We start from the raw sequence: 57,671 nt of genomic DNA, 5'->3' as shown, positions 1-57,671 counted from the left end.
TGATCCTTTTTATATTTATTGAAAGACTGTTTCACTGTTTACAATAAACCATACATCTTTCACACCCTGGCCGTTTACGTCACCCTCTTTTTTGTCATTCACAAAGTAGTACAGAGGGTATCCTTTGTACGTTACCTGCTCCGCCCCAGTATCCTCTCTTGTAATCGTACCGAAGTCTTTTTTATTGAACCCATCCGGCACTTCAAATTCCTTTTCTGTAAATGGCGGCCATTTTGCTAAGCAATCACCAGTGCAGTTGCTTTTTGTGGATACGTCATTCTTAAAATAGTATAGCGCCTTCCCCTCTGAATCAGAAAGATACTCACCTACCGCTTCATTCTTAAGCAATTGCAAACTTGCCGCGTCTTCTTCTTTAGCAACAGTTTCCGATGCTGCATCAGTTTCGCTTTGAGTTCCCTTTGCCGTTTCTTCAGCTTCATTTCCACAGGCGCCTAAAACAAATATAGAAGCAAAAATTGATAAAACTAACATCCATTTTTTCATCTCCAACCACTCCTTATACTAGTTATCATTTCCATCCCCATTTTTGAAAAACTTGGTGTGAAGCTTCTGTTTTTAAGTAGTCGATAAACATTTTTGCGTCTTTCTTATTGTTCGAATCATTTGTCATACTAATAGGTGTTCCCCTATACAGTTTGTCTTCTTCAGGGAGCTGAACCAAATCTGTCTCGTCCTTTAACCGATAATGCCAAGACTCGTATGTAATCCAAGCATCATATTTGGAATTAGCTTTCCAGTGCTCAATGGCTTCCGCGCTTGATATTACTGAAATGGCAATATTGCGGTCAATTCCAGGAATAAGCCCTTTTCTTCCCGCCAAATCCTCCCACAGTCCAAGCTGGCCAGCACCATTGACATCAATGATTTTAACGCCATCTTTCGTTAAATCCTCCAACGATCGAATGTTCTTTGGGTTTCCTTTTCTGACTAAAATGCCTGCCGCTCTCGGATACAGCTCTGTACGTGTTTTTTCATCAATCATTCCGGGATATTTGAGCATAAAGTCACGAAGCATATACTCGGAGCCTCCATAAATAATGTCGGCATCCTGTTTGGCTTTATCGATCCATTTTGCTTCTGGACCAGCAGTTACATTCACTTTTATTCCCGTTTCCTCTGTAAACCGTTCCGCCAGCTCTTTCATTGGCCCGAGAGGCCCTCCTGGTCCGTAAACGTTTACAACTTCATCATTATTTCGGCTGGCCTGCGCCTGTTTCGAATCCGCGGCTTCCGAAAGCCCGAGCAGCACTAGCATCATTAATAATAATCCAGAAATAAATACGGTTTTGTTCATTTCTTTTCCTCCTTTTTTACAAGTATCACTATAGGTAACGAGAAAAAACGCAAAACGGTTTGAAATAATATATTTTTTTAAAAAGAATTTTCCACTGCGGTGTTTTTAGTATTTTTAGAGCCTTGTCAAGGATGGTAGATTTCGTTAGCTGTAATCATCGAAACCTCCTAACTTAGTTTTTCTTATCTTGTTAATTGCACCAGTTACTTTAATTTAACCTTCTCAATTAGGCCCATTCTCAAACAAAAAAACGCGAAGGAATTATCTTATCCCTTCGCTCTTAAAACTCTTTGTATATATTTGTATTCTACTAATAACCGTTAAGAGATTCTGACCCTTACTTTTTCTTAGCTAATACAATATCCTTATTCTTACGATTTTTTACTTCAGCCATCTTTTGATAAAAACTTTCTTCTGCGTCAATGCCAAAAAAGTTATAAAACTTGAGCATATAAGCCAAACAGTCCGACAGCTCTTTGCTGATGTTTTCTTTAATCTGGTTCTTAGCCAACTCAAAAGCCTGCTCTTCATCCATTCCCTCTTGGTTATAGGAATAAGTAAGATTAAAGGCCTTACGGAGCTCTTCCGCAACCTCGGCAACCTCCGTCGTCAGCAGCATGTAATTATTTAATAGAGAATCTCTGCTTTTAGCATAACTTTCATCAGTAATTTCCCATCCCATTTCTTTTTGATACTGTTTCGTAAAGTTTTGTATGTCTTTCATTATAATCCTTTCCGTCATTAGACCGCTCAATTGTTCATCAAACGTTTGATTAGTTTTCTAAACCAGGTTTACCAAGGCTTCCGCCCATTCAATCAATCGTTTGATTAGTTTATTAACCGATTTAATTAAACGTTTGATTAGTTTCTCTAAATAATATGTTACAAGTCCTCTACCCTTTTAATCAAAGATTTAGCTTAATTAGATGAAGTTGATTGATATGTCGATTATGCCAAGGTAAATTAAAATCCAATTACTATTAATAACTGTTTGAATAGACCTATTTCCTTTGATAACGCTTCTTTCATTTTATCTCCACTTTTCTCAAAACATTCGTTCGTAATAGTAGTAGCGGTTCCTGTTAAAAGAATATAATTTTAAAAAATGATATTATTATGATTATAAATATCAATGGAGGCTATCATGAAGAAACTCGTAAAAGTAGTTGCTGCTGTTATTGAAAATGAAAATAACGAAATATTATGTGCGCTAAGATCGCCAGTAATGTCTATTCCTAATATGTGGGAGTTCCCAGGTGGGAAAGTGGAAAAGGATGAAGATATATTCTCAGCACTAGAAAGAGAAATAGACGAAGAATTGGAATGTAAGATTGAGACAACAAAAGCAATCTTCAACGACAACACACATGAATACGAAACCTTTATCATTAATTTAATTTCTATTAAATGCAAGGTTGTCGAAGGTACGCCAACTCCGAGTGAGCATTCCAAGCTAATCTGGTTAAAAAGAGAAAATCTTGATTCTCTCAAGTGGGCACCCGCAGACATTCCGGCTGTTGAACAATTAATAAATGAAAAATAGTCTTCTCAACCTGAGAAGACTACACTTTTTTAGTAAACTCTGTATATAAACTTGCCGGTACTTCATTTTCTAATTCCATCCATACCGTAATTGGCTTATCCCCTTCAAATTCAACCGAATTCCCTTTACCGATATAAATATATGGCTCCGTCTTACCATCAATCTCTTTATACTTACGAATAAATAAGTGAAGATTGACACTGCGTTGTTTATTAAAAATAATATTTTTCCCTCTTTCAGACTGTTGGGTTGTACTATTCACTGATTGCCATTGAAATTCGTGAGGACTAATAAATTTATCTTTGTAATTAATACTTTCTTTAACATCCTCTTCTTTATGTAAATCAATAAATAGAAAATACTCATTCCCATTTGCTAACAATCCTGACCCTCTAAAGGAACTATGGATTTTACGATAGTTAGATAGTAAAGCCGCATCCACCATTTGATATTGCTCATAAAGTTTAAAATGTGGCACACCGTAGTACTCAGCTTTAAATTCCTTTTCATATCGGAAAATCCCATAAGTAATAATATCTTCGATAAACTTCTTGTAATCTTCATTTTCCAATAGCTCTTTAAAAAGTGGAGTCTTCATAAGTTTGCCATTGCTATATTGAACTAATTTAGGCTTATTCTTTATTTGTACACTATCATAGTAGTTTTGATTCAGGCACTCAAAGGCATGTAGAACACTATCATCATCAATTTCAGTTATCATCTTTAAGATTTGTTTCTTTGCAATTTCTAGATTTATTTCATCGTGTTCTAATAAATAGCGAATGATTACAAACTCATAAATTCGCTTAAGTGGAAGCTTGCTTGACAGTTCTTTTAAAGTCCCTTCAAACGCTTCATTCTGTAAAAGTTCCTTTAAATAATCATCCTTCTCCACTTTGGCCACAAATTGTAAGTAAGTTTTTTCCCGATCAATGAATTTAACAGGATCAGGTGCTCCGTCATACTTCAGATAATCCAATAGCAAGAATGGTATCCGACCTTGATTAAGTTTCTTAAATTCAAAGTATTCTTCCTTAAGGTACTTCATTGAATTGAAGTTTTCACTATCAATCTGAGTCAATATTCTTTCCTGTGTGATTTTATCCATTTGAATATGGGTACACCCAGGTATATTAGCAAATCCTGTTGCAACTGCTACCTTCAAACTTTCTTTATCATAATAACGACTTCCGTTTAATGCGAGTGCAATTAGGAATGTTTTGTTATGGTTCCCGATAAAATCGAGTACCGTTAAGAAAGTTTTTTCTGCATGTTTCCGTAACCCTCTTCCAAGCTGCTGAATAAATACAATGGGAGAATTAGTTGGTCTTAACATTAATACGGTATTTATAGATGGAATATCCACACCTTCATTAAAGATATCAACTGTAAAAATGAATTCTAATTCGTCATGGTCACTTTCTAATTGATTAATAAATCGTTCACGTGTTTCTGGTGAATCTCCACCGTGTAAACAAACACTCTGATAACCTTTTTTATTAAATTCACTAGCCATATACTGAGCATGCTCGATACTAGCACAGAAACCTAGTCCCTTTCTTTTTTCACCGTCATGACCATAGAAGTCCATTTTCTCAATAATAAAATCAACGCGTTCGTTAACCTTTAACCTTTTTGTGATTTCAGCAATATCGTCAATGTTCACATCACTCAAATCTATACCTTCAATATCTGTAATTCCAAAGTAGTGAAAAGGAATAACTAGCTCGTCCTCAAGCGCCTCATGCAAGCGGACTTCTATTGCCACATTATTATCAAAAAGGTCAAAGACATTATAACCGTCACTGCGCTCAGGTGTTGCCGTCATCCCTAAGGTAAATTTAGGCTTAAAGTAGTCTAATACAGTTTGATAGGTTGGGCTAGTCGCATGATGTGCTTCATCAATAATCAGGTATTCGAATTCTTCTCTATCAAATTCATGAAAGCATTTAGATATGGTTTGAATAGTAGCAAACACATAATCAACATTTTTTTGTTTATGGTTACCTGTGAGTAGACCGAAGGAAAGTCCCTCATTTGGTAAAAGCAGTTCAAAGGTTTCCTTTGCTTTTTTCAAGATCTCTTCTCTATGAACAATAAAAAGAAGTCTCTTTGGTTTAAAGCTTTTCACATCAAATGCTGACATATAGGTTTTACCCGTACCGGTCGCAGCAATGACAAGCGCCTTTTTCTCCCCAAAGCTTCTCAGTCTCTCTAAATTCTCTGTAGCTCGTCTTTGCATTCTATTTGGGACAATGTATTTTTTATTTTCATATATCAATTGACGTGATTGCTTTGTATCCTTAAAGCTCTTTAGAAACTCTTCATATCTATTAATAAAATCTTGATCGGCAACCTCACTCATATTCCATAGATAATCATATTCCTTTAAAACATCCTGTATAAATCGACCATTCTCTTTAGTGACGATTTCAACATTCCATTCAATATTACTTTTCAATGCACTCTGTGTAATATTTGATGAACCAATAATCACTTTATAGCTATCTTTGTATTCAAATATGTAGGCCTTCGTGTGGAAACCAATCTCTTTATCCGTAACAAAAACCTTTAAATCCACATTATTAAACTCTCTAATCTTTTCCAATGCCTTTGCATCAGTGAAATTCAGATAAGTTGACGTAATGATTTTCCCTTTAACACCCTTTTCCTCTGCTTCCTTTAAAGGGTCAAGCAAAAGCTGCAAGCCGCTAAAGTTAATAAAAGCTACACTAAAATAAAACCGCTCACACTCGTTCATGGATCTCACTAATTCTCTTAATAAATTCCCTTTTTCGGAATTCACAATTAACTTCTTTTCGACCGTATCCATCGATTTTCCCCTGACTATATATTTAATATCCTTCTACATAATGTTAATATTTGGAGATATAAAAATTGTACAATATATGGAAGGAAATAAAAAGATCCTCTATCCATGATGAATAAAAGATCTTGTTGATAATAACTACTGTTATATTCACTTCTTCATTAAATATATTAACTAATAGTAAATGATTCTGATAATCTGTTTTTTCGAATATAAAATATATATACGAAAAAATAAAGTGTTTGAATGAAATGTATAATATCGGACTGATTGGTGTAAATATTGACAAACTTGAATATCTTTATAAGCCAGCTGAGGAAACTGTTAAGACTAAGTTAGAAGAATACCGCTTTTTCTGTCTTCCCATACTATCTACCGGCTCTAAACCTGAGGTATTTCACTGATATTATTTCAACCTTTAATTCTAACCATATAGTTATTTTGAAGATGGCTAACATTTCATAATTTAATTGGAAGATAAGCTTCAATCGGGGCGGAAGAGAGGAGGAGACTAAAAAAAAGAGAAGGGGTGTCCCTCTCTTGATCAAAACTTCACTGGGTCTTTTAGTAATTTAAGCAGACATGCCTCAAGCGTTTTACCTTCTACCATCTTTGAAAAATCTTCTCGTATATTTTCAGACCCAGGTGTTCCAAAACATGCTCTCCAATTTCCTGACAACTTCATTATAGTTAGGTGTCCATTATGACGAGTATTTGCATAATCTTGAGCCAACTGAAATAAATCAATTTCTGTGTTCAACTTCATTCCGCTCCTTTTCTAGAATGTTTTTACCATTCATATATAGTTCATCTATATTTGGAAGGGGGTATTTTTAGAACACACAGATAGTACAATCATTCCGAGAAATACAGTTTTACTTCATTGAGAAAGTTGGTGAGATTGCAATTTTTATAAGTCGTTCAAAGTTCAGTTGCCTGTACAGTGTAAACGTATTGTTTCCTTTTATATATTAAATTTCCGGAGTTATATTGAAAATAAATTAAGTGATGCATATAATTTAGACAAGTGATTATGAAGGAGCAACTGCTATGTATGAATTGACACATAATCAGGCTCAAAACATTGTTAATAAAATGATGAAGGATATTCCTTATAATATTAATATTATGGATAAAACAGGCGTTATTATCGGGAGTGGAAGTAAAGAAAGGATTGGTACACTGCACAATGGGGCGGTGGCTGCCATAAAACAAAAGAAAATAATAGAAATTAAAAAGGATGAAGAGTTCGTAAAAAAGGGCATTAACTCGCCAATCGAATTGAATGAAGCCATTATCGGAGTGGTAGGTATCAGCGGCGAGGTTAAGGAAACAAGACCATTCGCAAACCTTGTTAAGTCAGCAGTAATTTTATTAATCGAACAAAGCGTTTCATTGAAAAAGGAAAATCTGGAAAAGAACTTAAAACAGGAGTTCTTTAACTTAATTACAGATCCAGAAACAACATATACGAAAGAACTAACAGACCAGGCATTAGCCTATGGTATCAGGATAAATAAACCTTCCCAAATCGTGTATGTAGAATTTCCTTATAAGATTGATAAGGAAATCATTCATAATTTCCCTTCCTTTAAAACATCCAATCATTCGTATTGTATTGTAGTTCAGGAAGCGAATAAGATTGATTTACTCCAACAACAGATTGAAAACCAGTTTCCAGATGCTTTCATTTCCATTAGCAAAATAAGTGATAAAATTTCTGAGGGATTCTTGCAGGCCAAATCAGCCATGCGAGTTTTGAAGGGTGTTTTTTTTAATAAAAAAGTCATTTCCTATTCGAGATATGAATTCATCGCTGATATGTCCGAACTGCATAGGAAGGATTCAAAAGCAGAAATGCAGGTCCATTTACTTGATAAAAATGATGAATTGATAAAAACTTTGCAGGTTTATCTCAGCTGTAACCTGAACGCCAATGAAACTGCCACCCGGCTCATTATCCACAGAAATACATTGAACTACAGATTAAACAGGATTTTTAAAATTACCGGCAAAGATCCCAAAAATATATGGGAACTCGTGGAACTAATCTTTATACTGATTAATCGGGAGAAATGAAAAACAACACACCAATATCTGATGTGTTGTTTTTCATTTTTATTTTAATAATCGAGCGATGCTTTCAGATGTGCGGCTAACATTTTCCTTGCCTTTAACCAGCAATGTTTCAATATCTGCTGCTCCTGGAACGATGCCAAAAATGGCGTCGAAACCTTCATTGTATAAAGTTTCAATATCCTGCCCAACATAACCTGCCAGTGCGATTACTTTAATGCTGCTGTTAACACTTTTGGCTGCCTGGGCAACTCCGTAAGGGGCCTTCCAAAATTTTGTTTGGAAATCAATACCGCCTTCTCCTGTAAAGCAATAATCCACATTTTGCAGCTTTTCTTTTAAATTTGTATACTCGATAACAATTTCAATTCCTTTTTTCATTGTGGAATTAGTAAATGCGAGCAGTCCCCCACCAAGGCCGCCTGCACCACCTGCACCAGGTACATCCACCATATCTACTCCAAGCTGCTCTTTTACAACTTTACTGTAGTGCCTCAAATTTTCATCCAGAATTTGAACCATTTCCGGAGTGGCACCCTTTTGTGGACCGAAAACAGCTGATGCGCCGCGTTCTCCACACAATGGGTTGGTTACATCCGATGCTACCAAAATGTTTATTTCTTTTAATTGTGGAATAACATTAGAATTATCGATTATATCGAGTTTATCTAAATATCCACCGCCAAGTGGCAGCGCATTCCCGTCTTTATCTAGAAATTTATACCCCAGTGCGGCTGCCATTCCAGTACCGCCATCATTCGTAGCGCTTCCACCAATGCCAAGAATTATGTCAGTAATGCCTTGTTCTATACAATCCCTAATTAATTCTCCTGTTCCAAATGTAGTGGTAATGAAAGGATTTTTTGTTTCTTTCGTAACATAATGAATTCCGCTTGCTGATGCCATCTCTATAACACCTGTCTTGCCATCTCCCAGAATTCCATACTGTGCCATAACTGGTGTGCCAAGGGGCCCGGTAACTTCTTTTTGTATCAATGTACCACCTGTTGCATCTATCAACGACTGGACGGTGCCTTCACCGCCATCTGCCATTGGTACATGAATGCATTCAGCATCCGGAATCGCTCTTTTTATGCCGATTTCCATTGCTTCGCAAACTTCTTTTGCCGTCATGCTTTCTTTAAAGGAATCAGGCGCCAATAAAAATGTTTTCCCCATCATTTACACTCCATTCTTTTATAAAATAAATCCGAACAAGATTATTGCTACAATGGTCATCGTTACACCGACAATACTTTCATATCCGACAACCTTCATTCTGTCTTTCATCGTCATGTTCATAGCATTACGTGTAACGTGGAAGTAAGTTCCGTGTGGCAGATGGTCGATCACCGTGGCACCGGCATGCGTCATAACTGCAGCTGCCAGTGGTGCTACACCTGTATTCAAAATAGCATCTGAGAATGAACCAGTAGCCAGAATGACACCTGTTGATGTTGATGCTGTTGCTGCTGCCATCAATACACCTGCAATTGGTGCAAGGAATGTACCAGAAATGCCAGAGGCCTCTACCAGGGCAACAACCTGTTCAGGGAGGTCTGAGGCTGTAATCAATCCGCCAATGGCACCTGCACCAATAATGATCAAAATCGTTGGTGTCATCCTATTTAAACCGGCTGTACAATATTCTAATATTTGTGACCTCTTGCCTAACGCCAGGGAACCTACTACACCAGCAAACGGCAGGATATACAAGGAATCAATTTTCAGTTTCGCTAATGTCTCAACCCCTATCATTGAACCAATAGGGCTAATCATCAATAGAACAATAGCGATGACAGGAGTTACTAGGGCTTTTGACAGAACTGGAAGATTAGTAGAGCTTGCCTTTTCTAATTCTGCTGCTTCCGCATCCGTTACTTTTGTGCCTTTATACTTAATTATTGATGCAATAATAACGGTTACAATTACTCCGAAAATTGCAGGGACAAGTCCGCCAATCATTACTTGGTTAACGTCGAGCTTGAAGCCGCCCGCTGCTGCAATGGTATTCGGGTTTGGAGAAATAATGTTACCTGCTTTACCTCCGCCTGACAAAGCAACCAGGATAGCAACTTTGGAATAACCCATTTTGTTGCCAACAGACAATGCAATTGGTGCAACAATAAGTACGGCAACAGGAATAAATACACCTACTGCTGTGATAATCATGGTCGCCAATGCCAGTGACAGCATCGCCTTTGTTCCACCGAGTTTATCTACAATTACTTTCGCAATGGTTTCCGCTGCTCCAGATTCCATCATTACACCCGCAAAAACGCCTGCAGCGATAATACGAATGACCGTTCCTTGAACACTTTGTGTTCCTGTAACCAAGATTAAAACTGAATCTGCAAAGTTAGCTCCACCGATGAAGGCGCCAACAATTGCTCCCAAAATCAAAGCATAAGTTGGTGCTAATCTAAACAAAATCAAAATGATTGCCAACGCAAGCCCGCTTAATGCGCCAATCCAGCTAATATCTAGTGCTGCTGCCATATTAAATCCTCCTAATCGTCCTGTTAATATTATTTTGATGAAAGGTGCTTTTATCTATCTTGAATTTGAAATTTATTTAATTTGTAAATCTAATTGATCCATTAAGAGTTTGCACAATAATTTATTTCAGGTTTTTGCAGACTCTTCGTTTTCTATCTACTGGTGACCCCTTTCTAGAACGCTTTCATAAAAGCCCTTTCATTAACTACACCTTCATTTTAGTTTCATAATGCTCCTCTAACAATTGATAATCCAACAAATTACATTGTGCATATGCACTAAACAACGAGTTTTCAATCAGAGTTCAAAATAAGAAAAGCAGTACTATCAAGCGCAAGACGTAAAAATGCCCCAAATTCAATACATAAAATCGCTAGTTTTAAATATGTATATTTTGTTACGAGCACAGAATAGGAAAACTGGAATTTCGTCAAATCATATGGAAAAATACTTTCACCGATTATGGGCAAGCGCCTTATTGGATTGCCAGTAGGTTAACAGAACCATGCACAAAAAAGGGGTGCCCCTAAAAGTTATTCTTTTGGGGCACCCCTTTTTTCTAATTTTCTATTTACTAATTTATTGACACCAAAACCTAGTAAAGCATAAATCACTACAAGTACGAGAGATGGTAATACCCTTTCACGTACTGCTCCATCTTCTAAAAGTACAGGACCAAGCCCGAAAAATGTAACAAGTGGGAATGAGAATGATAAAAACTACGTGCAATAAGCACTTCATTTCCTTCAACCCCATTTTTTCTTCTTCAATTTTCTCTTTTACAAGACGGAACGTATTATGCAGACTTTTCTGTTTAGGAAACACAAACTATTACTAAAAAAGTTGGTCGCTTTACCTATTGATTATTCATTTGCCAATCAATCTCCGCACTCCCATTTTCCCTCAAAAACATATTTGCTTTGGAAAATGGCCGGCTGCCAAAAAAGCCATTATGGGCAGAAAATGGGCTAGGGTGAGGCGATTTAATAATGTAGTGATGGGATGAGGTAATCAATTGTTGTTTTTGCTGTGCGAAATTACCCCAAAGGATGAATATGACTGGTGTCTCCCTTTGATTCAATATTTCTATGACTCTATTGGTAAACAACTCCCAACCGAGACCTTTATGTGAGTTTGCATTTCCTGCCTGGACTGTTAGCACGGCGTTTAGCATCAATACCCCCTGTTTGGCCCATTCCACTAGGTAACCATGATTAGGAATAGAGCAACCCAGATCATCCTGAAGCTCCTTATAAATATTGCGTAATGATGGCGGAATTTTCACTCCCGGTTTAACGGAGAAACTTAAACCGTGGGCTTGTCCTGGGCCATGATAGGGATCCTGACCGATAATGACTATCTTCGTATCTTTATATGAAGTGTAGTGGAGCGCATTAAAAATATCATGTTGATCAGGATAAATGACCTTTGTTTGATATTCCGTAAGTAGTGTTTTCCTTAAGTGTTGATAATACGTTTTCTCAAATTCCTCCTCCAATAAAGGCGCCCAATCATTTTTTAAAATTGCCATTCTCTGTCACTCTCATTTCTAGATTGTTAAATAATTTTAATTATAAGTTTAAAAAGTGGAGTTAGAAACACTTTGAGCCAGTACAAAGGTCAATTCTACCACATAGAGATTTTCCTTATATAGATAGTACCATCCAAGCGTTTGCAAATAATAGGCCTAGTAAAGTCCAACCTATATTAGCAAAGTTCCCAGTAGGCTGTGGTTGGATGATCATGATCCACCAAAAAAAGATTCGGCATTTGCCGAATTTTTTTTCATTCTACGAAGTACACAACTCTGTAACAACTTTCTGCAAACCAGCCTGTCCTTTTGCCCTCTAGATTCCTATATAGAGGGTAGAAAGGCTGGTGCATTTTTATGAATTTGAAATCAGGCAGAATTGAAGGGTTTGATTGGTATTCTCAGTTTAAAAGTGTGAAGGAGTTTAATACGCATGTGGAGATGTGGTTAGCGGTGAAGAAGCAGGAGTTTTCAAAGGGGGAATTGGTCGGGTTGAAACGGCTGGTTCGTTTTTCTGCAAAAGTACCTGGTGTTTGTAATGCAAAAATTGGGACGTTGCTAAAAGCGATTAATGAGGAATACCAAGGGAATGGAATCTCCCGTTCTACATTTAAACGGATGACCCTTAAAGCAAAAGAATTAGGAATTCTTACCATCCATGAAACAGAACGGAAAAATGGATCTCAGTCTTCCAACCTATATAGCTTTAATCGTTTCCCTCAAAGTGAACCACCCAAAGCAGAACAATTGAACCACCCTAAAGAAACTAATAATCTTTTAAAAACTAATAATCAAAAGAGTACTAAACGTAACGAAGCGCCGATTGAACTCGATCATACTTTTGTCAGTGATAAAATTCCACAAGCATTTGTCCAGCTTGTAAAATACTTCTTCTCCGATGCAAAGACGATTGAAGAATACTGGCATATGGTACAAATCGCTGCTTTTCGATTTGAATGTGACCAAAACACAGAGGACGTTCTCGCTATTGCTATTCAGTCATTTAAGCAGCTTGTCCGTAAGTTGAAATCTACCAAGCTGGTGGTAAAACCGATTGCCTTCTTTTATGGAATCTTAACCAACAAATTGAAAGAACTCTATCTCAATCAATTGCCTGAGAACAGAAATGAGAGTACGCCATTACGCTATGTGCTCGAAACAGGCAAAGTCATGTACTATGATTGGCTGCATGTAAATCAAGCTTAATGGGAGTATACATAGAACTGGGAGAATGCCCTTGAAATATTTTATTGTATACTTCACTCCTACGAATGATCTAACCACTGAATATTATATGAAAGGGAAGTCGGCTGATTTTCTGTTAAACGGATTGAATGGTATTGTGGCGGCAGTATCATCACTAATAGAGGAAATGCATAAAGACGGATAATCTAAAGTCTGTATTTGTACGGGAGATTGATCAAATGACTTTCCTAATTTAACAAAAAGAAACTTTGCAATGATTAATGAAAACAAGAGCTATGGTCTAACTGATTTGCTAGATGAGGATTATACATTTTAATTGTCCCAGAAATTAGAGGTAAGATGCAATGACGTATTTTTAGAAGCGACATTAAACCTTACCTCTAACACATTATCTACTAATATTAAGAACTATCAATCTTCGACAAAACTCGGGGAGTGAGACTGGTTGACCAATTTATCCTACATTTTCCACTTGGGAACCCGCTCCAGATCCAGGTTTTATTAATAAACTGCCTACATAATAAAAGATTGCAGAGGACCCTATTCCGAAGGCCACCACAGAAAGATGCGGGGCAAAGAAGTTGACAAGCAATGCGACAACCGCTGCCATACCCCAAGCAGCAAATGCCACGGGTCTCCATTTCTTTGCATCGATTGCCCGGCTCGTAGATTTTCTACGTAAAATGAGTTGGTCAATGATGATGATTGTTGCGATTGGTGGAACAATTAAACCTAAAAGTTCGAGCCAGCTTTGGAACGCACTCCAAATACCAGAAACAGCAGCAATAATACCAACAATTCCTAGTACAATGGTTAACGACCTCATGCTTTTTCCAGTCATGTGGGAAAATCCAACCGCACCGTTGTATAAACAATGGGTACAGCCAACACCAAGATTAATAAATACAAACACGATTGCCAAGGTTGTAAGGAGTGGCCCTTGTGCTGATAGAATGGGCATGAAATCGCCGCCGTTTGTTGCGGGATTTTGGATAACACCGGTCGCAACAATTATAGCGCCGACAAGCTCAGCCATGAACTTTCCGAATGGAAAAGCCGTAACGGCAGCGAGCAGTCCTTCCCGGCCATTTTTCGACCAGCGAGTAAAATCGGCAGTCATCGTCCCCGAATCTGCAAATGTTGCAAACACCAGCGTGACGGCTGCTCCAAAGGACAGGGCACCCACACCAGTCATAGGCTCATAGTTTAGGATATCAGAGCTTCCAGTTTTCAAAGAAATAACAATGGATATGACTCCAAGAATGATATACAACGGCGCAGCAATCCATCCTAACATGGTTAACGCTTTAATCCCGATAAAAGTAGCGGCTACATAAAGGACACCGCCTAAAAGTGTCATCAATAGCATGTTTGCGCCAAATGAACGGGACATCGTATCACCAGTAAGACCTACCATTAGTGCAAACCAACCTACTACGACGGTGGAAAGTAATCCAGAAACAACAATATACCCAAATCGTCCAAACGTTCTTTGCGCCGTCATCGCAAAATTCTCGCCCGTTTTCCCTGCCAGATAGCTAAGCGATCCAACAATCAGACATAGCAGCAGGTTACCAGCCAGGATCGCGGCGACACCTGCTTTGAACCCGAGCATCGCTGTGATGACTCCACCGATTACCGCACTTGTCAAAACCATTGGAAAACCAAACCAAACTGCCGAAACGGAAGCCAAAGATTTTCGGTGTTCCTTTGGAACAGGGACGGTTTCAAATTCCGGATCCAATAGCTTATTTTCAGCATGATTTGTTGACATATAATTCCCTCCTATTTCACCATTTAAATCGCTTACACATTCATTTTAGAAAGTATTCCTTTCCCTGTCATTGTATAGAAGAACTAAAAATTGCCATTATTCATTAGATAGAATATACAGGGAAAAATGGCAATTTTATGTACTATTTCAACTTTCATTGCAAAATAAGAAGCGCGAGACAACCAACTACCAACAATATTCAGCTGCATTCTATTTTAACAGCTTCCATAACCGGGGAATGACAGGCACGCCCTATGTTTTCCACCGGCACTTTTTGTGCCTTCGACGGCATAGGGTAATCTAAGTAAGGAGCTACACTTCATACCAAGTATGTCACGAAAGGCGAACTGTTGGGATAACGCTGTTATTGAAAGCTTTTTTTCGCAGTTAAAAACGGAATTCCCTTGTTTTTATCCCAACTGCCCAATCGATTCTTTTCAACAAAATCTAAAGAAATATATTCGCTATTACAACGAAAAACGAATCCAACATAGAATGGGATTCGTTTCTCCTAAAATGTATTATTTAAATTACCAAAATGCATCATAAATGCCGAATTTATTGATGTCTATTTTTTGGGGGCTTGACCACACCGATAATATCTATTAATTTGATATACTGTTTAGTATATCAAATTTATGGTACTGGAAAAGAATTGGTGGCGAATCATTAAAGATTTTTTATAAAAAAAATGCCTGTCCCTCTAAACTGGGTCAAGCACATAATAAATTATATTGTAATATCAATGGATAGCCTATACTCTCTATCTATTTCATTAACTCTTTTGCTCTAAGTTTAACGTCGTTAGTAATAATTTTATGAGTTGAATTAATTACTTCTTCTAAAGCTTTCCTTGCCATTCATTCTTAAATAATCTTAAAGCTGCATTAATTCTTATCATCTGTCCTCCTAATTCAGTTGCATCGGGATTAGACTCTAGTAATTTTCTAGCTAAACTATATACTTATCCTCTATCGTTAAGTTCTTTCCTTTCTTATATTATAGTTGATAATCCTCGTAAAACTCTACAAAACTCTTTTTTCCAATACTAGCTAACAACCTTTTCATTTGTTCCATTTTTTTCATCTCGTTACATTTCTCTACATTAAATACCAAAATACTACAGTGTGATTTAGATTTTTCATTGCAGCCAGCCGTCAATAGTTGCTTTTTATTAAATGTTGCTGCAATAATTTTTTCTTATAGATTATTTATTTGCCAATCAATCTCACTACCTCCTATTTCCCTCAAAACCATATTTGCTTGGAGGGTTGCCAAAGAAGCCATAATGTTAATAACCGTTCATCAATTAATTACCATTCACCAAATCTCTGTACTAAATTTATAGCCTATTCCTCTTAACGTTACAATAAAGGGGTAATCTGTATATACAGCTATTTTTTCTCTCAGATGTCTAATGTGTACGTCTACTGTTCTTTCATTTATCGCCTTTTCATTGGTTTTATAAATCGTATTAATTATTTGATCTCTTGAAAAAATTTGGTCAGGATGGGTCATAAATAGATAAAGAAGTCGATATTCAAAATGAGTCAAATCCAATACCTCATCGTAAAATTTGACTATCCCTTTTATCGGCTTTATGGTAAGTCCCTTATAGCTAAGTTTGCTACAGCGATTGGCAGTTCTACGTAGTACGGTTTCGATTCTGATTGATAACTCTTCTATATTATAGGGTTTCCCTAAATAATCATCGGCTCCCTTTTTTAAGCCTATAATTCGGTCCTGTTCTGTGTTTTTGGATGATAAAATGATTATCGGTACATTGTTGTCAAGCTCAAACCGTAACCACCAGCATATATCGATTCCATCCATATCGGGGAGCTCTGTTTCTAATAAGACAAAACATGGATCAAATTTTAAATATTTTTCACGTGCTTCCCGCCCATTTGTTGCTTCGATAATCTCAAAGCCTTGCCTAGTAAGGTGAAACCTGACCATAGCTCGGTTTTCATTTTGGTTGTCTATTAATAGGATTGTTTTACCTCTTAATTTTTTATCTTCCACTTAATCAACCCCTTAACCAAATTATACCGATAAACAAAAGAGATTCTTGAATGGTATTGTTACAATTTAACGAAAAAGACCCGTATTAACGGGCCTTCTCATTATGTTTTACTCTTTGCCGGATTCCTTTTTACCAGCAAGAGTTTCATAGGCTGCATCATCAGGAGCATCCCCGGTTGGCCAGTCATGAATTTTATCAGGAAAATCTGGCCTTGGCATTGAGTTAATATAAGCAGCAACGTTCATCGCTTCCTGGTCTGTAAAGGAGCCTGGCTCATATCCACCAGTTGAAACTTTTGGCATATACGACTTAATGAAACCTCCAGCCGTTCTAACACGCGCCATACCTGCTCCAATGTTGTAGGATTTATCCCCCCAAAGGGCAAGTCCTGTTCCACCACCAGATCCATCTTCACCGTGACAAGTAATGCAAGCTTTTTTATAAAGTTCTCTACCTTCATCGATGTTTATTGCTGCTAAATCTCCCTCTGCTTTTGACAATTTAGCCCATGGTCTTTCAGTTGTACCATCCGGAACACTTTGTGAAATATAAGTATAATAAGCAACCATTGCTTTCAATTCATTGCTTTCCTTAGGAAGTGGTTTCCCATTCATACTTCTTTTAAAACAACCATTAATTCGATCCTCTATGGTTACCTCTTTTCCTGCTCTAGGATTGTATTGTGGATATGTTTTGGATATTCCTACAAGATCAAGTGAGCCATCTACTCCACCATTTGCATGACAGCTTGCGCAACTAAGAGTATTTCCTACATAACCATCGAGAACTGTGCTTGTTTGATTATGAAGTTTTTCACCAAACTTGATTAACTCACCTTCAGGTCCAGCAGGGACCTCGTCCATGCTTGGCGGTAAATAGGGATGATCTGACTTTTCCACTTTTTCAACGGGAACTTCCAATGCAGAATTTGCCGCAGTTGGTTCAACCCGGTCAAGAACAAATAAATACAGTACACTAAATCCAAGTACAATGGTCGTAACAATTGCCAAAACAGAAGCCCAAAACACCTTGTTCATTTTAAGCACCTCTCCTTATCAAGGAAGCTTTTCATCACAGAAAATTCTTCCGGATCATTTTATAGTCACATTATGTAAAATGATTGTTAAGATTAGGTTAATTAAAAATGAGCGTTTCGTGAACGATGCATGGTGTAGTTACTTCAAGTAGGGATCTCTTTTTATATCATTTAATTATTTGACATACCACTTGATAATCTCTTCGATTGGATGAAGTTCTTGCTGCAGAATGGATAAATTTTTTACTAATTTCAATGACGTCTTCTTTAAAAGGTTTGACTAGCTTCTCAGCATAATCTAGGATTGTCCTGACAAATGCCAAGATTTCTTCTAAATCATTTTCTATAAGCCTAAGGAATATACGACTTGTATTCCAACCTTTTTTCGTTTTCAGTTCTTGCTTTAAGTTTGTGTAAAATTCACCCTGATTTTCCTTGCTAGATCTTTTAGGTCTTGGTAATATTCAAAATCACCTGCAAACAAAAGCTCCTTGGCTAATAGTTGCTGTTCTTCTTTTAATGAAAGGAATTTATATGGGTTCTGATTCTGGTCAGTGGCTGGCACTTCATCATGCTAAACTCCGAAAAAGCCAGGCAACCGCCTGGCTTAAGATTTTAAGGAATCATCCATGAAAATACATTACTTTGCAGGTAGGTGATGATACACACGAGCAATAATAAGAAGAGACTATGTTTGACGGTAAAGCGCAATAAGTCTGATTCCTTTCCTGCTAATCCAACCGCAGCACAAGCAACGGCAATCGATTGTGGTGAAATCATCTTACCTGTTACCCCGCCCGATGAATTAGCGGCAAGCGCTAATACCGGATCCATACCAATGGATGTCGATGTCACCTGTTGCAGTTTAGCAAATAACAGATTAGCAGAGGTATCGGAGCCGGTAATGAATACCCCAAGCCATCCTAATACTGGCGAGAAGAACGGGAACAATGCCCCTGTTTTGGCTAGTACCATTCCCAGCGTTGTACTCATTCCAGAAGAATTTGTAATATAGGCATATCCAACAACTGCACAAATTGTTAAGAGTGGATATTTGATTTCATTGATGGTTTCCCCTAACGTGATTGCCCAATCACGCCATGACATTCCAAGGATATATTTCGTCACAATCGAGGCTAAAAGGATGGCTGTCCCAGCTCCTCCTAAAATTTCAAGCTTGAAAACCGCAGCGATCGCTTCACCTGATGAACCGTCAATGACTTTTTCATGCAAGAAAGGAACTTCTGGCATAAAGGTAAGAGCCTGTCCTAGAGCATTGACCCCTTTTAAGATTACATTTGCACCTTCATAATGCCCTGTAACCGCTTGTTTGATTACTGGGATTCCCCATAAAGAAATAAATGCCGTTAATACTAAAAATGGAGACCATGCTTTAAATACTTGACCGCCGGTATAGGTAATTTCTTTCTTTTTAGGAACGTTTATCGCCACAGTTGCAGCTATCTCTTGTTCAGAAGAAAAACGATAAATGGTTTTTGGCTTCCAGAACTTTAAGAAAATCGCTAATGCAAATAAAGAAACTAAAGCAGAAAGAATATCCGGCAATTCAGGTCCTATGAAATTCGAGCTTAAATATTGTGTTACTGCAAATGACGCACCTGAAACCATTATGGCTGGAATGACCTCCCATGCTTTTTTAAAGCCTGCCATCATCACAATCAGATAAAAAGGAATAAAAACAGAAAGGAATGGTAATTGACGCCCGACCATTTTTGAAATTTCCATAGCTGGAATTCCTGTAGGACCTTCCATGGCCGTAATCGGAATCCCAATGGCGCCAAATGCAACAGGTGCTGTATTCGCAATTAAACAAAGACCTGCTGCATATAAAGGATTAAATCCAAGTCCCACTAATAAGGCAGCGGATATGGCTACTGGTGCACCGAAGCCTGCTGCACCTTCAAGAAAGGCACCAAATGAAAAAGCAATTAGTAATGCTTGTAAGCGTCGGTCTTCTGTAATAGATAAAACAGAACTGCGAATAATATCGAATTGTCCTGTTTTCACCGTAATTTTATATAGAAAAACAGAAGTAATAATAATCCAACCAATCGGTGTTAATCCATAAACACCACCTTGAACCGCGGACATTACAGCGGTTTTAACCGGCATCTTGTAAAACGTTACCACAAGAATCATCGCAATTAGTAACGTTGTTAATCCCGCCACATAACCTTTCATTTTCTTAATGGCCAAAGCCCAGAAAAAATAAAGTATTGGAATCAGAGCAATGATAGCTGACCAAGTAAGACTATTGCCAACCACACTAAAATTTTGTGTAAATGTCAAAATGGCTCCCCCTTTGATATTTTTCTCACTCATACACTTGCTGTAGTAATCGGTTTCATTTTTAATTAATCAGTAGATATGGTCATCAGATGACTGCCCGTTTGTTATTATATTTTTTATGTGAACATTTTTCAACAATTTCGTGAATATTTTTTGAAAAAATAAAACGCATTCATCATGTATAATATAAATATCAATCGGACCAATGAGGTGGACGGCTTGGAATATAAACAAATAAAACCAAAAAAAATATATGAGGAAGTAACCGAAGCTCTGCAGGAGATAATTCGTAGCGGACAACTGCCGCCAGGGAGTAAACTTGATTCTGTGCAGCAGCTGGCAGAAAACTTTCAAGTAAGCAGGTCAGCAATACGGGAAGCATTATCCGCTTTGAAAGCAATGGGATTAGTCGAAATGAGGCAAGGAGAAGGAACTTTTATTAAAGAATTTGATGCAAAGCAAATGAACTTTCCCCTATCAACCGCCATCCTTATGAATAAAAAGGATGTAGCCCATCTTTTAGAAGTCAGAAAAATTATTGAAACGGGCACAGCTGCTTTAGCAGCAAAAAATCGGAGTGAAGATGATTTAGCAGAGATGGTCGAGGCTCTTAAAGAAATGAAGCGGGTCCAAGGCAATGAAGAGCTCGGGGAGAAAGCAGACTTTCAGTTTCACTTAGCCGTATCTGTTGCAGCCGGAAATCCCATATTATCCACTTTACTTGATCAAGTGTCAGAGCTAATGATCGAAACGATGAAAGAAACAAGGCGCTTATGGTTGTTCTCCAAACAAACCACGACAAAAAATTTAGTAAAAGAGCATGCCAAAATCTATCATGCCATTTTAGAAAAGAACGAAGAAAAGGCAAAGATATCAATGATTGAACATCTCGAAAACGTCGAAAGCATCTTAAATAAATATTTTTTCGAAACGGATGAAAAATAGTTAAATTGAAACATGGATGAAGCCTTCAATGCTATTCCGGAGTCTCCATATTTGACAAAAAAGCTCAGAAGTTAGAGCTTTTTTGTCAAAATAAAATGCAAACACTTTCATTTATTAAAATATTTGTTATAGTATTAAATACTAGATATGGTTTATTATTATTAAGTCATCTGATGACCTGTTGATTAATTTATACTAAAATAAGGTTTAAGAAATAAGATTAGGTATAAGGGAGCGAGAAAAATGAAAGTCACCCTTTTTGCTACTTGTTTAGTAGATATGTTTCAAGGTGATGTAGGCAAAGCAACAGTGGAAGTACTTGAAAGACTCGGATGTGAAATTGATTTTCCAGAATCACAAATATGCTGTGGTCAGCCTTCCTATAACAGTGGGTATGTAAAAGAATCAAAAGAAGCAATGAAAAGTATGATTACTACCTTTGAACATGCGGAGTATGTCGTTTCTCCAGCTGGTTCCTGTGCCTATATGTTTAAAGAATACCCTCACATCTTTAAGGGTGATCCTGTTTGGGAGCCAAAAGCGCAAGCCCTGGCGGATAAAACCTATGAATTCACGGAATTTATCGTCGATGTGTTAAAAGTGGAAGATGTGGGTGCAAAATTAGAAGGAAATGCAACCTTCCACACCTCCTGTCATATGACAAGATTACTGGGAGTCAAACAAGCCCCGATGCGCCTTTTAAGTCACGTAAAGGGGTTAAAATTTACCGAGCTGCCAGGTAAAGAGAGATGCTGCGGGTTTGGTGGGACCTTCTCCGTTAAAATGGGGAATATTTCAGAGCAAATGGTCGATGAAAAGGTCTGTACCGTTGAAGAAACCGGGGCAGATATTTTAATTGGCGCTGATGCTGGATGCTTAATGAATATTGGCGGCCGCATTGGCCGAAAAGGTATGCCGGTTAAAGTCATGCATATTGCAGAGGTCCTTAACAGTCGATAAAAATAGATTACACGATAAAAAGGGGGATGACCAATGTCGATGAAAATAAGCGAAGATAAGTTTACTGACCGCGTTGATAAAGGACTGCACGATTCCTTCATGCGTGGAGCTGTTTCGAGTGCCCAAGGGCGATTTCAATCACGTCGTTTGGGGGCTGCAGAAGAGTTAGGGAACTGGGAAGATTGGCGCTCACATGGGGAAGAAATCCGCCAGCATGTACTAGAAAACCTAGACTATTATTTATATCAGCTAAGTGAGAATATCTCCAAACGTGGAGGACATGTCTTCTTTGCGCAAAGTGCTGAAGAGGCAACGGATTATATTAAGAATGTCGCGGAAAAGAAAAACGCTAAAAAGATCGTAAAATCAAAATCGATGGTGACGGAAGAAATCCATTTAAATGCCGCTTTAGAGCAATTAGGCTGTGAGGTGATTGAAACCGATCTGGGAGAATACATTTTACAAGTGGATGACCATGAGCCTCCTTCTCACATTGTTGTTCCTGCTCTGCACAAAAATAAGGAACAAATCCGCGATGTTTTTAAAGAGAAGCATGGCTATCAACAGACAGAAAAACCAGAAGAGCTCGCTTTACATGCGCGTGAAAAATTGCGTCAGGAATATTTAACAGCGGATATCGGCATCACAGGATGTAATTTTGCCATTGCTGAAACCGGCTCAATTACCCTCGTGACAAACGAAGGAAATGCCGATTTGGTATGTGCCTTACCGAAAACACAAATTACAGTAATGGGAATGGAACGGCTCGTTCCAACCTTCGAAGAGATGGAAGTCCTTGTTAGTTTATTAACGAGAAGTGCCGTGGGACAAAAACTGACAAGCTATATCACCACGTTAACTGGACCGAAAGAGGACGGCGATGTCGACGGACCAGAAGAGTTTCACCTGGTCATTGTAGATAACGGCAGATCGGACATTCTTGGCGGTGAATTCCAATCCATTCTCCAATGTATCCGATGTGCCGCCTGTGTAAATGTCTGTCCCGTTTATCGGCATGTCGGCGGCCATTCATACGGCTCCATTTATTCTGGTCCTGTCGGTGCGGTGCTTTCACCGTTATTAGGCGGATATGATGATTATAAAGAGTTACCATATGCCTCTACTTTATGCGGGGCCTGTACAGAGGCATGTCCGGTGAAGATTCCGCTGCATCAGCTTCTTCATAAACATCGCCAAGTCATCGTGGAAAAAGAAGGACGAGCTCCGATATCTGAAAAGCTTCTGATGAAGGCATTCGGTTTTGGTGCATCCTCCCCTGCTCTTTATAAATTTGGTTCAAAGCTGGCAGGACCGGTAATGTCACCATTTACGAAGGATGATAAAATTTCAAAAGGTCCGGGACCTTTAAAAGCATGGACAGAATCAAGAGATTTCCCTGCACCAAATAAAGAAAGATTCCGTGATTGGTTTAAAAATCGTCCACAAGGAGGGAATCCATCATGACCGGTATCATACAGAATCGAGAAGCTTTTTTAGGGAAAATCGCCAGCTCACTAGGCCGTGAACAAAAAACGGAAATAGAAAGACCGATCTGGAATTATCATCCTCAAGATGAAGTTCTAAAAGGCGCCACACAAGATGAGCTTGTGGACGTGTTACGGGAACAATGCAAAAATATTCATACGAATTTTGTTATGACCTCAACAGCGAAGCTATCTGACTCACTAAAAGAAGTGGTAAGCCAATATGGCGGAGGCCCAATTGTCACATGGAAAGATGAGCGCTTTTCTCAATTTGGTCTCGAAAAATTAATGAAGGAAGAATGGCCTCAAGAGGGAATTGATATTCATATTTGGGATCATACAAAAGGCGAAGAAAATATCACGAAGGCCGAGGCTGCAAATGTCGGAATTACGATTAGTGATGTAACACTGGCGGAATCAGGCACAGCGGTTCTTTTCAGCAGCAAAGATAAAGGGAGAACAATCAGCTTTTTACCAGCGACTTCTATCATTATAATCCCGAAAAGCAGCATCGTTCCCCGCATGACACAAGCGGCCCGTATTATAAATGAAAAAGTAAAAAACGGCGAACAAATCGCCTCCTGCATTAACTTCATCACAGGACCAAGCAACTCTGCAGACATCGAAATGATCCTAGTCGTTGGAGTTCATGGACCCATTAAAGCAACCTACATCATTGTAGATGATATTTAAAGGTGACAGGCAGTTTTTGGTCGGCAGGAAAAAATAGGTTGATATCTTAGGGGATCGATTCCCCCTAGATAGATTTTGATATGAGACTATTCCTTTGATAGAGCGTAAACAATAAAACTAAATCATTGCAAAAAGCAACTCATCTTAAAAAAGATGAGTTGTTCTATTTATGAAACAAATGGTTAGAGTAGTTTTTCTATTAATCCAAAACCTCATTTACTTATGATACGGTTTACGGAGAATACCCATTCGTTCTTTTAGTGAATGTTCTACCAGTTTTTTTATACCATTCCCATTCTTCAGGAGACATGCTTACTGGACGCTCATTGGCAGCTTTTGCTCTTTGCATCATTTCTAACTCTACTTGTTCATCAGCTTTTCTCATCATTTCACGATAAACCCTGCTGCGTTCTTCTACTTCTAATCGTTGCTTTTCTAAGGCTGCAGAAGCAATACCCGAGGTAAAGCGTCCGGTTAACGTCAGATCCGACGATGATTTACCTTTTTACTATTGCAGAAGTTTGCTCCAGGACTAAAAATCCTAGTTTTAATATGATGAACACCAGTTACTTATGCACGCATAAAAAACCCCATCTGTTATTCAGATGGGATTCCCCTTAAAACATACTCAGCCGATAATTTTTTGATAAAAGTTCCAAAAGTTTTAGCCCAGCCACACTGTTCCCTTTTTCATCCAACGCGGGGCCGAATATTCCAATTCCAAATTTGCCAGGTACAGCTCCCATGATTCCTCCTGATACACCGCTTTTTGCCGGTATCCCTATTTTTATGGCGAATTCGCCTGATGCATTATACATTCCGCACGTTACCATAAATGTTTTGCAAATTCTTGCTACATCTTCTGGCATGATCCGTTTTCCGTTAAGAGGATCCACACCATCCATTGCAAAAATCATGCCGATCCTCGCTAAATCCAAACAATTCATTTCAACAGCACACTGCTTGGTATATAAATCCAATAATATTTCAACATCCTCCGTGATGATGTTATGCTGCTTGAGAAAGTAACATAACGCTCGGTTTAAATGGGCGGATTCAAATTCAGAACGGGCTACCTTTTCACTAAATCCAACGGAAGGGCCGCCGGCCAATTCCCGGATAAAGCCCAATAACCGATTGAACCGATCCTCTACGGAATCCCCTTTTAACATATGGGTCACGACAAGCGCACCTGCATTGATCATCGGGTTTAATGGTTTAGCTGGAGCCATTGTTTCCAATTTGGCAATCGAATTAAACGGGTCTCCAGTAGGTTCCATTCCAACCCGCTCAAAAACATAACGAAAACCTCTTTCCATTAAAACAAGAGCTAAGGTTATTACCTTTGAGATACTTTGCAGTGTAATATTTTTATCAATATCTCCAGCTGAGATACATCTGCCGTCCGGATAATTGATGGCTATGGACAAATCATCTGGATTTGCATTGCCGAGCTCAGGAATATAGTCTGCAACCTTGCCATCTTTTGTATATCTTTTTGCCTCTTCCACCAATTGTTTTAATTCTTCACTTTTTTGACATGGCACTAGTCATCACCCATAGTAGTATCGGCGAATGATAAGGTGTTCATTCACCAGTAAATGTTGAACCGCGAAAAACTATTATCTCCTTCTTCTTGCAAAACCTCCCATTTCTAATTAAACACCGCTATAAGCGAACAGTGATTACCACTAATAAAATATCTCCAATCCTATTACAATAGAAGAAATGACGCGGAGCGATTCTAATGACTAGCAAACGCTGTGGAATGACGGATGTATAAAGGAATTTACGATACTATTCCTTTTATATAACGATCCGATATTTTTTTGTGTAAAAAATGTCGAGTATTGTTTAGGTCCATGGTGATTGCTTGAAAGCAAAAGCTTCACCACTTTGTATCCTTAATATAAAGTTACTTTCCCAATCTTGTCGCATTCCAATGCAAACCAAATGGTTTTACCATCACTACTTGAAATACCATGCGGTTCAGCATTTTCGGTTTGAATTGGATATTCCTCAATGACATTATTGCTTGTAAGCCTTCCAATTTTATTGGCCCCCCATTCCGTAAACCATAAATCAGTTCCTTCTCCAGCTGTAATTGCATGAGGTCGAGCGTTTGCCGTTGGAATATTGTATTCAGTTATTTCTCCAGAGGTAGTTATTCGACCTACCTTATTACCGATAATCTCTACAAACCATAGTGCATCATCGTTTCCTTTTGTAATACCTACCGGTCCCGATGCTGGTGTAGGAATTTTAAACTCTGTAACTTCTCCATTTTCTGTAATTCTTCCAATAACATTATTTTGATTTTCTGTGAACCAAAGGGCATTATCAGGTCCTAAAGTGATAAAAGAAGGGTAAGAACCTTTATTAGGAAGATCATATTCACGAATTGTACCGTCGTCTGTAATATGTCCAATACGGTTTCCATTCATTTCTGTAAACCATATATCTCCCTTTGGACCTTCTGTAATTCCATATGGTGCTGAATTTGGATTAGGCAATGTATATTCTTTAATAATGCCCTCTTTTGTGATCCTTCCAATTTTGTTTGCTGCATTCTCAGTAAACCAGACATCACCTTCTGAAGAAACGGTTAAGCACAACACTTTTGCATCTGGTGTCGGCAATGGGTACTCTGTAATGTTTCCATCTAAATCGATGCAACTTATCTTATTTGCTTTATGTTGTGTAAACCAGACTTCCTCCTTGTCTGAAACGGCTATTCCATATGGCCCTGTATCCTGATTGGCAAGATTTAATTCTTGTAATTTAAATTCCATTCTATTCCCTCCGAATTTCAAATAAAAATTCCAAAACAAAAATGCCCCCTATCTCGTTTTTCAGAGAACAGAGGCAATGCAGCACAAATATAGACTTAAATAGACTTATCAGGTTACAACAGTCTTTATTAAAGTCAATAAGCACAGTACATTAATCCAATCTCAGAAAAATAATCGATAATAAATAGAGTCCATTCCAAAACTTTTGAAACTGAACCAGAACTAAAATATCGATTTCTTCTAAAGCTAGGATTATATGATCATGTGCTTTTATTCACCCTTTCAACTATTGATTTTTTTAACCATAAGATATTTATTCAGATAAGTCAAATAACATTCCAACAAAATTGCAGCGTCTCTGTAGTAACATATTTTAACGATAGTTTTCATGTAGAAACTATCGCCGACACTTCATCTAGAGATAGCCACTATCTATTATAAGTTAAGAAAAGCCGACTTACATTCCAATCCTTTATTACGATTGGCTGAATCCATGCTTACTCACTACAGTAAATGCTTGACAAATATTCTATCATTCTAGAAAAAAGTAAACCACGAGAACCGTCCCTGATGTGATGGATGTGAACATTTTGTGGCAACAGGATATTTATTATTAAGTATTAGGAACAACCATTACATACGTCACTATTTATTTGAAAACCCTATTGTTACAATGAGTGAAAATTTAGATTCACATAATAGAAATGGGGTTATTTTATGAACGTCCCACAATTGAAAATAGGTCATATGTTGCCGAAGGTTCCAATCATGCAAGGTGGTATGGGGGTAGGAATATCATTAAGTGGACTTGCTTCGGCCGTTGCGAATGCTGGGGGAATTGGCATCATATCAGGAACTGGGATTACCGTCGACGAAATGAGATCACATATAAGGAAAGCAAAGGAAAGTATAAAGGAATCAGGCTATATTGGGGTAAACGTTCTTTTTGCTATGAATGACTTTGCTGAAAAAATGAAAGCAGCCATTGAGGAAAAGGTTGATTTCATCATATCAGGTGCTGGAATATCAAGAGATATGTATGCTTGGGGCAAAGAAGCCGGCATACCTGTCATCTCGATTGTGTCTTCTGCGAAGCTGGCAAGGTTGTCAGAACGTCTTGGTGCTTCAGCAGTTGTTGTAGAAGGTCATGAGGCAGGCGGACACCTTGGTACGGAAAGACCGTTATTTGATATTTTGCCAGAAGTGGTTGAAGCTGTTAAGATTCCGGTTATTGCTGCTGGAGGAATTATGACTGGGGAAGATCTTGCGAGAGCTTTTCGTGCAGGTGCTTCTGGGGTACAAATGGGAACTAGATTCGTTGCTAGTGAAGAGTGTGATGCACCATTAACATTTAAAGAAAAATATGTACAGGCCGAGCAGGAAGATACCCTGTTAGTAAAAACAACTGTTGGTCTCCAGGGTCGTGCCATTAAGAACCAATTTACTGAACTTATTTCTGATGATAAAAAGGTAAAAATTAAAAAGTGTTTAGATTGCCTAAAAAATTGTTCTTATCGATTTTGTACACTTGATTCTTTAGTAACCTCCATGAATGGAGATTGCGAGAATGGCCTTGTTTTTGCCGGTGCAAGAGTTCATGAAATTAAAGAAATCCTGCCAGTTAAAACAATCATCAACAATATTATGAGTGAATATAAAGCTTGTATATGAGTTTGGAAGGTGCCTGACCCCTATGCGTAACCACAATTCGGTCAGGCACCTTTGTATTTTTTAAAAACCTCATTTACTGATGGTACGGTTCACCGTATCATAAAAAATATTATTATATAAAGTATGGTAAATTCAAAAAGTCAATATCATCAATTTCAAAATCCTTGCCATGAGATTTTGCTGAATCAATTTTCACCATTAAAGTTACCACGTAAATCCCGTACGTAAGTTGCAGGATGAGCATTGCATCACTACATCTTTTCTCAATTACTTTTGCAAGCATAAAAACCCCATCCATCATCCAGATAGGGTTCCCTCAAAACATACTCAGCCGATAATTTTTTGTTAAAAGTTCCAATAGTTTAAGTCCGGCCACACTGTTCCCTTTTTCATCTAATACAGGTCCGAATATTCCAATTCCAAATTTACCAGGAACAGCCCCCATGATTCCGCCTGATAACCGCTTTTTGCCGGTATACCTATTTTTATGGCGAATTCGCCTGAGCATTATACATACCGCACGTTACCATGAATGTTTTGCAAATTCTTGCTACATCTTGGGGCATAATCTGGTTCCCGTTAAGAGGACCACCCCGTCCATTGCAAAAATCATGCCGATCCTCTCTAGATCCAATCAATTCATTTCAACCGTGTTAAGAGTTTAAATAAGTTTGACAGTTAAACCGGGGAAAATGCCCGGCTTTTTTTGTACAAAAAAATCTACCTTTCGATAGTGCTATTACTGGTTCACCATACCATAAGTAAAATAGTGATATATTGTTTTTAATCAACATTTTTTATTAATTGGTTCATCATATCTTTATCCATAGGCCCAACTATTTTCTTGCGAACAATCCCTAGGGAATCAATCAGATAACTTGTTGGTATTGTAATCGCTTGGTATTGGGCGCTTATATCCCCATCTTGGTCGAGTAAAACAGGAAAAGCTACATTTCTATCTTTCACGAATTTCTTTACATTTCCCGGATTTTTCTCTGATGTGGTCAAATTGATGGCGAGAATTTCTACTTTGGTTTTGTCCCTTGAGACATAAAAATCCTGCATGTGCGGGATTTCTGCTTTACAGGGCGGACACCAGGTTGCCCAGAAATTTAAAATGATCTTTTTTCCTCGCAAATCAGACAGTTTAACGTCAGCGCCATCTAACGTCTTTAATTGAAAATCAGGTGCTTTATTTCCTTCCTGGAGGCCAGTTTCGACTGTCTGTGTGCCGGCTGTATTAACTTTCGGCTTATCATTATTCAAGAAGAGGTTTACTAAAAAATATCCACTCATGACAGCAAAGGCAAAAACAACCGCGGACTGCAAAATCATAAAGTTTGTTATCTTAAATTTTCTGGCTTTAAAAAAGAAATAAAGTAATGCACCGAGCGTTCCTAATATTAATCCCTTCGTTCCGCCGGTAAAATACAATAACGACATTGGACTTTCAATAATTAATTTCGGCTCCAGCAGAAGCAGACTGCATTTCCAAATCAGAAAGCCCCAAAAAACACTGTTTAATGCCAAATCAAATAATTGTTTTCCAGATTCTTTTTTTTGTGAACTCAGCAGCCATAGTTTCAGAAAAATAAATCCGATCAAAACGGCAATACCAAGAACAATCCATTTCATCATAATGGTGAAAGAACCAATTTGGATAACCTCTATTACCGTCTCCCCCCTTCTTTTGAAACACAGCCTGTACAATAAGATACACCGCGGCCGCCCAGCTCCTTTTCACCAGATACACCAAGTTTCTTGTATTCAGCACCTGCTGAAATGATTACTGAGTAAGCTTTGTATTCTTTTGTGCCGGCAGTTACTTTTTTGGTGACTTCGGTTCTTAAATTTCTACTTTACTAATCTCAAAACCTTTTCCGGGTCAAACCCCAATACCCATTGATCTTTTATTTCAGTTTGCGGTACTCCCAACTGATCGGTAGCGGCAACTAAACGGTTAGCGGCAATCGGATCCCCATTGTACGTTCACTTCCTTGAATGGAAGTCCTTGATCCTTTAGGAAATTTTTCATCATCCCACAATATGGACAAGATTAATGAAGCCTCTACTTTTTTGGCTGACATTTGTTTCATTTAATTATCCCCCTAATTAATGTTTTTCAAATACCAACTAGGGTATTAATGTATTCAAAAATAAAAGAGGCGAAACCTTCTATCTGCTTTTTTCCAAAAGTTAAAGAACAGTGCCTGTAACTGTTCGCGATAATTCAAATTCCTAATGTTCTCTGTTTATCTATTGACAAAAATCGAATATTGCTTGCGAACAAAATCTTTTAATAGTTCTATTTTTTCTTTCGTGTCAATTACTTCAAACGGAATAAAAACCTCGTGTTTTTTTAAAGTAAAACTTCTCATTTCTTGGATATCAAAATGTAAGAGTTCTTGAATTTCTTTTTGAATCATTCTTCCTTTTATAGATTCCTGATTACCTGGGTCAACATGTAATATTAAACAGTTGTAACGTTTTTCTCCATATAAGGTGGCGAACTTAGGCATTCTTCCCTTAAAAAGAATGGGCTTATACCCTAACGTTAAACTCTTTGGTGCAAGGGTAAACTCCATTGCACCTAAACTATTTAAAAATTTGTGCAGTTCACTAAATACTTGTATTTCGTTCATTTCCTTCTCTCCTGAAATTATTTTATTAAGTTAAATGTATTATACAGCAGAAATTTCTGATTTAGCAGCTTTGTATACTTACCCGAACGAACTAGCAGCGCTCATTAACCGCGTTTTTTAAAAATAAGGTTTACAGAAGTAAAATGAAATGATGGTAAGCGTCTATGCAAGCCATTTTTATAAAAGTGAAATTTTGACAGAAGAAGTCCTAGAAAAGTATCGCCATTTAATTGATTAGCGATCCTTTTCTAGGATACGGGTATGCTCAAACCAAAAACGTTTTTAGATTTTCTTTATGTTCAAGTTTACTAAAGTAGTAATAAATTTTTTCTAGTTTTTTCACTTGGTTTCCCTTTGGACTTTCCATATTTCCAAATTCAAAAAACTTCACTTTCTTGATTCCCACAAAATTAAATAAGGCCCTTTTCATTAGAATTTTATGTGCGTTATTCAACCAGAGAAATGGATAATGAGTAGGGCCCTTCATGGTGGACACACATACAACCGACTTTCCCTTCAACAGTCCTTCAGGTAATAGCCCCTTTTTATCCTTATAAGCAAAATTAGAAGCAAACAACTGATCAATGTATCCCATAAGCATTGCCGGAGGTCTTCCCCACCAAATAGGATAAATAAAAACAATTTTGTCAGCCCACATAATCTGTCTCCTGTATTTCTCTACACCAGGATCTATATGCATATCTCTTCTTCGTTTTTGCTCGTTAAACACTAGAACTGGATTAAAACTCTCTTCATATAAATCTAAGACCTGTATCTCCTTAATATTGGGATTTTCATTACTGCCTTGCAGCACCTTTTGTAAAAATGCATAATTCAAACCGTTATGATTTGGATAGGTAAATACGATTAGCACCTTCATCAGGCTCACCTCTTAATTATCATTTGATAACTAAATCTTACCACCCTTCCAACTAGTTATCAAATGATAATTGTAATTTGATAACAATTTTGTTATCTTGGGCTATAAGAGGTGAAAGAAATGGACAAAAATGCTCTTTTTAATAAACTTGTATCATTTACGACTTCTGTCCATCGTGTTACAAATGAATTAACGAAAAATGCGAAGCCAGATTTAATCTCCCAGGTACAATACAACATTCTTGAACAGATTGCAGTTAGTCAACCTGTTACTCCAAGCGAAATTAACGATTGCCAGAACATGTCGATGCCGAACACAAGCCGTGAGCTTAACAAGCTTAATGAAAAAAATTTAATTATCAAGATTAACGATAGCCAAGATCGCCGAAAGCAATATATACGTCTCTCACAGGAAGGGGAAGCGATAATGAACAAAGCTTTTGCAACGATAGAATCCCATTTTCTAGAGCGAATCCAAGGTGCCTCGGAAGAAGATTTAAAAGAAATGGAACAGTCAATCGATATTCTTCAGACAAAACTATTTTATCCTAATGAATAAATTTCCTTGTTGACAACTCCTTTATCAATTAAAAAAGGCAATGGTACATATTATTAGTCAGTGTACTTTAGCCTTTTTTACTTATAGGCAGAGGTCAATTATAAAAGTTACCTATTTTAATGGAAGAAATACAAAGATCCTCTATCCATGATGAATAAAGGATCTTATCAAGCTTATCCCGCTTTGGCAGGATAGGCTTTAAAGCATTGTGACGTGTCTCATCTTAAATCTTTTCAGCATAAAGAATATAACGCTGCGGTGCATTGCCAATATATCCAAAAGGATAACATGTTGTTAGTAGTAACTCTTCTTTTTCATTTTGAAGAGTTACAATGCTTGTGTCATCGGCTTCTACTATTTTTGTTTCAGTAATTTTGTAGGAGAACTCACCTTAAGAGAGTTTGATTTGTAATTCATCACCTAGATTTAAGTTTCCGACTCCACTAAATACCGTATCACGATTTCCATATAATACAATTTGACCATTATCATTGAAAAGAATGTCTGATTTCTGTAAATTTTTTATATTATTATTGTAAATAAGTAAATAACATCGAATATGACCTATACAGTACCGATATAATGGTTTCATTAGTATTTTTGGAGGTGGTTGAAATATTCGCTGGACATTTTGGAGTGGCTGCTGCTGTGAAAAGTAAAACCCCGGAACTGCCACTTTGGTCACTAGTTGTCAGTTCACAATTGCTTGATATTGCGTTTATACCATTTAATCTAGCTGGTGTGGAATCTATAGTGCCAATTGGTGAAGGTGGCTATGCACAGGTGATAATCTATGCATTCTACACTCATTCCTTCTTGGGAGCGCTTTTGCTTGCGATTCTAGCAGCCTGCATAGCTGGAGGATTTTGGGGTAAAAAATCAGGGGTTATTATTGGAGCCGTTGTGTTTAGCCACTGGATTTTAGATTTAATTGTCCACCACCCAGATATGCCTATCCTCCCAGGAAATGCAGGAGATTTTCCACTTCTTGGTTTCGGACTATGGGAATCTGTTTTCGCTAGCATTCTAGTTGAATTGCTCATTATTATAGTAGGTTCATTTTTTTATTTCAGGTATGCACTTAAGTCCTCAAGTCCTGAACGCAAAGGAAAAAGCATTGCAGTTGGATGTGCCATGACTGCGTTTCTTTTTCTAACTTTTGCTTTTGACATTATCAGTGTTTTCTCTTAAAAAATTGATCTTTTATTCTAACTGCTGGGAAAATCCATTGTCCGAATGGCGGTTGCAAGGTTGGAATTTACATTTTCAATTCCGACTTTTGCTAAAATCGCTGTAATAGAAAAATACGCTAGGGGGAGATTTTTCCTAATGACACTTCATATTATTAAAGAATTAAATAATAACGATAAACAATATATTGACGATGAACTTTACAGGTTTAATTTAAAGCACTTTCCAAAAGATTTGGGAGGTAGATATGAAGAAATCTGTTTATTTATTAAGGATGATAACGGCAATGTTCGTGGTGGAATCCTAAGTGCGGTATGTTGGAATTGGTTGGAGATTTATACTGTTATTATAGATGAAGACATAAGAAAATCTGGGTATGGAACTAAATTATTATCAGAGCTTGAGAAAATTGCTTTGGATAAAAAATGTGATTTCATAAAAGTAGATACTTTGAGTTTTCAAGCATTAGATTTCTATAAAAAGAATGGCTATCAAGTGTTCGGGAGTATAGATAATGTGGGTAGAGATTTTAAGCATTATTATTTAAAAAAGGATTTAAAGAATTTTTAATTATTTACAGGAGATAAGTTGTCTCTTCTTAAACTAACTGTTCGGGTGCTTTCATTAAGAATGATGGATCGTCTTTCGACGATCCTTTTTTGTGGTAATCTCGAAAATGGTTACACATGTACAAGATTGTTAAAGAAGGTACTTAAAGGTAACGGAGCTTTCGGAGAGGGTCGGAATTACTATGGCGAATCTTTCCATTCTGAAAAATGGAAAAGCAAAAGCGGTTCGTTTTTCAACATTAGAAGCGATATGTAAGACTTTGGATTGTCAGCCAGATGATATGTTGGAGTACAAAAGCGACGAAGACACTCAATAAAAATAGACAACAATTTATTTAATTAAAGGTAGTCGATAGAGAATTTAAGGGATAGCCATTAAGCTATCCCTTCTTTGCGTTTATTGATGTTATTTAATCAGAGAATTCCATTGATAATAGTGACAAAAAATATGATGCGATTTGCAATGTTTACACCTCGAAAGGAACCCGTTAGAAATCTCAGCAGCCTTCTTTTTTTGTTTCGTTCCTGTGAGGATCGGCAACAGAGGGTGGGAATGTTGTATTCTGGTTCGTTTTATGATTTTTTAAATAATTGTCCAAGTCTTTTGCATCAATTCTCATCTGTCTTCCTACACGGAATACAGGTAGTTCCCCTTTTTTAACAAGGTCATATAGGGTTAATTTCGATACCTTTAAAAGCTATGACACTTCTTTAATCATATAGGAAAGCTCCGTTTACATTTGCATCCCTTCATTAATGTTTCCACAAAGATATAAATCTGTCATTTTTGTATCATTTTCCTATCGTTACATCCGTTGAATACGATAGAAAAACATACTGTATATAAGGAGCAGTTTAGTTGAAAAATCGTCATTAGCTTTTTTTCAACAATCGGGCCAGATTGTTGAGGAAGAGTTGCCGATTTTACAGAAGGTAAATTAGTTTAAGATTAATGGTGGTGAACCGTATCATAAGTAATTGAGTTTTAATTGTTCAAGTTTTACCATTTAAATGGCATTCATTATTTAACTTCCATTCAAATACCTCCCGATGTTTTACAAGCAGTCAATCGTATTAAAAGGCCGACATATACTAGTTTGGAGAATCAAACATTGTATATGTCGGCCTTTATTTAATGGTCATTAATGTTTAATCGTTTTCATGATGTATGAATTATCCCCATAGGTACTGTATTTTGACGACCGTTCCCCTTTTAATTCTGGAATGCTGTAAGAACGATCGGCTATCATCCACTCTAAGGAATCCTTAGCATTTACGGTTACCTTTACATGTAACTCTTCGGCTTGACCTAGAGCGTAATTGAATTCAAATGGCGATTCCTTTGTGAATTCTTTTTGCTTCAACTCCACTTCTTTTCCATTGATGATCAGTTGAGATACATTCATCGTTGAAAAAGACTCCATTAACAATTCTTCAGCATTGCGATTCGTTTTCAATTGGTATTCTATTGTCCGCTTAGCACCTTCAACCTTATCAGATAATACCGTCACACTAGGTGCTTCCATGCTATATAAATCAGCCTGGGTATAACTTGCATCCCAGTTTAAAATAGGAAAAAATTCTGACGTATGGCCTTTCTTCACATTTTCATTAATATAATTCGATGTATATTCATCTAATGGCTGACGGGCCGCCCAATATGCTTTGTTTGAATCTGCATCCATAAAATAAGCAATATCGCTTGCTTGTGGATGTTCTGCTGTCGGCAAGTTATTTAGGTTGATACTGTTAGTGATCATGACCAATAATCCTGTAACTAAGAAGATGGATGGTATCACCCAATTGAATTTTATTTTTAAGGTGGTGAAAATAGATACCAACATGGCACCTAAAAGAGAAACAAGGACCATGAGCACACCAGCCATATGCATGGATATGAGTCCTTCAAAGAGATAAATAACTGGTGATAGAATAAGAAATGCCGGGATGGCAAAACCAGCTGTAACAAGATAACTCTTCCATGAATGCTCATCTAAACGAATCAAAATATTAACGCCGATTAGAGCAAATAATAGCGGCCATGCAAACGCATAACTGCCTGCTGGGAGCAGAAAACTGGAGACAGTTAAAAGGGTTAGCCAAAGAAATAAGGCACCCATCATTAAGCTAATGGTTTTGATTTTTTTATGAGCCAGCCCATAAAGGATCGTCAAGAAAGCAAAGATCATAATGGAAAAACTGATGAAGTAAAGACTGCCAACATTCTTATTGGTTCCCATCAACCATTCTTGATCCGTAAAAATATAAGTGAGTACGGACCATAATCCTGATCCGATGGCAAAAGACCCGATAATCCCTACGATGAAAACAAAAAGACCTGCAAGTGTTCCAAGAAGGGACAGTTTCTTGAGCTGATATCCATGTACGACCGTAACGGTAAAAAGAATAACCGCCAACACCATAATCGGAATGACAAGTTTGTCTGAGTAGGTAATCATGTTGGAACCCAAAATGTTAAAGAAAACTTGATTTCCTTCATGAGTTTGAGTGAGATCGATGTTTCCAAAATGGGTGACAAGATGTAACATATATTCACCGTGATGCTGGAGACTATCTAAACTTAAGCTTTGAATGTTATCGCTGGTTGTATGATAATGATCAACCCCATCACCAAAGGCAAAGTTTAATCCTTTAAGACCGGCTTCTTTAAACACGCTGAAATCAGTATTATTTGGCATTTGCTTATATAAACTATAAAGGAAGGAATGAGCGACAGGTGTGGAAGCGCTCTGAGTAAACTCCTTAACTAGCCAGCTATTGTTATCACTTGTTTCAAACATAAAAGAGGGACCTTCGTTTCCTCGTGCCTCAAAGTTTAATACTAATCCGACATCATTTACCCAAGGATGTCCCTCTACAAATGCTTTTGCTCCAAGTAATCCATTTTCTTCTCCGTCAGTTAAGAGTATAATGACATCGTTTTGAAGAGGAGCCATTTCCTTGAAGGCCCTTACTGTTTCTAAGATAGCAGCCACTCCGGAGCCATCATCGGCTGCACCTGCTGATCCTGGTACAGAATCATAATGTGCAACGAGCATAATCGCTTTTGTAGAGTTCGATCCTTCTATTTTGGCAACAATGTTTTCCACCCTGCCACCTACTATCCATCTGCCGACACTATTTAAAGAATTGGCTTTTTGGATTTCAGGATTTAATCCTAACTCTTCTAAACTGTGAACAAGATAGTCTCGAACTCTGTCATGTTCTACCGATCCAAGAGGATGTGGTTTTACAGCAAACTCTTTTAAATGGGAGAGTGCTCTCTCTGCAGAAAACTCATTTGTTGAACCAGTAACTGGTACAACCTTTGGTGGCTGAAGTTGTAATAAACTCACAAAAATAGTTCCAATAAGGATAGCCACAACAGCAATGAAAATAAGTGCATTTTTTTTCGTGTCTTCACGAGCTTGTAGCTTCGTTTGGGTAGATGGCACTGATTCCAATTAAATTTCCTCCTTAATGTTGAGAAAAATGTTTTCCAGCGAAGTATAAAGTGTAAACAATTAACCAGGGACGATTTTAGATAAAGCAAGCAAATTCAAGTTTTGGCAGCTTCCTTTTTTCATGACTGCCATATTTCCGTTATTATGCTTGGTAGTATACGATTGAATTTTGTTCTTTTGGAATAAGCGTGGTGGTTTGTTCTGTTTTTTGCCTTGCTCTTGGTTTGTTGATACCTGCTTTATATAGTCTGTATATTTATAATGAGATCATGAAATAAAATATACCTAGTTAAGTATCATATTTAAGCAATCGGGCGCTTTTCTTTAGTAAGAAGGCGTCTTTTTGATATGGCCCTACACATTAAGGTATTAGATTTTGTTAAGGTAAAAAAGATTGTGAAGATTTTTACTTAACCTAACGGTGCGATACTTGAAAAGGCTTTTAAATAAAATTTGGAAGTAGCTCAGTTCAAATAGGACCTGGCTAACCTTTTTCGAAATGCTTTTCAATTATATTCTATAACTTGAGCTATTGATCCGTTTCACCGTAACGGTGAAAGCGGCGGTTATCTCAATATCTATTCTACAAACATAGGTTAAAGAATATCTTTATAGTAACGTAAGACAGGAGTATTTTTTGGAAAATGGATACCGATTAGAGAAAGTCACTGATGGCCTGACATTCCCAACTGTCATTATATTTGATGATAAAGGGAATAGTATTTTGTCAATTTTGGATTAATGGGTCCTAGAGCAAAAAGTGCAAACACTAGGTCTCTCTAGAATTTCGTAAGGAGAATCTAAAAAGGGTGATTACTCAATGTTTGGGAATAGGGATATAAAGGAAAGCATCTTAGCAGTCACCGCAATCGTAAGAAATCGGAGAAGTTTCGCCTTTAAATTGGTTGCCTCCGCCTTAATGGCTTTAATCGCTGCTATATTGCAGGCGGCAGGAGGAGTAATCCCAGGAGTCGGAATGCTTATAAGCCCTTTTTCCACTGCACCCATCATCATAAGCGTGTTGATCTTACCATCATATGGGCTATTGATCTATATTCTTACCATTTTCCTATTACTGCTCATTCAGCCTTCTGAACTTATTGTCTTTCCATTTACGACTGGTGCAATGGCCATTGGAATAGGCTTCGGGTTGATGCTGTTTAACAAGGTTTGGAAAGTTATAACCTTTTCAAGTTTGTTTTTATGTATAGGGATTTGTTTCTTACTCTATCTCTTTCAATTCCCTGTTTTAGGACCATTTTTAATGGAATTTAGCGTATTGAATATCATCATTATTTACTTATGTTCACTTGTATATTGTTGGTTATGGATAGAACTTGTCTTACGATTACTCCCTAAACTCGTAAACCCAATAAAAGGCTAAAAATAATAAATACCTATAAAAAAACTATTTCACAGCGAAGTAGTTTTTTTGGTTTTTTAGTAAATTAAGGGGGAAAATAGGAAAAATGTAGTTTGAAAGGGGAATCTTATGAAAGCAACAGATTTACTTGTTCAGTGCTTAGAAAATGAGGGCGTTGAGTATATCTTTGGCATCATGGGGAAGGAAACCCTTGACCTGATTGATTCATTGTCTAAATCTAAACAAATTAAGTTTGTGAATGTTCGTCATGAACAAGGAGCAGCTTTTATGGCAGATGTTTACGGTAGATTAACAAATAGGGTTGGCGTTTGCTTAGCGACATTAGGACCTGGAGCAACAAATCTTTTGACCGGAATAGCAAGTGCAAATCTTGACCATTCTCCGGTTGTAGCTATTACAGGACAAGCAGGCTTTGAAAGGCAGCATCAAGAATCCCACCAATATTTAGATTTAGTTAAAGTATTTGAACCAGCTACAAAGTGGTCTGTTCAAATTAAAGATTCCCAAACCATAGCAAAAATCATTCGCAAGGCATTTAGAGTAGCACAAATGGAAAAGCCAGGCGCTGTTTTAATTGAATTACCAGAGAACTTAGCACCGCAAATGATTCCAACCCACCCATTACCCGTAACACCGATTCCAAAAAGTGCACCTGCTTCACAAGCTATAGAGGCTGCTCGTACGCTAATAGGTCAGAGCCAAAAACCACTTGTCATTGTAGGAAACGGGATAATAAGGCAAGAAGCTGTGGCAGAACTCAGCACATTCGTAGAGAACCTAAAATCACCTGTTATCCATAGTTTTATGGCAAAAGGGATTTTGCCTAAAGACCATCCACTTAATTATTTTACATTTGGTTTTAATAAAGAGGATGAAGTATTACCGATTATAGAGGAATCTGATTTATTACTTGTCGTTGGTCTTGATTTTGTTGAAAAACTCCCTAAGGACTGGAATAAAAAGATGCGCCCCATTTTACATATCGATCCACTGCCAGCCGAAATGGACCAACACTACCCTGTTAAGGGGGAATTGGTTGGTGATTTAATGGAGACATTCCAAGCACTAAATCAACTGGATATTCCATCTAAACCATGGACTCCGATTGGGAATCTAAAAGAAAAGATTGCGACAGCCTATCAAATTAATCCAGGTATAACAGGAAATCTATCATTATCGATAGAAAATATCTTAGCTGTTATTGAAAAACTTACAACGGAAAAGACCATCGTCATTTCAGATGTAGGCGCCCACAAGGAATCCATTGCCCGTACGTATCAACCAAAACAAGCCGGTCGACTCATCATCTCAAACGGATTAGCATCAATGGGTATTGCCTTGCCCGGTGCCATTGGTGCCAAATTAGCTTGCCCGGACGCTCCGGTTATTTGTATCACTGGGGATGGAGGGGCATTAATGAATATATCCGAAATAGAGACTGCAAAACGATTAGGTCTATCGTTCATCATCATTGTTTTAAATAATTCTACGTTAAAATTAGAAGAACAAATGATGCAAGAAAAATTTGGTGATAGCTTTGGTACAAACTTTGGAAATCCTGACTTTGTGCAGCTTGCTGAAAGCTTTGGAATAAAAGGAGTAAGACCTAAACAATTAAATGAGTTTGAACAAGTATTGAAGGATGCTTTAAATCAGACCAATGAACTTACACTTATCGATGTTATCCATAAATAGATGTGTAAAGATTTCTTTAAAAAAATGGAAAAGGAGAAAACATTTTCATCCACTTAAAAATGTTTTCTCCTTTATTTATAGAATGGAAAATTTTTTTAGTTAATCCAAATCCTACTGGCTAATTCCGAATTTATATTGGCTACATTAAAGATCGCGACACCCAAGCAATTATTTCATTTTTCAAGAACAATCGCCTCTTTAAACATCTTACTTTGTAGATACGATAATTTTTTCGCCATCACTTCAGGAGAGTCTTTGAATTCCTGCTGAATCCAATAAATAAAAAAGCCGAGACTTCCGTATGTTAAGAAATAGTTCAAAGCAGGAATTTCAATTTCTGTTGTCTCACCTAGTCTTAGCTCGGTGCTAGATACTTGTACTAGACTTTCACAAAATTGATTTTGTGATCCTGGGATCACTTCTCCTTTTAAAATGAGTGAAAAAACAAATTGATTTTGATAGATAAATTCAAAAAGAGGGAGATGTCGGTGCTCATCATCTGACGAAAAGCGCTCTAAATTTTGATAGCTTTTACGAAAGTAAGTAATTAATTCTTTTAAATAATCATCGAATATCGCAGCTAATAAAGCGTGTAAATCCCTATAATGCGAATAAAAGGTGACGCGGTTACATTGAGCATATTGCGCTACCTCCGTAATGGAGAGATCGTTTAACTCCTTTTCCTTCAATAATTCCAATAACGCATGCTTTAATTTTTTTTGCGTCCTCTTGGTGCGGCGGTCTTCGTTATTTGTCATAGGTTATGGTTATCCCCCCTATTATTTATTAAAAAATAGACGTATTAATTATGACATCAATCTTTTTATTGGACAACTCTCATATTATCTGTTAATTTACAAATGTAGTTTATTTTTATTATATAACAATAGTATTTATAGGAGGAATAAAACATGGCTCGTTTAGACGGGAAAATTGCGATTATCACTGGTGCTGCTCAAGGAATGGGTGCATCACATGCACGGAAATTTATCGAAGAGGGCGCGAAAGTCGTTTTAACCGATTTAAATGATGAAAAAGGAAATGCCCTTGCAGCAGAACTTGGCGAAAACGCTTTGTTCGTCAAGCACAATGTCACAAGTGCTGATGATTGGGCAACGGTCGTAGCCGAAACAGAAAAAGCCTTTGGTCCGGTAAATGTTTTAGTTAACAACGCTGGGATTACTATGGCAAAATCGATACTAGCAGTAACGGAAGAAGAATACCGCCGCGTCGTCGACATTAACCAAGTTTCCGTATTTTTAGGAATAAAGGCCGTTATCCCATTCATGCAAAAAGCCGACGGCGGTTCCATTGTCAATATTTCATCAATGAATGGAATTGTTGCTGGTGCTATCGGTTATACAGATACAAAATTCGCTGTTCGTGGTATGACAAAAGCAGCTGCAATCGAATGTGCTCATTACGGAATTCGTGTAAACTCTGTACACCCGGGAGTTATTGCAACCCCAATGGTTGTTCAAGAAGATACAAAAGCTGCAGTAGAAGAATTCTCTAAACATATTCCTTTAAAACGTGTTGCACAACCAGAAGAAGTTTCAATCTTAGTGGTTTACTTAGCCTCTGATGAATCAAGCTATTCAACGGGAGCTGAATTCATCATTGATGGCGGCTTAACGGCCATGTAAGGCAAGCATAAACTTAATGAAGAATTAGGTAATCAAACTGAAAACTGAAATAAAAAAATATTCACCTGAATCATTTTATTTAAACTTTGATTAAATGCAACATCAAGAGTTGCATAAATATGGTTGATGGCGGTTCTATTATGCTTCGATAAGCATCACATATGTATTTTAATTACTTGTAGCTCTAAAGAAAAGCCTATTCAAGATATATTGGTCTTGAATAGGCTTTTTTACTTTTTGGAAAATAAACCTCATTTACTTATGATACGGTTCACCATATCATAAGTAATCATAATATAAGTAATATTGTTCCGACCGTTATGACGATACCACCTATTATCGTGTGTTTGGCCGCTTTTTCTTTTAAAATAGTAAAACCCAATACCATCGTGATAACAACGCTAAATTTGTCAATCGGAGCCACAACGGAAACTTTCCCAATCGCTAGTGCTGCAAAATAGCATAACCATGATAAACCAGTAGCCACTCCAGATAGTACTAAAAAGATGTACCCTTTTTTCGAAATGCTTTTCAATTGCTTATGGGTTCCTTGGAAAAATACAATGACCCAAGCAAATAACAGGATCACAATGGTCCGTAGAAAAGTAGCCAGATTGGAATCGACGTCTTCCATTCCGATTTTTGCTAATATCGATGTTAAGGCGGCAAATATTGCCGCTAAAATGGCATACACAATATATCGCTGGGATCCAGAAAATCGTTTCTTTTCTTCATTTTTTCCGATCAATATAAACGTTCCAATTGCTATAATTGCTCCCCCAGCCATAACCAGAGGTTCTGCTGGCTCCCCTAAGAGAAGGATAGAGAAAATAATGGTAAGCACTACACTTGATTTATCAATAGGTACAACTTTGGAAACATCACCAATGGCAAGTGCTTTAAAGAAAAATAACCATGAAAAACCCGTAGAAATACCAGATAATAGAATAAACCATAAAGCGCTAGTAGAAATCTGAGGAATCGTGTCAAGCTGGCCTGTTATGATTACAATGATAAATGCCATGATTAATACCACAATCGTCCGAATGGCTGTCGCTAAGTTGGAATTTACATTTTCAATACCGACTTTTGCTAAAATCGCTGTAAATGAAGCAAATAAAGCTGCCAATAATGCTAAAACAATACTCATTATTCACCTGCTTTTTTCTATGTTTATTTTTTTTAAGGGTCTTGTCCCACTTTATCACTACTACCATTATGTACGACTATTGTTCTCAAATCTCCTTCTCATTTTTTATGTTTTATTTAAACTTCACTTCGAATACAATTGACGAACGATTCAACCAATAATTAATTGAAATCGAAAAAGGCTTACTACAAATAAAGTTAGTAAGCCTTTTTGATTATTCTAGGTACTTTATGATACAAAGGTCCAGATTAGTCCTGGCTTAAACCTCTCATGATTATTAAATACTCTACGCACCATTTTATTAAATCCGCGATTTATTCCATCTGCTGGCCTTCCATTTTGTATTTGGTCTCTATATTGGCTCATCTGTCTGACAAAGTCACGATTGCTTGAAATATATACATTTTGAATGGCTGCGTCAGTAGCCCTTACCTGTTGTGCAATTTGATCTTCAATGTATGGGCTAAGTTCGCCATGAAAGTCATCATCCATAACAACCGCAACATACGCATTACGATTTGCAACAATAATATTGGCACGTTTTACTTCATCTAAGTTCTGAACATTATCTTCTGCTTCATCCACTATCCGTAAGCCTGTTTTATTAGTAGTATTAGTAGTTGTGTTAGTGTTTGTAAAGTTTAATTTGGGATTCCCTAAACTATTTCCTATATTTAAAGCACCAGTATTTCGGTTATTCGTCTCGCCGTGCTGATCTGTTTCTCTTCCTTCTTCCTTCATATTACACCCAGTGACCAATGCAGAAATGCATAAGCAGGTGAACAGGATTTTAAATTTCTTCATATTATTCCTCCTAAAATGAGTTCAAGCTTACAATTACCTTTATCCCCATTTTTTATGTAGAGATTCGGAGGAATTTTTTTAAAAAAGAATAAAAAGAAACCATTCAAAACACACTAAAACATTGATGAACTTGTTTGAGGAGGAGCAATATGGATAGTGTATTTGATTACGAAGATATTCAATTGATTCCGGCAAAAAGCGTGGTGAATAGCCGTTCTGAGTGTGATACTACTGTGTCTTTTGGAGGCAGAACCTTTAAGTTGCCTATAGTGCCTGCTAATATGCAGACCATAATAGATGAAAAGGTTGCAATCTACTTAGCGGAAAATGGTTATTTTTATATCATGCATCGATTTGAACCTGAGAAGCGGTTGAATTTTATTAAAGATATGAAATCAAGTGGGTTGTTCGCCTCTATTAGTGTTGGAGTCAAAGAAGAAGAGTATCGGTTCATTGAGCAAATAGCTGACGAACAGCTTTCTCCGGAATATATTACGATTGATATCGCGCACGGTCATTCCAATGCCGTGATTAAAATGATTCAACATATTAAGAAATACTTGCCGCAAAGTTTTGTGATTGCTGGAAATGTGGGTACTCCTGAGGCTGTTCGAGAATTGGAGCGTGCGGGTGCGGACGCTACAAAGGTTGGGATTGGACCAGGAAAAGTATGTATCACTAAGTTAAAAACTGGATTTGGAACGGGCGGCTGGCAATTGGCGGCTCTTCGTTGGTGTTCAAAGGCAGCAAGTAAGCCGATTATCGCTGATGGTGGTATTCGTACACATGGTGATATTGCGAAATCAATAAGATTTGGTGCATGTATGGTAATGATCGGTTCTTTATTTGCTGGCCATGAAGAATCTCCAGGTGAAACCATTGAAAAAGATGGAAAGCTCTATAAAGAATACTTTGGCTCTGCCTCGGAATATCAAAAAGGTGAACGAAAAAATGTAGAAGGCAAGAAAATGTTAGTGGAGCACAAAGGTTCATTAATCAATACTCTAGTTGAAATGGAGCAAGATCTTCAATCCTCTATTTCGTATGCTGGCGGAAACAAATTGGAAGCAATCCGTTTTGTCGATTACGTCATCGTGAAGAATTCTATTTTTAACGGGGATTAAGTGTATTAAAGCTTGTAGTTCAACAAGTGAGAACAATAGAAATAATAATAACGAAAGCTTGTTATCTAATCTGAGACCAATTAGAAATATTAATTAGGTCTCTTTTTATTTTTTTGTCGAGTTAAAATTGATATATTTTTAACATTATTGAATATATATAGTTTAAACCAAATTTTCACTGGAAAGGGGAATCTTCTCTTATGGATGTCTGCATTTCTTGTGGAACGGAGTTATCTCTCCCGGAGAGGAATAGATGTGAATGCTGGGATTGCAGGGATACGACAACGGAGGCATATACAGAAGATGAATAATGTGGCAGGTACTGATTTTAGTCCATTTATGGAAATTTATAGTGAAATTATTTAAGAGACACCCTATCACTTCGATATGGTGTCTCTTCTTTTTATCATTCATTAACCCATGAAAGCCCAATTGTTCCAACACCCGTATGCACACCTGCAACCGTAATGAGCATTAATTTTTCAGTTTTTATATTTGGAAATGTTTCATTTATTAATTGTTCAAGCCCGGCTGCCTTTTCTCGATCGTTCGCATGGACAATGGCAACTTTCTGAACTGTTTTTGTATCAAGGTCATCCTTTAAATTATTTACCAGCCAAGCAAGTGCCTTCTTTTCAGTTCGGACTTTATCTTTAATCTTTGCTGCCCCATCCTCAATGGATAAGATCGGTTTAATATTGAATAGCGAGGCAAGTATTTTTTGACTTCCAGACACTCTTCCGCTTTTGTGAAGCTGGTCTAGGTTTGATGGTACCAAAATTAAACGAGTATGTTCCCGTAGGTTATTCAATTGGGAAACAACCTCTCCAATTTCGTGTCCCTGTTCCACTAGTTCTATCCCTCTTTTCACTAAATAGGATAAAGGATACGAACCCGTACGGGAATCAATCGCAAACAATTTAAATCCAGCCATTTCCGCTGCCAATACAGAGGTTTGATAGGTGCCGGTTAAGGTACTAGAAGCATGAATAGCTACGCCAAAGTCATATTCTTCTTTTAACCTCTCATAAAGATCTACAACGTCTCCGATATTCGGTTGAGATGATTGAAATTTCCCTTCCTCATTTTTCATTCGTTCATAGAAATCTTCTGCGGTAATATCAATTGTTTCTTTATAAAATTTATCATTAATAACAACGTGCAAAGGTATTATATGTATATGATTCTGTTCAATAAACTCTTTGCTAAGAGAAGCAGTCGTGTCCGTAATCCAGGCTATTTTAGGCTTGTTCATTTTATCCTCTTCCTTCAATGAAATTCTCTTAATCTATATAGGAATATCTTAAAATAGTAGTATTGTAACGAGGTTAACATTACAAAAATGAATACTTTCTCACAAGTTATATTTGTCATATATGACAAAGTTATTACGGTCTAAAAAGCACTTTTGTCACCGCTTTGACAAAATTAAATCAAAATTAACCTGTTTGAATTTAAATAGTGGTATAGTAAAGGAAAGTATTTTTACTATTTCAAAAATATAATTATCAGAGGTTTCGACATTTGTCAGTTTAGAATGATTCAATTCTGTTTAAAACTGAACCTAATAATAAGAATGAGGTGTGAGCATGAAACAGGAGATTTCATTTATTCCAAGAGAACAATTAAAGGCAAAGCCTGACACCGCTTCACTTGGTTTCGGGAAGTATTTCAGTGATTACATGTTTGTGATGGATTATCATAGTGACTTGGGCTGGTTTGATCCGAGAATTGCTCCTTATGAGCCGTTAACACTCGAGCCTTCAGCAATGGTTTTTCACTATGGACAAGCGATCTTCGAAGGAATGAAAGCATATAAGACTGAGGATGGGTCCATCCAGCTATTCCGTCCGGAGAAAAATATGAAGCGATTCAATGAATCATGTGATCGGCTTTGTATTCCCCAAATAGATGAGGAATTTTTATTAGAAGCGATCAAGCAATTAATTATTACGGAAAAAGATTGGATTCCAAATGGTAACGGGACTTCACTTTACATTCGTCCGTTTATTTTCTCAACTGAGGCCTATCTTGGTGTACGCCCTGCAATGCAATATAAATTGTTGGTTATCCTCTCCCCATCTGGAGCTTATTATGGCAGCCAATTAAGTCCCGTTAAAATTTACGTGGAAGAGCAATACGTCCGTGCGGTAATCGGCGGAGTTGGCCATGTAAAGACCGCAGGTAACTATGCAGCCAGCCTAAAGGCACAAGAAAAGGCAGACGCAAATGGCTATGCCCAAATTCTTTGGCTCGATGCGAAAGAGAATAAATATGTTGAAGAAGTCGGCAGTATGAATATCTTCTTTAAAATAAATGGTGAAGTAGTAACGCCAAAATTAAATGGCAGCATTTTACCAGGGGTCACGCGTGATTCAGTGATTCAATTGTTAAAATATTGGAATATTCCTGTACGTGAAGAGAAAATATCCATTGATGAGGTATTTGCTGCTCACAAGCGCGGTGAACTTGAGGAAGTATTCGGAGCGGGAACCGCTGCTGTTATTTCACCGGTTGGTGAACTGACTTGGAAAGATCAATCCATTATAATCAATAACAATCATATCGGTCAGCTATCCCAAGACATTTATGATGAAATGACTGGAATACAACTTGGGAAAAAAGAAGATCCTTTTAACTGGACAGTGAAAGTTGGACAAGTAGAAGTTTAATATCATATCGATTAAATGAGTAAAGATCCAGATGTCCTGGATCTTTTTTTATGGGTTGAGGAACTACACACTTACTTTATTAAATGGACAAATTAAGGAAGGGAAATAATTGAAACAATGAGTCTATATTTCTCGTCTTAGATAATGAATAGATTTTAGATAGGAAAGGAATTACGATTTTGAAACTTAACTGGAGAGGAAGACTATTACTCACATTATTTATTGGTCTTATCATTTTATTCTTTATGCAAAACCCTATGGGATCAAGCTTTCTTAGGGATTTAAATATAAGTAATTCCACCCCTTTACCAACCGAACTTCATCCGATTGTGAAAGAACGAAGCACTCAATTAATCCAACAATCTGCTGCTAAAGGTATTGTAATAGTAATTACGGATGACTTCCGCAGTGTGGAAGATCAGGATCGACTTTTTGAAAAAGGCCGGACTGTGGCTGGAAATATCGTAACCAATGCAAAAGGAGGAGAATCATATCATAACTTTGGGCTGGCCATTGATTTTGCCATAAAAACCCCTTCAGAAAATGTGATTTGGGATATGCAATATGATGGGAATCTGAATGGAAAAGCAGATTGGAACGAGGTAGTTGAATTAGCCAAAGCTTTAGGATTTGAATGGGGCGGTGATTGGACTCAATTCAAAGATTATCCCCACTTACAAATGAGCTTTGGGTTAACACTTGCTGACTTACAAAATGGAAAGAGACCAGCTAAATCATCCTTAACAGCGGATACCAATTAAGGGGAGCAGTGAAGCAGCCCTATCTCGCCTAAACATCGTTTTTCACAAAAAGATAAGCCTGATAAGAAAATCAAGATCCAGATAACCTGGATCTATTTTAATAAGTTCTTCTATCTTTATTTTGATGACGAAATACGCATCACTAGTAAAGAATGTTATGATTGATTGACAGTTATAGATTTTACAAAGATTGTTTACAATGCTAATAATGATAAATACAACTGATAGGATGAAGAGATGAAAACAGAAGTCTGGTTAAAAGTGAAATCAAAGTTCGTTAATAAATATAAAAACGGCTACCCCCTTATTACAAAAGACACCATAATGAATCCTAATGTTCTAGATGAAGAAGGTAGAACCATAAACCTTGTTGATGAACAGGACAACTTTATTTCCAAAGGCTATTATGGTAAGCAAAATAAAGGGCTCGGTTGGGTGCTTAGCAGCAAAGAAAAGGAGCAGTTTGATCATAGTTTTTTTGAAAAGACATTGAAGGCTGCCTTCGATCAGAGAGAATTTTTTTATAACAGTTCTGAAACAACAGCATTTCGAGTATTTAATGGTGAAGGCGATGGAATCGGTGGTTTAACGATTGATTACTTTGATGGTTATTACTTGATTACCTGGTACAGCAAAGGCATTTATCATTTCCGAGAATTTATTATAGATTCATTGAAGGAACTTGTGAAATATAAGGCCATCTATCAGAAAAAGCGTTTTGATGAAAGTGGTAAATACATTGAAGAGGATGACTTCGTCACAGGTGAACGAGGAGAGTTCCCAGTTATCGTGAAGGAAAACGGCGTCAATATTGCCGTGTATTTAAATGAAAGTGCTATGGTCGGTGTATTCTTAGATCAAAAGGATGTAAGAAAAGCATTACGAGATGAATATACACAAGGGAAACGGGTATTAAATACATTCTCCTATACTGGAGTGTTTTCAGTGTTTGCCGCTTTAGGAGGCGCAAAGAAAACGACAAGTGTCGACCTCGCTAATCGAAGCAAACGTAAAACAATAGAGCAATTCCATGTGAATGGAATTGCATATGAGGATCAAGATATCATTGTTGAGGATGTATTCAACTACTTCAAATATGCTGTAAGAAAAGGTCTACTGTTTGATGTCGTTATTCTTGATCCTCCAAGTTTCGCAAAATCAAAAAAGTTTGTCTTTAGTGCCGAAAAAGATTATAAAAACCTGTTAAAGGAAGCCATCTCAATAACTGAGGATAACGGAACGATCCTCGCATCCACCAATTCTAGTTCTTTTGGTATGGATAAATTTAAAGGATTCATTGATACAGCCTTTAAGGAATCAAAAAAACGCTATAAAATAATGGAAGAATTTTCACTCCCTGAAGACTTCAGAACCAATAAACATTACCCAGAATCTGACTACCTAAAAGTAGTCTTCATTAAAAAGATAAGATAAAGTTCCAGTCCATAGGAATTTACTGTCCACTCCACACGGACAGTGTCCACGGACGGTGACAGGCACCATCACTTGAACAATTTTGTATTTTCTGTTATATTTAAAATTAATTAAATATTTTCTTACTTCATTACCTTTTGAAGTGAGGATAGAGGCGCAAAGACCATTAGTACGCAATTTGAGGATAGTGAGGTCCTATGATGATTGTGGAAAGGGGAATTTGCCGAAGCGGATAGAATCTCATTTTTCTAGACCGCTGGTTCTGCTATTGAAGAAATACAGAACTGTCATATAGGGAAACTATATGGAGGGCTATCTTACGCAAAGGAACGTTTTTTTATTATGTTTCTACTGCAGCAGCGAGCCTTCGTTGCTGCTTTTTTGCGTTTACTTTTGATTGACCTGAACTACCTCTAATTTTTCTAAAAAATTATGTAAAGGGTGAGCATGATGAATTTTGGCCAAGTTTTAACAGCTATGGTAACGCCATTTGATCAGCATGGAGAGATTGATTATAACGCAACCAGAACACTAGTAAATTACTTAATTACTAATGGAACTGATGGATTAGTAGTTGCAGGAACTACTGGAGAATCTCCAACATTAACAACAGAGGAAAAAATAGCGTTATTCAAATTCGTTGTCGAGGTTTCAGCCGGCAGGGTGCCTGTCATTGCTGGGACAGGATCAAATAACACAAGAGCTTCGATCAGCTTAACGAAACAAGCAGAAGAAGCAGGCGTTGATGGAATTATGCTCGTAACTCCATACTATAATAAGCCCTCTCAAGAAGGACTGTTCCAACACTTTAAAGCAATTGCCGAAGCCACTTCCTTACCAGTAATGCTTTATAATATTCCTGGACGCAGTGCCGTAAACATGTCCGTAGAGACCATTGTCCGACTTTCTGAAATTAGCAATATTGTGACAGTCAAAGAAGCAAGCGGTAACTTAGATGCGATGGCAGAAATCATTAGCCGTACTCCAAATGATTTTACTCTATACAGTGGAGATGATGGATTAACATTACCAGTTTTAGCGATTGGTGGCGCTGGAGTCGTTTCCGTTGCTTCCCATATCATCGGCAATGAAATGCAGGAAATGATTACACAGTTTAAAAATGGTCGTGTTCAAGAAGCAGCAGCTTCACATCGAAGTCTTGTTCCAATCATGAAAGCATTATTTGCAGCACCAAATCCTACACCTGTAAAACAGGCATTAAATATGCAAGGTGTCCAGGTTGGAGATGTCCGCCTGCCAATGGTTCCTTTAAATGAGGAAGAAAAAAGTGCACTCAAAAACTCCCTGCCAGCTAAGGCATTAGTATAAGTTCGATTGCAATTTTCCTGCCCCCCTTTGGGGCAGGTTCTTTTTTTCTCTAATATTCACAAATATTACAATTATCTATATAATCTTTTTCCCCATTAGACTGTATAATACGAGTTGTTACATCCTTAATCCCCTCCTCTTTACCTCTCTATTTGTTTTCCAAAAAAATTTGAAAGCAGGTTAATTTATGAAAAACAGAAAAAAGAAGAATTCTAGTGGTAATAATATGCCGGAAATAAAAGCATGGGCCATCCCCATTGGAACTCCACAAGAAAGACAGAAAGTATTCATGGACTTAGCAATTAGTTCTGAGTTTCAAATGAGTAATCGAGGTCTCGTCTTTTATTATGGAAAAGATTTGATCGACTACAAACGTGAAAAGCGCACTGATCTTTACCGCAATGAATTTCTCCGAGTTCTTTCAAAATTCATGACTGATTGTTTAGAAGATAATTGCCCTTCCTCCTGGGACCTATGTGGATCTTCCTTTTGGGAAAAATTCATCTATTACTTTTATCCCCAAAACATTAAAATCTCACCAGCTAAAAAAGAAGTAGAAAGCTTCCTGTTCCAATTGAAGAAGTTTGTTCATTGGCTCGATAAACGAGTTGGCACCCATTACTATCCTGAAATCGAAAAATACTCCACTGAAGCTGCTTTTGATTTAAAATCCTGTGAACACCTATTAAATAGCCTTTTTATGATTCATTTTCCCCAAGCTAATAGTGATGGCTGGGATCCTGAACAAGAATTAGAGAGACTAACTCAGTATGGTACCCAATTTACAGATAGTCAGGAAGGTGTGTTCGAGGTAACAAACAAAATTGAAGATACAGTTATATTGACTGATCTAAGTTCTAATCATACCTATTATGTAAAAGGTCTTCCTTCTGATTTTGTAAATTTAGGGATGATTTTGAGTGGTGTGATTGGCAAAAGAAAACAAGAAAAACATTGGAATTGGTATATTACTGTGGCCGTTAATCCTCAGCAAGCAAAACCTTTTACTCCCTTATTCCTTACCTGTTAAACAAAATGGTATACTCAAAAAAACAGTATTGATGATACAATGTTATCATCAATACTGGTTTCTTGTTATCCCAACAGGTACGAGATAATATCTTTATTTGTAGATTTAAGGGATTCTGGTATATCGTCACGCGTTGACTTCAATACAAAATAATATGTATTGCTGCCATCTTGATAATAGTTATATTTCAGCATATCCCTTCCACTTCCCAACTTTGTTATTACCTGTTCAAAAAATTGACTTTGAGTCATCGTATCCACTGATCCTAAGTGAAATATTCCTTTGAGCTTATTTTCAATAATGAACCGCAGCTGTCTTGCTAACTGTACATCTAAAAGATTATTACATACCAGATTGCTGTAGACATCTACCCCTTTAGCATTTTTAATGTTTTCTTTGATCATGTTCCATCTTGGAGAATCCTTCCCCCATATTGCCGGAATTCGGAGAATAATAACTGTGTCAGCTAAAATGTCCTTTAGCATATTTTCACAATCAATTTTAAAATTCCCATAATCTGATTCTGCAATTGGTACATCTATTTCTATGTGAGGTTTTGAAAAATCTCCATCAAATACATTTGTTGTTGAAAAATAATAAAGACGACTATTAGTGTTTCGTAATTCCTCAGCCATTTCTTTATGAAACTTAAGCTGTTGATCAAACTCTCCTCTAAGGCAAGAAATCACAATATTAGGTTGAATAGAAGATATTATTTCCTTCAGCTTATTAATTTCCTGAACATCCAATTGGAACTGCTTATCATCGGGGAGACTGGTCATTGACGTAGTAGAATAGGTTCCGTATACTTCATATCCGCCTTTAAATTCATTGATTAAGGCTCTTCCAACAAGACCGCTTCCACCAAGAATAAGTACCTTTTCCATTGCTATACCTCCATTCACTTTACTTTTTTGTTAATGAACATCTTTTGAAAAAAATTTAATTTTGTATGCTCTCAAAAAAAACAATTCTATTTCCAAATGGATCTAAAACACTGACCTCTTGAGTATTCCAGGGGGTTTTTTCGATACCAGGACGAGAATATTTGTATTTCTTAGAAAGCAGATTTGAATGGAATAGCCCAATGTTTTCTACTTCTATCCTAATCGCAGCCCCAGGACAGCAATCTCCATGATGCTCTGAAAGATGAATGATACAACTGCCATTTGATATTTGCATATAGAGAGGCATTTCCATCTCAAATCGATGTTCCCAATCCAACTTGAATCCCAAATAGGTTAAGTAAAATTCTTTTGCTTTTTCCTCATTAAATATACGGAGGATTGGTGTGGAACTTTTCATTGTACTATCAGATTTATTCAAAATATTCATCTCCTTTGCTTAATTTCTCCTCATTTTGTCTATCATTATAAAAAGTGATTGAGTTTGTTTAATTCATCAATTGCCTCATGCCCTGCATAAGTTTGACTCCAAGTAAATATGATTAAAATAAGTATCCTAAAAAAGGAGTTGTTTAAATGGTAATCTTTAATAAAATCGCTCTATTTTTTGTGGTTTTATACTCTGTCATCATTATCTTAAATACTTATTTAGGAGAAACTGAACGGGTACAATCCAATGTTATTTACTTTTTAATGAATGGGTTTGCATATATTGTATCGGCAATGGACATTGAAAAAAGAAAAGTGGAGCTGTCGAAGTCATAGTATATTCTGAATTTCTTAAAGTAATTAAACGTTTGATTAGTTCTTTTACATCCTTTGAAAACCCCTTTATACCAAGTGGTCATACTATTTAATCAAACGTTTGATTAGTTTTTATTTCAGCAATTTTCTTTAATTCTATTGCACGCATAACAATATATCTTTTCAAGTATTTCTCTAAAAACAATTTATCGATTAAGACTCCAATGGGACCGAACCGTGACTTATATTGAAAATGATCAACCATCGAAGTCCCCTCTTCTTCTGCATAAAACTGGTGAATATGTATGAAAGACTTAAATGCTCCCTTTACCATTTTATCTACAAAACTATGGGGCTCTTCCATAAATATTACTCTAGATGTTAACCGTAGTTTAATCCCAAAGTGTACAGCCTCCCAAGTTACACTGTCCCCTTCCTCCAGCAGTCCCTTTGTCACACCCCCAACTGCCTTTTCCTTTGTTTTCAAGGTAGTTTGCGCATGAATTCCGACGTCTCTGGCTAAGTCAAAACAAACCTCAATTGGCGCATTAATTAATTGTTTGTGCTCTATCACAGGCATTTCTAATTACTCCATTTCTACCCTTCATTACAGGGTATTCCAGCTTACAATATACTCAGTGTGCACCGTTGGTAGTGGTAAAGCTGGATTTTCCATAGTCCAACGACCTTTAATATCTAATTCCTTACAGGCTAATTCAAACTGACACATGGCAATTCCCATATCCAATAGCTGCATATCGTATCCTAATTTTGAGCTATAATTCGGTGTATGCTCAATGTAAAAATGACAGACCTTTCGATTAGTAGACAATACGAGTCTCCATGGCTGTTTATTAGAAGCAGATGGTCCAAGCCTAACCATTTCAATAGGTGATTCAAGTAAATCAGCATTTTCTTTTTTCAAGGGCAAATCGAATGTTGAATCATAAAATAGCTTATCCCATGGCTTTTTATTGTCTGCTTTTACTACGTATCGGAGTGCCTTATCAAAGACCCGCTGTTTTTGGTTCGGATAGCCGATTGGTGTTATGCAGGGTATAAAATCTCCTTCTTCTAGCTGGATTTCCTGTTCAAACGAATTTCGATTGAACGTCCCTCCCATCCAACATGTACCCATCTCTAACTCTGTTAACCATAAAACTAATTTTTGAAAGGTGTATGCAAACTCAATTAAGGAGTATTTACTATTTTGTACGACCCCGACCAAATAAGCCTGTGGATTTTTAATAAATCCATATGTACCTAACTTTATTCCTTTATCACTTATATTGTTGGTTACTTGAATGAACTCGATTCTACCTTTACTTCCAAATGGTCCAATTAAGTTCTCTTCATTGTTTATGTATTCCTTTATTTTTTTCACATGGGAATCTTTTAAGTTTTGAATATCAAATGTCCTAATTGACTGGCGTTTTTTCATGGTTTCAATGGTAATTTTTTCATTACTCATCCTTATTCCTCCTTTCAATACAAACTACTTAGTATCCACTCCTATTGTAACCACACACTCATAAGAATCCTAGAAAAAGGTAATCGTTCGTTCCCTTTTCCTAACGCTGTGTTAAACTTCTCTGTTGATTTCCCTCCAATCAACAGAGTGGCAAAATCAACATTTAGATTAAACACAGTCTTCCTAAAAAAATCCAAATAAAAAGAGTGATTACTATTAATAGCAATCACTCTTTTAGAAGTATTTATGGGCCTAAATGGACTCGAACCATCGACCTCACGCTTATCAGGCGTGCGCTCTAACCAGCTGAGCTATAGGCCCTTAATTGGAGCGGGTGATGAGAATCGAACTCACAACATCAGCTTGGAAGGCTGAGGTTTTACCACTAAACTACACCCGCAGTTAAAGAAAAAATGGCTGGGCTAGCTGGATTTGAACCAACGCATGTCGCAGTCAAAGTGCGATGCCTTACCGCTTGGCTATAGCCCAATATTAGATAAATTAAATGGGGCGGCTGATGGGAATCGAACCCACGAATGCCTGAACCACAATCAGGTGCGTTAACCACTTCGCCACAACCGCCAAAATAATAATGTTGAGGTTTAAATCGTGTAAACCTAGTTAGTTTAATTGGTTGCGGGGACAGGATTTGAACCTGCGACCTTCGGGTTATGAGCCCGACGAGCTACCAGACTGCTCCACCCCGCGACAATAAAAATAATAATATTCTACTCATGCCCATAGTTTGAATGGACTGTATCAATCTCAGTAAGCCTATGCAAGCAGCAGCTCAATTGATACAACTCGCAGCTATTTCAGTGAAGTAACGCTCGTTGCTCCACCCCGCGACAATAAAAATAATAATATTCTACTCATGCCCATAGTTTGAATGGACTGTATCAATCTCAGTAAGCATTTGAAGATTATTTTCACTTCGTGAAAAAATCATGGTGGAGGATGACGGGATCGAACCGCCGACCCTCTGCTTGTAAGGCAGATGCTCTCCCAGCTGAGCTAATCCTCCACATTAATGAAAGTTCTTAACGCTGGCATGAAAGGAAAGTTATTTTCGCTAACGCGAAAAAACTATGGTGACCCCTACGGGATTCGAACCCGTGTTACCTCCGTGAAAGGGAGGTGTCTTAACCACTTGACCAAGGGGCCAATCAAAAATTCACAAAACAAAAGCCCCAAAGGGGCAATGCCTGGCAACGTCCTACTCTCACAGGGACAAAGTCCCAACTACCATCGGCGCTGAGAAGCTTAACTTCCGTGTTCGGTATGGGAACGGGTGTGACCTTCTCGCCATTGCTGCCAGACTATTTATTTTGAGGTTTCATTCCCTCAAAACTAGATAACCAGAAGAAGTTGTAAAACGAGTTCGCTTTAAAAATTGGTTAAGTCCTCGAACGATTAGTATCAGTCAGCTCCACACGTTACCGTGCTTCCACCTCTGACCTATCAACCTGATCATCTTTCAGGGTTCTTACTAGCTTGACGCTATGGGAAATCTCATCTTGAGGGGGG

53 protein-coding genes, 7 tRNA genes, 2 rRNA genes, 7 pseudogenes and 1 riboswitch are annotated in these 57,671 nt (G+C 37.4%); of the genes and pseudogenes, 25 read left to right on the top strand and 44 right to left on the bottom strand.

Annotated elements, in window-relative coordinates; genetic code table 11:
- Positions 1 to 15 precede the first annotated feature (15 nt).
- The 3 genes from TR08_RS26330 to TR08_RS26320 all read right to left on the bottom strand — a co-directional run bounded on the left by TR08_RS26330 (position 16) and on the right by TR08_RS26320 (position 2,039).
- Complete coding sequence (locus TR08_RS26330; RefSeq protein WP_045523321.1) at positions 16 to 504, bottom strand: COG4315 family predicted lipoprotein; 489 nt, start codon at positions 502 to 504, stop codon at positions 16 to 18.
- A gap of 25 nt (positions 505 to 529) precedes the next feature.
- On the bottom strand, positions 530 to 1,315 hold the full coding sequence (locus tag TR08_RS26325; protein WP_045523319.1) for an extracellular solute-binding protein: 786 nt from the start codon (positions 1,313 to 1,315) through the stop codon (positions 530 to 532).
- A gap of 337 nt (positions 1,316 to 1,652) precedes the next feature.
- Positions 1,653 to 2,039 (bottom strand): MazG nucleotide pyrophosphohydrolase domain-containing protein, encoded by a 387-nt coding sequence (locus tag TR08_RS26320; protein ID WP_045523318.1) that lies wholly within the window; start codon positions 2,037 to 2,039, stop codon positions 1,653 to 1,655.
- Positions 2,040 to 2,459: 420 nt separating this feature from the next.
- Here TR08_RS26320 and TR08_RS26315 point away from each other — a divergent pair, with 420 nt between their 5' ends.
- Entirely contained in the window at positions 2,460 to 2,858 is a 399-nt protein-coding gene (locus TR08_RS26315; RefSeq protein ID WP_045523317.1) for a (deoxy)nucleoside triphosphate pyrophosphohydrolase, read from the top strand.
- A 19-nt stretch (positions 2,859 to 2,877) separates the two neighbouring features.
- Here the strand turns inward: TR08_RS26315 and TR08_RS26310 are convergent, their stop codons facing one another.
- Positions 2,878 to 5,691, bottom strand: coding sequence for a DEAD/DEAH box helicase (locus TR08_RS26310; protein WP_052427641.1), 2,814 nt, complete (start codon positions 5,689 to 5,691; stop codon positions 2,878 to 2,880).
- Between the two features lie 541 nt (positions 5,692 to 6,232).
- A complete protein-coding gene (locus tag TR08_RS26305; protein WP_045523315.1) occupies positions 6,233 to 6,448 on the bottom strand; it encodes a hypothetical protein in 216 nt (71 codons plus the stop codon).
- Between the two features lie 290 nt (positions 6,449 to 6,738).
- Between TR08_RS26305 and TR08_RS26300 the strand changes: the two genes are divergently transcribed.
- Positions 6,739 to 7,767 carry a CdaR family transcriptional regulator gene (locus TR08_RS26300; RefSeq protein ID WP_045523314.1) on the top strand — a complete coding sequence of 343 codons (1,029 nt, stop codon included), beginning with the start codon at positions 6,739 to 6,741 and terminating at the stop codon, positions 7,765 to 7,767.
- A gap of 39 nt (positions 7,768 to 7,806) precedes the next feature.
- Here the strand turns inward: TR08_RS26300 and TR08_RS26295 are convergent, their stop codons facing one another.
- From TR08_RS26295 to TR08_RS26285, 4 genes and pseudogenes are all read right to left on the bottom strand, one after another.
- On the bottom strand, positions 7,807 to 8,946 hold the full coding sequence (locus TR08_RS26295; protein WP_045523313.1) for a glycerate kinase family protein: 1,140 nt from the start codon (positions 8,944 to 8,946) through the stop codon (positions 7,807 to 7,809).
- A gap of 15 nt (positions 8,947 to 8,961) precedes the next feature.
- On the bottom strand, positions 8,962 to 10,263 hold the full coding sequence (locus TR08_RS26290; protein WP_045523312.1) for a GntP family permease: 1,302 nt from the start codon (positions 10,261 to 10,263) through the stop codon (positions 8,962 to 8,964).
- 533 nt (positions 10,264 to 10,796) lie between these two features.
- Positions 10,797 to 10,958, bottom strand: a pseudogene (locus tag TR08_RS34230) (DUF6954 family protein); the annotation flags it as partial.
- A 161-nt stretch (positions 10,959 to 11,119) separates the two neighbouring features.
- Positions 11,120 to 11,794, bottom strand: coding sequence for a uracil-DNA glycosylase (locus TR08_RS26285; RefSeq protein ID WP_045523311.1), 675 nt, complete (start codon positions 11,792 to 11,794; stop codon positions 11,120 to 11,122).
- 357 nt (positions 11,795 to 12,151) lie between these two features.
- On the opposite strand from TR08_RS26285, the gene TR08_RS26280 reads away from it, so the two are divergent.
- Both TR08_RS26280 and TR08_RS32870 read left to right on the top strand, forming a co-directional pair.
- A complete protein-coding gene (locus tag TR08_RS26280) occupies positions 12,152 to 13,000 on the top strand; it encodes a hypothetical protein (protein WP_193747858.1) in 849 nt (282 codons plus the stop codon).
- 31 nt (positions 13,001 to 13,031) lie between these two features.
- Entirely contained in the window at positions 13,032 to 13,184 is a 153-nt protein-coding gene (locus TR08_RS32870; protein WP_193747857.1) for a hypothetical protein, read from the top strand.
- Positions 13,185 to 13,454: 270 nt separating this feature from the next.
- On the opposite strand, the gene TR08_RS26275 is transcribed toward TR08_RS32870, so the two are convergent.
- A complete protein-coding gene (locus TR08_RS26275) occupies positions 13,455 to 14,774 on the bottom strand; it encodes a cytosine permease (RefSeq protein WP_045523310.1) in 1,320 nt (439 codons plus the stop codon).
- 330 nt (positions 14,775 to 15,104) lie between these two features.
- Here TR08_RS26275 and TR08_RS34120 point away from each other — a divergent pair, with 330 nt between their 5' ends.
- A complete protein-coding gene (locus tag TR08_RS34120) occupies positions 15,105 to 15,323 on the top strand; it encodes an IS3 family transposase (RefSeq protein WP_152597533.1) in 219 nt (72 codons plus the stop codon).
- Positions 15,324 to 16,094: 771 nt separating this feature from the next.
- On the opposite strand, the gene TR08_RS26270 is transcribed toward TR08_RS34120, so the two are convergent.
- The 3 genes from TR08_RS26270 to TR08_RS26260 form a co-directional block, all read right to left on the bottom strand.
- On the bottom strand, positions 16,095 to 16,799 hold the full coding sequence (locus TR08_RS26270; protein WP_045523309.1) for a response regulator transcription factor: 705 nt from the start codon (positions 16,797 to 16,799) through the stop codon (positions 16,095 to 16,097).
- Between the two features lie 108 nt (positions 16,800 to 16,907).
- Positions 16,908 to 17,837: a c-type cytochrome gene (locus TR08_RS26265; RefSeq protein WP_052427640.1), complete on the bottom strand. Its 930-nt coding sequence runs from the start codon at positions 17,835 to 17,837 to the stop codon at positions 16,908 to 16,910.
- A 614-nt stretch (positions 17,838 to 18,451) separates the two neighbouring features.
- Positions 18,452 to 20,146, bottom strand: coding sequence for an L-lactate permease (locus tag TR08_RS26260; RefSeq protein ID WP_045523308.1), 1,695 nt, complete (start codon positions 20,144 to 20,146; stop codon positions 18,452 to 18,454).
- Between the two features lie 219 nt (positions 20,147 to 20,365).
- On the opposite strand from TR08_RS26260, the gene TR08_RS26255 reads away from it, so the two are divergent.
- The 4 genes from TR08_RS26255 (at position 20,366) to TR08_RS26240 (ending at position 24,228) form a co-directional block, all read left to right on the top strand.
- On the top strand, positions 20,366 to 21,091 hold the full coding sequence (locus tag TR08_RS26255) for a FadR/GntR family transcriptional regulator (protein ID WP_045523307.1): 726 nt from the start codon (positions 20,366 to 20,368) through the stop codon (positions 21,089 to 21,091).
- A gap of 243 nt (positions 21,092 to 21,334) precedes the next feature.
- Entirely contained in the window at positions 21,335 to 22,051 is a 717-nt protein-coding gene (locus tag TR08_RS26250) for a (Fe-S)-binding protein (protein ID WP_045523306.1), read from the top strand.
- Between the two features lie 33 nt (positions 22,052 to 22,084).
- Positions 22,085 to 23,515: a LutB/LldF family L-lactate oxidation iron-sulfur protein gene (locus tag TR08_RS26245; RefSeq protein ID WP_045523303.1), complete on the top strand. Its 1,431-nt coding sequence runs from the start codon at positions 22,085 to 22,087 to the stop codon at positions 23,513 to 23,515.
- The gene (locus TR08_RS26240) at positions 23,512 to 24,228 is read left to right on the top strand and encodes a LutC/YkgG family protein (protein WP_045523301.1); all 717 of its coding nucleotides are present in this window, start codon (positions 23,512 to 23,514) and stop codon (positions 24,226 to 24,228) included. Before TR08_RS26245 ends, TR08_RS26240 begins: the two co-directional genes overlap by 4 nt.
- 232 nt (positions 24,229 to 24,460) lie before the next feature.
- On the opposite strand, the gene TR08_RS32865 is transcribed toward TR08_RS26240, so the two are convergent.
- The 3 genes from TR08_RS32865 to vgb(A) form a co-directional block, all read right to left on the bottom strand.
- The gene (locus tag TR08_RS32865) at positions 24,461 to 24,616 is read right to left on the bottom strand and encodes a hypothetical protein (RefSeq protein ID WP_193747855.1); all 156 of its coding nucleotides are present in this window, start codon (positions 24,614 to 24,616) and stop codon (positions 24,461 to 24,463) included.
- A gap of 229 nt (positions 24,617 to 24,845) precedes the next feature.
- Positions 24,846 to 25,775, bottom strand: a complete 930-nt coding sequence (gene glsA, locus TR08_RS26235) for a glutaminase A (RefSeq protein ID WP_045523300.1) — start codon at positions 25,773 to 25,775, stop codon at positions 24,846 to 24,848.
- Between the two features lie 357 nt (positions 25,776 to 26,132).
- A complete protein-coding gene (gene vgb(A), locus TR08_RS26230; RefSeq protein ID WP_045523354.1) occupies positions 26,133 to 27,020 on the bottom strand; it encodes a streptogramin B lyase Vgb(A) in 888 nt (295 codons plus the stop codon).
- A gap of 717 nt (positions 27,021 to 27,737) precedes the next feature.
- Between vgb(A) and TR08_RS26225 the strand changes: the two genes are divergently transcribed.
- Positions 27,738 to 28,691 (top strand): NAD(P)H-dependent flavin oxidoreductase, encoded by a 954-nt coding sequence (locus TR08_RS26225; RefSeq protein WP_045523298.1) that lies wholly within the window; start codon positions 27,738 to 27,740, stop codon positions 28,689 to 28,691.
- Between the two features lie 112 nt (positions 28,692 to 28,803).
- Here the strand turns inward: TR08_RS26225 and TR08_RS26220 are convergent, their stop codons facing one another.
- From TR08_RS26220 to TR08_RS26200, 7 genes and pseudogenes are all read right to left on the bottom strand, one after another.
- Positions 28,804 to 28,974 carry a hypothetical protein gene (locus tag TR08_RS26220; protein ID WP_193747854.1) on the bottom strand — a complete coding sequence of 57 codons (171 nt, stop codon included), beginning with the start codon at positions 28,972 to 28,974 and terminating at the stop codon, positions 28,804 to 28,806.
- Positions 28,975 to 29,007: 33 nt separating this feature from the next.
- A pseudogene (locus tag TR08_RS26215) lies at positions 29,008 to 29,325 on the bottom strand (glutaminase); the annotation flags it as partial.
- Between the two features lie 149 nt (positions 29,326 to 29,474).
- On the bottom strand, positions 29,475 to 30,329 hold the full coding sequence (locus TR08_RS26210) for a peroxiredoxin family protein (RefSeq protein WP_045523296.1): 855 nt from the start codon (positions 30,327 to 30,329) through the stop codon (positions 29,475 to 29,477).
- 59 nt (positions 30,330 to 30,388) lie between these two features.
- Positions 30,389 to 30,523: pseudogene (locus TR08_RS32240) on the bottom strand (thioredoxin-disulfide reductase); the annotation flags it as partial.
- 120 nt (positions 30,524 to 30,643) lie between these two features.
- Positions 30,644 to 30,787 (bottom strand): hypothetical protein, encoded by a 144-nt coding sequence (locus TR08_RS34225; RefSeq protein ID WP_441913094.1) that lies wholly within the window; start codon positions 30,785 to 30,787, stop codon positions 30,644 to 30,646.
- A 156-nt stretch (positions 30,788 to 30,943) separates the two neighbouring features.
- Complete coding sequence (locus TR08_RS26205; RefSeq protein WP_045523294.1) at positions 30,944 to 31,333, bottom strand: hypothetical protein; 390 nt, start codon at positions 31,331 to 31,333, stop codon at positions 30,944 to 30,946.
- 265 nt (positions 31,334 to 31,598) lie between these two features.
- Positions 31,599 to 32,213 carry an NAD(P)H-dependent oxidoreductase gene (locus TR08_RS26200; RefSeq protein ID WP_045523293.1) on the bottom strand — a complete coding sequence of 205 codons (615 nt, stop codon included), beginning with the start codon at positions 32,211 to 32,213 and terminating at the stop codon, positions 31,599 to 31,601.
- Positions 32,214 to 32,333: 120 nt separating this feature from the next.
- On the opposite strand from TR08_RS26200, the gene TR08_RS26195 reads away from it, so the two are divergent.
- A complete protein-coding gene (locus TR08_RS26195; protein ID WP_045523291.1) occupies positions 32,334 to 32,771 on the top strand; it encodes a MarR family winged helix-turn-helix transcriptional regulator in 438 nt (145 codons plus the stop codon).
- A 223-nt stretch (positions 32,772 to 32,994) separates the two neighbouring features.
- On the opposite strand, the pseudogene TR08_RS31525 reads toward TR08_RS26195, so the two are convergent.
- Positions 32,995 to 33,264 (bottom strand): annotated as a pseudogene (locus tag TR08_RS31525) (sortase); the annotation flags it as partial.
- Between the two features lie 155 nt (positions 33,265 to 33,419).
- Here TR08_RS31525 and TR08_RS26190 point away from each other — a divergent pair.
- The 3 genes and pseudogenes from TR08_RS26190 to TR08_RS31520 all read left to right on the top strand — a co-directional run.
- The gene (locus tag TR08_RS26190; RefSeq protein ID WP_238579251.1) at positions 33,420 to 33,962 is read left to right on the top strand and encodes a permease; all 543 of its coding nucleotides are present in this window, start codon (positions 33,420 to 33,422) and stop codon (positions 33,960 to 33,962) included.
- Positions 33,963 to 34,100: 138 nt separating this feature from the next.
- Positions 34,101 to 34,532 carry a GNAT family N-acetyltransferase gene (locus tag TR08_RS26185; protein ID WP_045523290.1) on the top strand — a complete coding sequence of 144 codons (432 nt, stop codon included), beginning with the start codon at positions 34,101 to 34,103 and terminating at the stop codon, positions 34,530 to 34,532.
- Between the two features lie 133 nt (positions 34,533 to 34,665).
- Positions 34,666 to 34,848: pseudogene (locus TR08_RS31520) on the top strand (helix-turn-helix domain-containing protein); the annotation flags it as partial.
- A 231-nt stretch (positions 34,849 to 35,079) separates the two neighbouring features.
- On the opposite strand, the pseudogene TR08_RS31515 reads toward TR08_RS31520, so the two are convergent.
- The 3 genes and pseudogenes from TR08_RS31515 to TR08_RS34110 form a co-directional block, all read right to left on the bottom strand.
- Positions 35,080 to 35,226: pseudogene (locus tag TR08_RS31515) on the bottom strand (helix-turn-helix domain-containing protein); the annotation flags it as partial.
- Positions 35,227 to 35,673: 447 nt separating this feature from the next.
- The gene (locus tag TR08_RS26175) at positions 35,674 to 37,986 is read right to left on the bottom strand and encodes a M20/M25/M40 family metallo-hydrolase (protein ID WP_238579255.1); all 2,313 of its coding nucleotides are present in this window, start codon (positions 37,984 to 37,986) and stop codon (positions 35,674 to 35,676) included.
- A 129-nt stretch (positions 37,987 to 38,115) separates the two neighbouring features.
- Positions 38,116 to 38,205, bottom strand: a pseudogene (locus tag TR08_RS34110) (RNA-guided endonuclease TnpB family protein); the annotation flags it as partial.
- Positions 38,206 to 38,815: 610 nt separating this feature from the next.
- Between TR08_RS34110 and TR08_RS26170 the strand changes: the two are divergent.
- The gene (locus TR08_RS26170) at positions 38,816 to 39,379 is read left to right on the top strand and encodes a hypothetical protein (protein WP_045523283.1); all 564 of its coding nucleotides are present in this window, start codon (positions 38,816 to 38,818) and stop codon (positions 39,377 to 39,379) included.
- A gap of 108 nt (positions 39,380 to 39,487) precedes the next feature.
- Entirely contained in the window at positions 39,488 to 41,074 is a 1,587-nt protein-coding gene (locus tag TR08_RS26165; protein WP_045523280.1) for an acetolactate synthase large subunit, read from the top strand.
- Between the two features lie 173 nt (positions 41,075 to 41,247).
- On the opposite strand, the gene TR08_RS26160 is transcribed toward TR08_RS26165, so the two are convergent.
- The gene (locus TR08_RS26160) at positions 41,248 to 41,832 is read right to left on the bottom strand and encodes a TetR/AcrR family transcriptional regulator (RefSeq protein WP_045523278.1); all 585 of its coding nucleotides are present in this window, start codon (positions 41,830 to 41,832) and stop codon (positions 41,248 to 41,250) included.
- A gap of 153 nt (positions 41,833 to 41,985) precedes the next feature.
- Between TR08_RS26160 and TR08_RS26155 the strand changes: the two genes are divergently transcribed.
- Positions 41,986 to 42,720 (top strand): glucose 1-dehydrogenase, encoded by a 735-nt coding sequence (locus TR08_RS26155; protein WP_045523276.1) that lies wholly within the window; start codon positions 41,986 to 41,988, stop codon positions 42,718 to 42,720.
- 289 nt (positions 42,721 to 43,009) lie between these two features.
- On the opposite strand, the gene TR08_RS26150 is transcribed toward TR08_RS26155, so the two are convergent.
- Positions 43,010 to 43,870 (bottom strand): EamA family transporter, encoded by an 861-nt coding sequence (locus tag TR08_RS26150; protein ID WP_045523274.1) that lies wholly within the window; start codon positions 43,868 to 43,870, stop codon positions 43,010 to 43,012.
- Positions 43,871 to 44,098: 228 nt separating this feature from the next.
- The gene (locus TR08_RS26145) at positions 44,099 to 44,674 is read right to left on the bottom strand and encodes a YhcN/YlaJ family sporulation lipoprotein (protein WP_045523268.1); all 576 of its coding nucleotides are present in this window, start codon (positions 44,672 to 44,674) and stop codon (positions 44,099 to 44,101) included.
- 149 nt (positions 44,675 to 44,823) lie between these two features.
- Between TR08_RS26145 and guaC the strand changes: the two genes are divergently transcribed.
- Both guaC and TR08_RS32860 read left to right on the top strand, forming a co-directional pair.
- Complete coding sequence (gene guaC / locus TR08_RS26140; RefSeq protein WP_045523262.1) at positions 44,824 to 45,798, top strand: GMP reductase; 975 nt, start codon at positions 44,824 to 44,826, stop codon at positions 45,796 to 45,798.
- Between the two features lie 204 nt (positions 45,799 to 46,002).
- Entirely contained in the window at positions 46,003 to 46,164 is a 162-nt protein-coding gene (locus TR08_RS32860) for a hypothetical protein (protein WP_193747853.1), read from the top strand.
- 40 nt (positions 46,165 to 46,204) lie between these two features.
- Here TR08_RS32860 and TR08_RS26135 read toward each other — a convergent pair whose 3' ends face one another.
- Entirely contained in the window at positions 46,205 to 47,053 is an 849-nt protein-coding gene (locus tag TR08_RS26135) for a DegV family protein (RefSeq protein WP_045523351.1), read from the bottom strand.
- Positions 47,054 to 47,387: 334 nt separating this feature from the next.
- Here TR08_RS26135 and TR08_RS26130 point away from each other — a divergent pair, with 334 nt between their 5' ends.
- From TR08_RS26130 to TR08_RS26110, 5 genes are all read left to right on the top strand, one after another.
- Positions 47,388 to 48,470, top strand: a complete 1,083-nt coding sequence (locus TR08_RS26130) for a branched-chain amino acid aminotransferase (RefSeq protein ID WP_045523260.1) — start codon at positions 47,388 to 47,390, stop codon at positions 48,468 to 48,470.
- A 245-nt stretch (positions 48,471 to 48,715) separates the two neighbouring features.
- Positions 48,716 to 49,231 (top strand): M15 family metallopeptidase, encoded by a 516-nt coding sequence (locus tag TR08_RS26125; RefSeq protein WP_081954662.1) that lies wholly within the window; start codon positions 48,716 to 48,718, stop codon positions 49,229 to 49,231.
- A 237-nt stretch (positions 49,232 to 49,468) separates the two neighbouring features.
- Positions 49,469 to 50,665: a class I SAM-dependent rRNA methyltransferase gene (locus TR08_RS26120; RefSeq protein ID WP_045523257.1), complete on the top strand. Its 1,197-nt coding sequence runs from the start codon at positions 49,469 to 49,471 to the stop codon at positions 50,663 to 50,665.
- 141 nt (positions 50,666 to 50,806) lie between these two features.
- Positions 50,807 to 50,988: riboswitch (Lysine riboswitch) on the top strand.
- A gap of 127 nt (positions 50,989 to 51,115) precedes the next feature.
- Positions 51,116 to 51,994, top strand: coding sequence for a 4-hydroxy-tetrahydrodipicolinate synthase (gene dapA / locus TR08_RS26115; RefSeq protein WP_045523255.1), 879 nt, complete (start codon positions 51,116 to 51,118; stop codon positions 51,992 to 51,994).
- Positions 51,995 to 52,181: 187 nt separating this feature from the next.
- On the top strand, positions 52,182 to 53,024 hold the full coding sequence (locus TR08_RS26110) for a hypothetical protein (RefSeq protein WP_045523254.1): 843 nt from the start codon (positions 52,182 to 52,184) through the stop codon (positions 53,022 to 53,024).
- A gap of 65 nt (positions 53,025 to 53,089) precedes the next feature.
- On the opposite strand, the gene TR08_RS26105 is transcribed toward TR08_RS26110, so the two are convergent.
- Both TR08_RS26105 and TR08_RS26100 read right to left on the bottom strand, forming a co-directional pair.
- Positions 53,090 to 53,911 carry a sugar nucleotide-binding protein gene (locus TR08_RS26105; RefSeq protein ID WP_045523253.1) on the bottom strand — a complete coding sequence of 274 codons (822 nt, stop codon included), beginning with the start codon at positions 53,909 to 53,911 and terminating at the stop codon, positions 53,090 to 53,092.
- A gap of 55 nt (positions 53,912 to 53,966) precedes the next feature.
- The gene (locus tag TR08_RS26100; protein WP_370576411.1) at positions 53,967 to 54,329 is read right to left on the bottom strand and encodes a glyoxalase superfamily protein; all 363 of its coding nucleotides are present in this window, start codon (positions 54,327 to 54,329) and stop codon (positions 53,967 to 53,969) included.
- Between the two features lie 176 nt (positions 54,330 to 54,505).
- On the opposite strand from TR08_RS26100, the gene TR08_RS26095 reads away from it, so the two are divergent.
- A complete protein-coding gene (locus TR08_RS26095; RefSeq protein ID WP_045523249.1) occupies positions 54,506 to 54,694 on the top strand; it encodes a hypothetical protein in 189 nt (62 codons plus the stop codon).
- Between the two features lie 88 nt (positions 54,695 to 54,782).
- Here TR08_RS26095 and TR08_RS26090 read toward each other — a convergent pair whose 3' ends face one another.
- The 11 genes from TR08_RS26090 to TR08_RS26040 all read right to left on the bottom strand — a co-directional run.
- On the bottom strand, positions 54,783 to 55,253 hold the full coding sequence (locus TR08_RS26090) for an SRPBCC family protein (RefSeq protein ID WP_045523247.1): 471 nt from the start codon (positions 55,251 to 55,253) through the stop codon (positions 54,783 to 54,785).
- Between the two features lie 27 nt (positions 55,254 to 55,280).
- Positions 55,281 to 56,144 (bottom strand): nitroreductase family protein, encoded by an 864-nt coding sequence (locus TR08_RS26085; RefSeq protein ID WP_045523246.1) that lies wholly within the window; start codon positions 56,142 to 56,144, stop codon positions 55,281 to 55,283.
- Between the two features lie 247 nt (positions 56,145 to 56,391).
- Positions 56,392 to 56,465, bottom strand: a tRNA-Ile gene (locus TR08_RS26080).
- A 5-nt stretch (positions 56,466 to 56,470) separates the two neighbouring features.
- Positions 56,471 to 56,544, bottom strand: a tRNA-Gly gene (locus tag TR08_RS26075).
- Positions 56,545 to 56,558: 14 nt separating this feature from the next.
- Positions 56,559 to 56,633: transfer RNA gene (locus TR08_RS26070), tRNA-Gln, on the bottom strand.
- Positions 56,634 to 56,650: 17 nt separating this feature from the next.
- A tRNA-His gene (locus TR08_RS26065) sits at positions 56,651 to 56,726 on the bottom strand.
- A gap of 49 nt (positions 56,727 to 56,775) precedes the next feature.
- Positions 56,776 to 56,852 (bottom strand) — tRNA-Met (locus TR08_RS26060).
- 240 nt (positions 56,853 to 57,092) lie between these two features.
- Positions 57,093 to 57,168 (bottom strand) — tRNA-Val (locus TR08_RS26055).
- A gap of 65 nt (positions 57,169 to 57,233) precedes the next feature.
- Positions 57,234 to 57,308, bottom strand: a tRNA-Glu gene (locus TR08_RS26050).
- A 39-nt stretch (positions 57,309 to 57,347) separates the two neighbouring features.
- Positions 57,348 to 57,463: ribosomal RNA gene (gene rrf, locus TR08_RS26045) — 5S ribosomal RNA — on the bottom strand.
- 74 nt (positions 57,464 to 57,537) lie between these two features.
- Positions 57,538 to 57,671, bottom strand: a 23S ribosomal RNA gene (locus TR08_RS26040); the annotation flags it as partial.

The organism is Neobacillus niacini, from assembly GCF_000759675.1.
GTDB lineage: Bacteria > Bacillota > Bacilli > Bacillales > Cytobacillaceae > Neobacillus > Neobacillus niacini_A.
Note: the sequence above shows the minus strand (reverse complement) of the source record. Positions and strands in the feature narration are given on the sequence as shown.

Bases quoted from the DNA above. Each gene is read 5' to 3' on its own strand.
- TR08_RS26290 (WP_045523312.1), bottom strand. From the start codon at position 10,263: ATGGCAGCAGCACTAGATATTAGCTGGATTGGCGCATTAAGCGGGCTT.
- TR08_RS26170 (WP_045523283.1), top strand. From the start codon at position 38,816: ATGTTTGGGAATAGGGATATAAAGGAAAGCATCTTAGCAGTCACCGCA.
- TR08_RS26185 (WP_045523290.1), top strand. From the start codon at position 34,101: ATGACACTTCATATTATTAAAGAATTAAATAATAACGATAAACAATAT.
- TR08_RS26250 (WP_045523306.1), top strand. From the start codon at position 21,335: ATGAAAGTCACCCTTTTTGCTACTTGTTTAGTAGATATGTTTCAAGGT.
- TR08_RS26110 (WP_045523254.1), top strand. From the start codon at position 52,182: ATGAAAAACAGAAAAAAGAAGAATTCTAGTGGTAATAATATGCCGGAA.
- TR08_RS26090 (WP_045523247.1), bottom strand. From the start codon at position 55,253: ATGCCTGTGATAGAGCACAAACAATTAATTAATGCGCCAATTGAGGTT.
- TR08_RS26315 (WP_045523317.1), top strand. From the start codon at position 2,460: ATGAAGAAACTCGTAAAAGTAGTTGCTGCTGTTATTGAAAATGAAAAT.
- TR08_RS26280 (WP_193747858.1), top strand. From the start codon at position 12,152: ATGAATTTGAAATCAGGCAGAATTGAAGGGTTTGATTGGTATTCTCAG.
- TR08_RS26150 (WP_045523274.1), bottom strand. From the start codon at position 43,870: ATGAGTATTGTTTTAGCATTATTGGCAGCTTTATTTGCTTCATTTACA.
- TR08_RS26295 (WP_045523313.1), bottom strand. From the start codon at position 8,946: ATGATGGGGAAAACATTTTTATTGGCGCCTGATTCCTTTAAAGAAAGC.
- TR08_RS26265 (WP_052427640.1), bottom strand. From the start codon at position 17,837: ATGAACAAGGTGTTTTGGGCTTCTGTTTTGGCAATTGTTACGACCATT.
- TR08_RS26245 (WP_045523303.1), top strand. From the start codon at position 22,085: ATGTCGATGAAAATAAGCGAAGATAAGTTTACTGACCGCGTTGATAAA.
- TR08_RS26195 (WP_045523291.1), top strand. From the start codon at position 32,334: ATGGACAAAAATGCTCTTTTTAATAAACTTGTATCATTTACGACTTCT.
- TR08_RS34225 (WP_441913094.1), bottom strand. From the start codon at position 30,787: ATGAAACAAATGTCAGCCAAAAAAGTAGAGGCTTCATTAATCTTGTCC.
- TR08_RS26310 (WP_052427641.1), bottom strand. From the start codon at position 5,691: ATGGATACGGTCGAAAAGAAGTTAATTGTGAATTCCGAAAAAGGGAAT.
- TR08_RS26275 (WP_045523310.1), bottom strand. From the start codon at position 14,774: ATGTCAACAAATCATGCTGAAAATAAGCTATTGGATCCGGAATTTGAA.
- TR08_RS26095 (WP_045523249.1), top strand. From the start codon at position 54,506: ATGGTAATCTTTAATAAAATCGCTCTATTTTTTGTGGTTTTATACTCT.
- dapA (WP_045523255.1), top strand. From the start codon at position 51,116: ATGAATTTTGGCCAAGTTTTAACAGCTATGGTAACGCCATTTGATCAG.
- TR08_RS26165 (WP_045523280.1), top strand. From the start codon at position 39,488: ATGAAAGCAACAGATTTACTTGTTCAGTGCTTAGAAAATGAGGGCGTT.
- TR08_RS32860 (WP_193747853.1), top strand. From the start codon at position 46,003: ATGTCTGCATTTCTTGTGGAACGGAGTTATCTCTCCCGGAGAGGAATA.
- TR08_RS26300 (WP_045523314.1), top strand. From the start codon at position 6,739: ATGTATGAATTGACACATAATCAGGCTCAAAACATTGTTAATAAAATG.
- TR08_RS26240 (WP_045523301.1), top strand. From the start codon at position 23,512: ATGACCGGTATCATACAGAATCGAGAAGCTTTTTTAGGGAAAATCGCC.
- TR08_RS26145 (WP_045523268.1), bottom strand. From the start codon at position 44,674: ATGAAGAAATTTAAAATCCTGTTCACCTGCTTATGCATTTCTGCATTG.
- TR08_RS26285 (WP_045523311.1), bottom strand. From the start codon at position 11,794: ATGGCAATTTTAAAAAATGATTGGGCGCCTTTATTGGAGGAGGAATTT.
- TR08_RS26100 (WP_370576411.1), bottom strand. From the start codon at position 54,329: ATGAAAAGTTCCACACCAATCCTCCGTATATTTAATGAGGAAAAAGCA.
- TR08_RS26320 (WP_045523318.1), bottom strand. From the start codon at position 2,039: ATGAAAGACATACAAAACTTTACGAAACAGTATCAAAAAGAAATGGGA.
- TR08_RS26205 (WP_045523294.1), bottom strand. From the start codon at position 31,333: ATGAACGAAATACAAGTATTTAGTGAACTGCACAAATTTTTAAATAGT.
- guaC (WP_045523262.1), top strand. From the start codon at position 44,824: ATGGATAGTGTATTTGATTACGAAGATATTCAATTGATTCCGGCAAAA.
- TR08_RS26325 (WP_045523319.1), bottom strand. From the start codon at position 1,315: ATGAACAAAACCGTATTTATTTCTGGATTATTATTAATGATGCTAGTG.
- TR08_RS26130 (WP_045523260.1), top strand. From the start codon at position 47,388: ATGAAACAGGAGATTTCATTTATTCCAAGAGAACAATTAAAGGCAAAG.
- TR08_RS26105 (WP_045523253.1), bottom strand. From the start codon at position 53,911: ATGGAAAAGGTACTTATTCTTGGTGGAAGCGGTCTTGTTGGAAGAGCC.
- TR08_RS26225 (WP_045523298.1), top strand. From the start codon at position 27,738: ATGAACGTCCCACAATTGAAAATAGGTCATATGTTGCCGAAGGTTCCA.
- TR08_RS26160 (WP_045523278.1), bottom strand. From the start codon at position 41,832: ATGACAAATAACGAAGACCGCCGCACCAAGAGGACGCAAAAAAAATTA.
- TR08_RS34120 (WP_152597533.1), top strand. From the start codon at position 15,105: ATGTCACGAAAGGCGAACTGTTGGGATAACGCTGTTATTGAAAGCTTT.
- TR08_RS26125 (WP_081954662.1), top strand. From the start codon at position 48,716: ATGCAAAACCCTATGGGATCAAGCTTTCTTAGGGATTTAAATATAAGT.
- TR08_RS32865 (WP_193747855.1), bottom strand. From the start codon at position 24,616: ATGATGAGAAAAGCTGATGAACAAGTAGAGTTAGAAATGATGCAAAGA.
- TR08_RS26200 (WP_045523293.1), bottom strand. From the start codon at position 32,213: ATGAAGGTGCTAATCGTATTTACCTATCCAAATCATAACGGTTTGAAT.
- TR08_RS26220 (WP_193747854.1), bottom strand. From the start codon at position 28,974: ATGCTTGCAAAAGTAATTGAGAAAAGATGTAGTGATGCAATGCTCATC.
- TR08_RS26135 (WP_045523351.1), bottom strand. From the start codon at position 47,053: ATGAACAAGCCTAAAATAGCCTGGATTACGGACACGACTGCTTCTCTT.
- TR08_RS26155 (WP_045523276.1), top strand. From the start codon at position 41,986: ATGGCTCGTTTAGACGGGAAAATTGCGATTATCACTGGTGCTGCTCAA.
- TR08_RS26330 (WP_045523321.1), bottom strand. From the start codon at position 504: ATGAAAAAATGGATGTTAGTTTTATCAATTTTTGCTTCTATATTTGTT.
- TR08_RS26085 (WP_045523246.1), bottom strand. From the start codon at position 56,144: ATGAGTAATGAAAAAATTACCATTGAAACCATGAAAAAACGCCAGTCA.
- TR08_RS26210 (WP_045523296.1), bottom strand. From the start codon at position 30,329: ATGATGAAATGGATTGTTCTTGGTATTGCCGTTTTGATCGGATTTATT.
- TR08_RS26120 (WP_045523257.1), top strand. From the start codon at position 49,469: ATGAAAACAGAAGTCTGGTTAAAAGTGAAATCAAAGTTCGTTAATAAA.